62 protein-coding genes and 3 pseudogenes (2 of these 65 cut by a window edge) are annotated in these 54,407 nt (G+C 59.2%); 21 read left to right on the forward strand and 44 right to left on the reverse strand.

All coding sequences use genetic code 11. From position 1 onward, the window contains the following. Together NKH22_RS25250 and NKH22_RS25255 are read right to left on the reverse strand one after the other, a co-directional pair. On the reverse strand, window positions 1-368 hold the 5' portion of the coding sequence (locus NKH22_RS25250) for a hydrolase (RefSeq protein ID WP_023702861.1). 130 nt of this gene lie to the left of the window's left edge; 368 of the gene's 498 nt are visible here — the first part of the coding sequence; it begins with the start codon at window positions 366-368; its stop codon lies beyond the left edge, outside the window. Window positions 369-407: 39 nt separating this feature from the next. Next, complete coding sequence (locus tag NKH22_RS25255; protein ID WP_023672674.1) at window positions 408-578, reverse strand: hypothetical protein; 171 nt, start codon at window positions 576-578, stop codon at window positions 408-410. A 935-nt stretch (window positions 579-1,513) separates the two neighbouring features. On the opposite strand from NKH22_RS25255, the gene NKH22_RS25260 reads away from it, so the two are divergent. Then, the gene (locus tag NKH22_RS25260; RefSeq protein WP_023682459.1) at window positions 1,514-2,338 is read left to right on the forward strand and encodes an SIR2 family NAD-dependent protein deacylase; all 825 of its coding nucleotides are present in this window, start codon (window positions 1,514-1,516) and stop codon (window positions 2,336-2,338) included. 129 nt (window positions 2,339-2,467) lie between these two features. Here the strand turns inward: NKH22_RS25260 and NKH22_RS25265 are convergent, their stop codons facing one another. The 3 genes from NKH22_RS25265 to NKH22_RS25275 all read right to left on the reverse strand — a co-directional run bounded on the left by NKH22_RS25265 (window position 2,468) and on the right by NKH22_RS25275 (window position 4,691). Then, on the reverse strand, window positions 2,468-3,535 hold the full coding sequence (locus tag NKH22_RS25265; protein ID WP_023682460.1) for a M42 family metallopeptidase: 1,068 nt from the start codon (window positions 3,533-3,535) through the stop codon (window positions 2,468-2,470). A gap of 46 nt (window positions 3,536-3,581) precedes the next feature. Then, on the reverse strand, window positions 3,582-4,010 hold the full coding sequence (locus NKH22_RS25270; protein ID WP_352911454.1) for a GFA family protein: 429 nt from the start codon (window positions 4,008-4,010) through the stop codon (window positions 3,582-3,584). Window positions 4,011-4,079: 69 nt separating this feature from the next. Then, window positions 4,080-4,691, reverse strand: coding sequence for an ATP-dependent Clp protease proteolytic subunit (locus NKH22_RS25275; RefSeq protein ID WP_023682462.1), 612 nt, complete (start codon window positions 4,689-4,691; stop codon window positions 4,080-4,082). 445 nt (window positions 4,692-5,136) lie between these two features. Between NKH22_RS25275 and NKH22_RS25280 the strand changes: the two genes are divergently transcribed. Beyond that, window positions 5,137-6,537, forward strand: a complete 1,401-nt coding sequence (locus NKH22_RS25280) for a Do family serine endopeptidase (RefSeq protein ID WP_023707500.1) — start codon at window positions 5,137-5,139, stop codon at window positions 6,535-6,537. 183 nt (window positions 6,538-6,720) lie between these two features. Here the strand turns inward: NKH22_RS25280 and NKH22_RS25285 are convergent, their stop codons facing one another. From NKH22_RS25285 to NKH22_RS25310, 6 genes are all read right to left on the reverse strand, one after another. Then, window positions 6,721-7,686: an ABC transporter permease gene (locus NKH22_RS25285; RefSeq protein ID WP_023682464.1), complete on the reverse strand. Its 966-nt coding sequence runs from the start codon at window positions 7,684-7,686 to the stop codon at window positions 6,721-6,723. 3 nt (window positions 7,687-7,689) lie between these two features. Then, window positions 7,690-8,694 (reverse strand): ABC transporter permease, encoded by a 1,005-nt coding sequence (locus NKH22_RS25290; protein ID WP_023822669.1) that lies wholly within the window; start codon window positions 8,692-8,694, stop codon window positions 7,690-7,692. After that, a complete protein-coding gene (locus NKH22_RS25295; RefSeq protein WP_352911458.1) occupies window positions 8,691-10,235 on the reverse strand; it encodes a sugar ABC transporter ATP-binding protein in 1,545 nt (514 codons plus the stop codon). The genes NKH22_RS25290 and NKH22_RS25295 overlap by 4 nt, the downstream gene beginning before the upstream one ends. Window positions 10,236-10,295: 60 nt before the next feature. Further along, window positions 10,296-11,276, reverse strand: a complete 981-nt coding sequence (locus tag NKH22_RS25300; RefSeq protein ID WP_023672664.1) for an ABC transporter substrate-binding protein — start codon at window positions 11,274-11,276, stop codon at window positions 10,296-10,298. A 103-nt stretch (window positions 11,277-11,379) separates the two neighbouring features. After that, window positions 11,380-12,999, reverse strand: a complete 1,620-nt coding sequence (locus NKH22_RS25305; protein ID WP_023743374.1) for a GMC family oxidoreductase — start codon at window positions 12,997-12,999, stop codon at window positions 11,380-11,382. Next, window positions 12,996-13,745 (reverse strand): FCD domain-containing protein, encoded by a 750-nt coding sequence (locus NKH22_RS25310; protein WP_023822666.1) that lies wholly within the window; start codon window positions 13,743-13,745, stop codon window positions 12,996-12,998. The genes NKH22_RS25305 and NKH22_RS25310 overlap by 4 nt, the downstream gene beginning before the upstream one ends. A gap of 187 nt (window positions 13,746-13,932) precedes the next feature. Here NKH22_RS25310 and NKH22_RS25315 point away from each other — a divergent pair, with 187 nt between their 5' ends. Next, a complete protein-coding gene (locus tag NKH22_RS25315; RefSeq protein WP_031198830.1) occupies window positions 13,933-15,027 on the forward strand; it encodes a mandelate racemase/muconate lactonizing enzyme family protein in 1,095 nt (364 codons plus the stop codon). A gap of 325 nt (window positions 15,028-15,352) precedes the next feature. Beyond that, a complete protein-coding gene (locus NKH22_RS25320; RefSeq protein WP_196815269.1) occupies window positions 15,353-15,907 on the forward strand; it encodes a hypothetical protein in 555 nt (184 codons plus the stop codon). Window positions 15,908-16,420: 513 nt separating this feature from the next. Here NKH22_RS25320 and NKH22_RS25325 read toward each other — a convergent pair. The 7 genes and pseudogenes from NKH22_RS25325 to NKH22_RS25350 all read right to left on the reverse strand — a co-directional run bounded on the left by NKH22_RS25325 (window position 16,421) and on the right by NKH22_RS25350 (window position 21,715). Further along, entirely contained in the window at window positions 16,421-17,158 is a 738-nt protein-coding gene (locus NKH22_RS25325) for an SDR family NAD(P)-dependent oxidoreductase (protein ID WP_245260672.1), read from the reverse strand. 70 nt (window positions 17,159-17,228) lie between these two features. Further along, window positions 17,229-17,726 (reverse strand): 2,4'-dihydroxyacetophenone dioxygenase family protein, encoded by a 498-nt coding sequence (locus NKH22_RS25330; protein WP_023752250.1) that lies wholly within the window; start codon window positions 17,724-17,726, stop codon window positions 17,229-17,231. A gap of 203 nt (window positions 17,727-17,929) precedes the next feature. Further along, window positions 17,930-18,256: a hypothetical protein gene (locus tag NKH22_RS31570; protein ID WP_023822664.1), complete on the reverse strand. Its 327-nt coding sequence runs from the start codon at window positions 18,254-18,256 to the stop codon at window positions 17,930-17,932. Window positions 18,257-18,399: 143 nt separating this feature from the next. Continuing rightward, a pseudogene (locus tag NKH22_RS31575) lies at window positions 18,400-18,699 on the reverse strand (NADH dehydrogenase ubiquinone Fe-S protein 4); the annotation flags it as partial. A gap of 70 nt (window positions 18,700-18,769) precedes the next feature. Continuing rightward, complete coding sequence (locus tag NKH22_RS25340; protein ID WP_023693481.1) at window positions 18,770-19,279, reverse strand: Hsp20/alpha crystallin family protein; 510 nt, start codon at window positions 19,277-19,279, stop codon at window positions 18,770-18,772. Window positions 19,280-19,353: 74 nt separating this feature from the next. Next, a complete protein-coding gene (locus NKH22_RS25345; protein ID WP_023693482.1) occupies window positions 19,354-19,830 on the reverse strand; it encodes an Hsp20 family protein in 477 nt (158 codons plus the stop codon). Between the two features lie 1,573 nt (window positions 19,831-21,403). Beyond that, on the reverse strand, window positions 21,404-21,715 hold the full coding sequence (locus tag NKH22_RS25350; protein ID WP_352911463.1) for a hypothetical protein: 312 nt from the start codon (window positions 21,713-21,715) through the stop codon (window positions 21,404-21,406). A gap of 199 nt (window positions 21,716-21,914) precedes the next feature. Here NKH22_RS25350 and NKH22_RS25355 point away from each other — a divergent pair, with 199 nt between their 5' ends. Continuing rightward, window positions 21,915-22,088 (forward strand): hypothetical protein, encoded by a 174-nt coding sequence (locus NKH22_RS25355; protein WP_023672650.1) that lies wholly within the window; start codon window positions 21,915-21,917, stop codon window positions 22,086-22,088. A 100-nt stretch (window positions 22,089-22,188) separates the two neighbouring features. Here the strand turns inward: NKH22_RS25355 and NKH22_RS25360 are convergent, their stop codons facing one another. Continuing rightward, complete coding sequence (locus tag NKH22_RS25360; RefSeq protein ID WP_352885974.1) at window positions 22,189-22,365, reverse strand: hypothetical protein; 177 nt, start codon at window positions 22,363-22,365, stop codon at window positions 22,189-22,191. Window positions 22,366-22,427: 62 nt separating this feature from the next. Then, window positions 22,428-22,847, reverse strand: coding sequence for a hypothetical protein (locus tag NKH22_RS25365; protein WP_352911466.1), 420 nt, complete (start codon window positions 22,845-22,847; stop codon window positions 22,428-22,430). Between the two features lie 85 nt (window positions 22,848-22,932). On the opposite strand from NKH22_RS25365, the gene NKH22_RS25370 reads away from it, so the two are divergent. Further along, window positions 22,933-23,751, forward strand: a complete 819-nt coding sequence (locus tag NKH22_RS25370) for a hypothetical protein (RefSeq protein ID WP_352911468.1) — start codon at window positions 22,933-22,935, stop codon at window positions 23,749-23,751. Between the two features lie 292 nt (window positions 23,752-24,043). After that, the gene (locus NKH22_RS25375; protein WP_352911470.1) at window positions 24,044-24,592 is read left to right on the forward strand and encodes a hypothetical protein; all 549 of its coding nucleotides are present in this window, start codon (window positions 24,044-24,046) and stop codon (window positions 24,590-24,592) included. Between the two features lie 282 nt (window positions 24,593-24,874). On the opposite strand, the gene NKH22_RS25380 is transcribed toward NKH22_RS25375, so the two are convergent. From NKH22_RS25380 to NKH22_RS25390, 3 genes are all read right to left on the reverse strand, one after another. Then, complete coding sequence (locus NKH22_RS25380) at window positions 24,875-25,834, reverse strand: IS1595 family transposase (protein WP_352911473.1); 960 nt, start codon at window positions 25,832-25,834, stop codon at window positions 24,875-24,877. Window positions 25,835-26,097: 263 nt separating this feature from the next. After that, window positions 26,098-26,631 carry a J domain-containing protein gene (locus tag NKH22_RS25385; protein ID WP_352911476.1) on the reverse strand — a complete coding sequence of 178 codons (534 nt, stop codon included), beginning with the start codon at window positions 26,629-26,631 and terminating at the stop codon, window positions 26,098-26,100. 284 nt (window positions 26,632-26,915) lie between these two features. Beyond that, a complete protein-coding gene (locus NKH22_RS25390) occupies window positions 26,916-27,149 on the reverse strand; it encodes a hypothetical protein (RefSeq protein WP_032894393.1) in 234 nt (77 codons plus the stop codon). An 80-nt stretch (window positions 27,150-27,229) separates the two neighbouring features. On the opposite strand from NKH22_RS25390, the gene NKH22_RS25395 reads away from it, so the two are divergent. Beyond that, a complete protein-coding gene (locus NKH22_RS25395) occupies window positions 27,230-27,442 on the forward strand; it encodes a hypothetical protein (protein ID WP_023672644.1) in 213 nt (70 codons plus the stop codon). Between the two features lie 11 nt (window positions 27,443-27,453). Here NKH22_RS25395 and NKH22_RS25400 read toward each other — a convergent pair whose 3' ends face one another. Then, window positions 27,454-27,717, reverse strand: coding sequence for a hypothetical protein (locus NKH22_RS25400; protein WP_031262500.1), 264 nt, complete (start codon window positions 27,715-27,717; stop codon window positions 27,454-27,456). 254 nt (window positions 27,718-27,971) lie between these two features. Here NKH22_RS25400 and NKH22_RS25405 point away from each other — a divergent pair, with 254 nt between their 5' ends. Then, window positions 27,972-28,310 (forward strand): hypothetical protein, encoded by a 339-nt coding sequence (locus tag NKH22_RS25405; RefSeq protein WP_352911479.1) that lies wholly within the window; start codon window positions 27,972-27,974, stop codon window positions 28,308-28,310. 198 nt (window positions 28,311-28,508) lie between these two features. Here the strand turns inward: NKH22_RS25405 and NKH22_RS25410 are convergent, their stop codons facing one another. The 3 genes from NKH22_RS25410 to NKH22_RS25420 all read right to left on the reverse strand — a co-directional run bounded on the left by NKH22_RS25410 (window position 28,509) and on the right by NKH22_RS25420 (window position 29,881). Further along, complete coding sequence (locus tag NKH22_RS25410; protein ID WP_352911482.1) at window positions 28,509-28,691, reverse strand: DUF3606 domain-containing protein; 183 nt, start codon at window positions 28,689-28,691, stop codon at window positions 28,509-28,511. A 585-nt stretch (window positions 28,692-29,276) separates the two neighbouring features. Next, window positions 29,277-29,480, reverse strand: coding sequence for a hypothetical protein (locus tag NKH22_RS25415; RefSeq protein WP_352911485.1), 204 nt, complete (start codon window positions 29,478-29,480; stop codon window positions 29,277-29,279). A 59-nt stretch (window positions 29,481-29,539) separates the two neighbouring features. Then, a complete protein-coding gene (locus NKH22_RS25420; protein WP_023673396.1) occupies window positions 29,540-29,881 on the reverse strand; it encodes a hypothetical protein in 342 nt (113 codons plus the stop codon). Between the two features lie 89 nt (window positions 29,882-29,970). On the opposite strand from NKH22_RS25420, the gene NKH22_RS25425 reads away from it, so the two are divergent. The 3 genes from NKH22_RS25425 (at window position 29,971) to NKH22_RS25435 (ending at window position 32,610) form a co-directional block, all read left to right on the forward strand. Then, window positions 29,971-30,390 carry a hypothetical protein gene (locus NKH22_RS25425; RefSeq protein WP_352911488.1) on the forward strand — a complete coding sequence of 140 codons (420 nt, stop codon included), beginning with the start codon at window positions 29,971-29,973 and terminating at the stop codon, window positions 30,388-30,390. Between the two features lie 177 nt (window positions 30,391-30,567). Next, entirely contained in the window at window positions 30,568-30,741 is a 174-nt protein-coding gene (locus NKH22_RS25430) for a hypothetical protein (protein WP_352911491.1), read from the forward strand. Window positions 30,742-32,475: 1,734 nt separating this feature from the next. Next, the gene (locus NKH22_RS25435) at window positions 32,476-32,610 is read left to right on the forward strand and encodes a hypothetical protein (protein ID WP_352911494.1); all 135 of its coding nucleotides are present in this window, start codon (window positions 32,476-32,478) and stop codon (window positions 32,608-32,610) included. A gap of 188 nt (window positions 32,611-32,798) precedes the next feature. Here the strand turns inward: NKH22_RS25435 and NKH22_RS25440 are convergent, their stop codons facing one another. Continuing rightward, window positions 32,799-32,984, reverse strand: coding sequence for a hypothetical protein (locus NKH22_RS25440; protein ID WP_352911496.1), 186 nt, complete (start codon window positions 32,982-32,984; stop codon window positions 32,799-32,801). Between the two features lie 293 nt (window positions 32,985-33,277). Here NKH22_RS25440 and NKH22_RS25445 point away from each other — a divergent pair, with 293 nt between their 5' ends. Beyond that, complete coding sequence (locus tag NKH22_RS25445) at window positions 33,278-33,517, forward strand: exopolysaccharide production repressor protein (protein WP_023706903.1); 240 nt, start codon at window positions 33,278-33,280, stop codon at window positions 33,515-33,517. A gap of 298 nt (window positions 33,518-33,815) precedes the next feature. Here the strand turns inward: NKH22_RS25445 and NKH22_RS25450 are convergent, their stop codons facing one another. The 4 genes and pseudogenes from NKH22_RS25450 to NKH22_RS25465 all read right to left on the reverse strand — a co-directional run. Beyond that, entirely contained in the window at window positions 33,816-34,037 is a 222-nt protein-coding gene (locus tag NKH22_RS25450) for a DUF1127 domain-containing protein (RefSeq protein WP_352911498.1), read from the reverse strand. A gap of 841 nt (window positions 34,038-34,878) precedes the next feature. Then, entirely contained in the window at window positions 34,879-35,775 is an 897-nt protein-coding gene (locus NKH22_RS25455) for an ABC transporter substrate-binding protein (RefSeq protein WP_352911500.1), read from the reverse strand. Between the two features lie 78 nt (window positions 35,776-35,853). Next, window positions 35,854-36,228: a Rieske (2Fe-2S) protein gene (locus tag NKH22_RS25460; RefSeq protein WP_352911502.1), complete on the reverse strand. Its 375-nt coding sequence runs from the start codon at window positions 36,226-36,228 to the stop codon at window positions 35,854-35,856. Further along, window positions 36,218-37,057 (reverse strand): annotated as a pseudogene (locus tag NKH22_RS25465) (amidohydrolase family protein); the annotation flags it as partial. The pseudogene NKH22_RS25465 and the gene NKH22_RS25460, both read right to left, overlap by 11 nt. 546 nt (window positions 37,058-37,603) lie before the next feature. Between NKH22_RS25465 and NKH22_RS25470 the strand changes: the two are divergent. Then, on the forward strand, window positions 37,604-38,143 hold the full coding sequence (locus NKH22_RS25470) for a hypothetical protein (protein WP_352911505.1): 540 nt from the start codon (window positions 37,604-37,606) through the stop codon (window positions 38,141-38,143). 22 nt (window positions 38,144-38,165) lie between these two features. Here the strand turns inward: NKH22_RS25470 and NKH22_RS25475 are convergent, their stop codons facing one another. From NKH22_RS25475 to NKH22_RS25520, 10 genes are all read right to left on the reverse strand, one after another. After that, window positions 38,166-38,759, reverse strand: a complete 594-nt coding sequence (locus tag NKH22_RS25475) for a hypothetical protein (protein WP_352911508.1) — start codon at window positions 38,757-38,759, stop codon at window positions 38,166-38,168. After that, the gene (locus tag NKH22_RS25480) at window positions 38,756-39,355 is read right to left on the reverse strand and encodes a L,D-transpeptidase (protein WP_352911511.1); all 600 of its coding nucleotides are present in this window, start codon (window positions 39,353-39,355) and stop codon (window positions 38,756-38,758) included. Before NKH22_RS25480 ends, NKH22_RS25475 begins: the two co-directional genes overlap by 4 nt. Then, a complete protein-coding gene (locus NKH22_RS25485; RefSeq protein WP_352911551.1) occupies window positions 39,339-40,502 on the reverse strand; it encodes a CpaE/TadZ family protein in 1,164 nt (387 codons plus the stop codon). The genes NKH22_RS25480 and NKH22_RS25485 overlap by 17 nt, the downstream gene beginning before the upstream one ends. Further along, window positions 40,499-41,134 carry a TadE/TadG family type IV pilus assembly protein gene (locus tag NKH22_RS25490; protein ID WP_352911514.1) on the reverse strand — a complete coding sequence of 212 codons (636 nt, stop codon included), beginning with the start codon at window positions 41,132-41,134 and terminating at the stop codon, window positions 40,499-40,501. The genes NKH22_RS25485 and NKH22_RS25490 overlap by 4 nt, the downstream gene beginning before the upstream one ends. Next, window positions 41,128-41,619, reverse strand: a complete 492-nt coding sequence (locus NKH22_RS25495) for a TadE/TadG family type IV pilus assembly protein (protein WP_023707051.1) — start codon at window positions 41,617-41,619, stop codon at window positions 41,128-41,130. The genes NKH22_RS25490 and NKH22_RS25495 overlap by 7 nt, the downstream gene beginning before the upstream one ends. Window positions 41,620-41,626: 7 nt before the next feature. Next, window positions 41,627-43,147 carry a TadE/TadG family type IV pilus assembly protein gene (locus NKH22_RS25500; RefSeq protein WP_352911516.1) on the reverse strand — a complete coding sequence of 507 codons (1,521 nt, stop codon included), beginning with the start codon at window positions 43,145-43,147 and terminating at the stop codon, window positions 41,627-41,629. Between the two features lie 70 nt (window positions 43,148-43,217). Beyond that, entirely contained in the window at window positions 43,218-43,514 is a 297-nt protein-coding gene (locus NKH22_RS25505; RefSeq protein ID WP_352911519.1) for a hypothetical protein, read from the reverse strand. Beyond that, complete coding sequence (locus NKH22_RS25510) at window positions 43,501-44,946, reverse strand: secretin GspD/PilQ domain-containing protein (RefSeq protein WP_031215532.1); 1,446 nt, start codon at window positions 44,944-44,946, stop codon at window positions 43,501-43,503. Before NKH22_RS25510 ends, NKH22_RS25505 begins: the two co-directional genes overlap by 14 nt. Window positions 44,947-44,996: 50 nt before the next feature. Then, entirely contained in the window at window positions 44,997-46,034 is a 1,038-nt protein-coding gene (gene cpaB / locus NKH22_RS25515; protein WP_023673364.1) for a Flp pilus assembly protein CpaB, read from the reverse strand. 96 nt (window positions 46,035-46,130) lie between these two features. Beyond that, window positions 46,131-46,343, reverse strand: coding sequence for a Flp family type IVb pilin (locus NKH22_RS25520; protein WP_352911522.1), 213 nt, complete (start codon window positions 46,341-46,343; stop codon window positions 46,131-46,133). A 530-nt stretch (window positions 46,344-46,873) separates the two neighbouring features. On the opposite strand from NKH22_RS25520, the gene NKH22_RS25525 reads away from it, so the two are divergent. The 6 genes from NKH22_RS25525 to NKH22_RS25550 are packed head-to-tail and all read left to right on the forward strand — an operon-like array spanning window position 46,874 to window position 52,415. Next, window positions 46,874-48,247 (forward strand): TadA family conjugal transfer-associated ATPase, encoded by a 1,374-nt coding sequence (locus NKH22_RS25525; RefSeq protein ID WP_352911524.1) that lies wholly within the window; start codon window positions 46,874-46,876, stop codon window positions 48,245-48,247. Next, window positions 48,247-49,218 carry a type II secretion system F family protein gene (locus NKH22_RS25530; RefSeq protein WP_352911526.1) on the forward strand — a complete coding sequence of 324 codons (972 nt, stop codon included), beginning with the start codon at window positions 48,247-48,249 and terminating at the stop codon, window positions 49,216-49,218. The genes NKH22_RS25525 and NKH22_RS25530 overlap by 1 nt, the downstream gene beginning before the upstream one ends. Window positions 49,219-49,236: 18 nt before the next feature. Further along, window positions 49,237-50,187 carry a type II secretion system F family protein gene (locus NKH22_RS25535; protein WP_352911553.1) on the forward strand — a complete coding sequence of 317 codons (951 nt, stop codon included), beginning with the start codon at window positions 49,237-49,239 and terminating at the stop codon, window positions 50,185-50,187. A 51-nt stretch (window positions 50,188-50,238) separates the two neighbouring features. Further along, a complete protein-coding gene (locus tag NKH22_RS25540; RefSeq protein ID WP_352769259.1) occupies window positions 50,239-50,778 on the forward strand; it encodes a tetratricopeptide repeat protein in 540 nt (179 codons plus the stop codon). A 1-nt stretch (window position 50,779) separates the two neighbouring features. Beyond that, window positions 50,780-51,319 (forward strand): prepilin peptidase, encoded by a 540-nt coding sequence (locus tag NKH22_RS25545; RefSeq protein WP_352911528.1) that lies wholly within the window; start codon window positions 50,780-50,782, stop codon window positions 51,317-51,319. A gap of 25 nt (window positions 51,320-51,344) precedes the next feature. Beyond that, window positions 51,345-52,415: a phosphatase PAP2 family protein gene (locus NKH22_RS25550; protein WP_352911530.1), complete on the forward strand. Its 1,071-nt coding sequence runs from the start codon at window positions 51,345-51,347 to the stop codon at window positions 52,413-52,415. 175 nt (window positions 52,416-52,590) lie between these two features. On the opposite strand, the pseudogene NKH22_RS25555 reads toward NKH22_RS25550, so the two are convergent. Next, window positions 52,591-52,833, reverse strand: a pseudogene (locus NKH22_RS25555) (phosphatase PAP2 family protein); the annotation flags it as partial. 355 nt (window positions 52,834-53,188) lie between these two features. Between NKH22_RS25555 and NKH22_RS25560 the strand changes: the two are divergent. Beyond that, the gene (locus NKH22_RS25560) at window positions 53,189-53,536 is read left to right on the forward strand and encodes a hypothetical protein (RefSeq protein WP_352911532.1); all 348 of its coding nucleotides are present in this window, start codon (window positions 53,189-53,191) and stop codon (window positions 53,534-53,536) included. A 523-nt stretch (window positions 53,537-54,059) separates the two neighbouring features. Here NKH22_RS25560 and NKH22_RS25565 read toward each other — a convergent pair. Further along, window positions 54,060-54,407: the 3' end of a TadE/TadG family type IV pilus assembly protein gene (locus NKH22_RS25565; RefSeq protein ID WP_352911534.1), read on the reverse strand. 858 nt of this gene lie beyond the right edge of the window; 348 of the gene's 1,206 nt are visible here — the last part of the coding sequence; its start codon lies beyond the right edge, outside the window; the stop codon is at window positions 54,060-54,062.

The following is a 54,407-nucleotide window of genomic DNA, read 5'->3' on the forward strand; positions in this document are numbered from 1 at the left end:
GACCTCTTGCCGATCTGGTTCCAGGTGCGAAAAGGATAGTGGCACAGAACCAGCAAGCTGCCCTCGACAAGAAGCTCCATGTAGTGGTGCACGCTCGCCCAGGCCGGGTCGCCAATGGTGGCGGCGCCATCATTGTTGCCAATTATCAGGTGCTTGGACCCGTTAAGAGACGACAGCAGTGAAGAGACGGTCTCGGCTGGACCCTTGGCGAAATCGCCGAGGTGCCAGACCTCGTCGTTCGGGCCAACCGTTTCGTTCCAAAACGCAACCAGCGCCTGGTCATGCTCGACCAACGAGGCGAAGGGACGCCGGTCGAGGCGCAGAATGCGCGGATCGTTGAAATGCGTATCGGAAGTGAAGAAGATCATGCGCCGCGGCCGGCTGCGACGCGCGACCGGCGATCGCGTCTAACTGCCGGAGCGCTCTTCGGCTTCATCATCGATCCCGATCGGGGCTTCCCTAAGCATCTTGAGTGCCTCTTCCTTCGTAAGGCCGCACTTGCGCGCGAAGTAGAGCGCCTCGATCGCCTTTTCGCGATCCGCCGTGGATTTTGCGTGCTGTTTGGGCTTTTTGCCCATCGTTCTCTGCCACCTTCCGAGGCCACCAAACCATCACAGTGCCGCGTTGTTCCCGTGCATCGGCTGACCTGCCGGACTGCGCGAATGCCGATGTCGCCGACACCGCGCGAGCCCCGGACAGCGCGTATATCAGCCGGCTCGCGACAACGGCGGAGCGACTCCAACCCCGACAGCGTGAATTCAAACGAAAGCCCGCGCCGTGGGAGGGGCCGGCGCGGGCGATCGGGCTACCGATCTTGCAGCGCGGGGGTCGACCGCTGCATGGCTCGAACTGTGCAAGCGAGCATTTGTTCCGGGCCGCATGCAAAGCATCGGCGTTTCATTGCAATTCTGGGGGACACAACCAGCATTTCGCTTCAGTCCGCCGCCGATGTGGGAGGATGAATACCGCCTTGCGCTAATTCGTCCGCCCTGGACACGAAACCAACCGCGCATTGAGCGCGTAGCTTCGGCGATTTAAAAACACCTGCACTGGAATATTTCCGGGCGCATGGAACATCTCCGGCCGCTGATGTTTAGGCCGGAATGACGATGATCTCTGTTCTTACAATGATTTACTCTCTCGCCATCTTTATCGGCGCGAAGCGGCGCAACCTCTTGGTGAATGCGAAACTCGATAGAGTTTTGCGCAATATGGCTGGCGCAGAACTGAATCAACGTGGCCAGTAAACCGCAACACCGCCGGTTCCAGTTCACAGCCAGTGTCCTCGCGGCCGCTACCTCGGTTCGGGTGGCAAGCGGCTCGGCAGGACTGCAAGGGCCGCCCCCTCTGGGCTGGCTGGTGCGTGGTCGATCCGATTTCGTCGATGAGGGCGGAGCACGATGCTCCCGCAGTGCGCCGTGCTGGCTCGAATTGCGGGGCCGCGTCCACGATCCGCTCACGGGGCACGCACCTTTAGGTCCGGCCCACGCGAGTGGCTTCGGAGGACCTATCCATGAACGATGATGATCCTATAAATTCGCTCGCCAATGCAATTCGTCATCGCAGCGCAATTTTGTTTGTGGGGGCGGGGGTATCGATCAGCGTCGGACTTCCGTCTTGGGAGAAGCTCATCGAGCGAATGGCAAAGGAGCTCGGCGTCGACGATGAATTTTCCACGCGACGCGATCGTTTTCAGACCTTGGCCGAATACTATCGGATCAAGCATGGCAGCATCGGACCACTTCGCAGTTGGATGGACAGAAACTGGTCTGTCGCCAAGGAACGGATCGAGAAATCGGAATTGCACCGTCTCATCGTGACGCTCGATTTTCCCGTCATCTATACGACGAACTATGACCGGAACCTGGAACTCGCTTTTGAAATCCACGGTCGAGAGTACGTGAAAGTGGCCAACGCACGGCACGTTGCGCAGGCCCGTCGAGGCATAACGCACATCGTGAAATTTCACGGCGACTTTGACGAGGACTCTTCCCTTGTCCTCACCGAAACCGACTATCTTGACCGCCTGTCCTTCAATTCTCCCCTTGATGTCCGCTTTCGCTCCGACGCTCTCGGCAGCACGATCCTGTTCATTGGCTATAGCCTCTCCGATCCAAACATCCGGCTGCTGTTGCACCGGCTTTGGCAAACCTGGCACCGGTCTGGATATGAGAAAGATCGTCCCCCTTCGTTCATCTTCATGCCCAGCCGCAACCCTGTGGAGGAGGCCGTGCTTGGGCGCTGGGGTATTTCGGTGCTCGTTGGCGCAGGTGATGATCCTGAAGCCGGTCTGACGGATTTCCTCAGGCGTTTGGTGGAAGCGGTCGCGGTGACCTGAGGCGCGCTCCCCAGTGGACCGTGGTTGGGTTTTCGCAGGTGCGCGGTGACCGACGAACCGGGCGGTGGCCGACAGGCGCCAGATCGGCGACTGTTGGAGCCACGACTTCCACAATCAATCCCGCAGCGATCATCTTGGCGTGAAGTCGATCTCCGGCGTCAATTGCCGGCAATATGCACAAACCAAGTCAATCGTCGTTTGCACATCATCCAAGCAAACAACTTCGGACGGGGTATGCATGTAACGCAAAGGCACGGAGAGCACCCCACTTGCGACGCCGCCGCGGTTCTGCTGCATGACACGCGCGTCGGTAGGGCTTGAGCTGCCCACCGCCTGAAACTGATAAGGCAGGCCCTCTTTCTCGGCCACCGACTTCAGCAGATTGAACACCACCGGGTTGGTGTTCGCGCCTTGAGTGATTGCCGGCCCTTTCCCAAGGTCCAGTTTGCCCTGATCCTCGGCGCGAGCGCGCGGATAGTCCATCGCCACGCCCATATCGATTGCGAGGCCGGTTCGAGGCGCGATATTGAACGCCGAGGTCATCGCGCCTCGGGAACCGATTTCCTCTTGAACCGTACCCAGGATATAGAGCCCCACGCCGGGGTGAACGCCTCCCTCCTCAGAGAGGCAGCGCAGCACCTCGGCGCCGATGAGGAGGCCGACCTTGTTGTCGAACGCTCGTCCGACAGCAAGGTTGCCCTGGAGCGCTGCAAACTCGCCATGGATAGTCACCGCGCTGCCGACCTCTACGACCTTCAACGCTTCCTCTCGCGAACTCGCGCCGATATCGATCCACAGTTCCATCAGCGAGGGTGTTTGAGACGTGTCAGAGGCTTTGAAGGTCTGGATTGCTTTGCGACCCACGACCCCCAGGATCGGCTCTTTGCCGTGCACCCAGACACGCTGGCCGATTTCAGTGGCAACGTCCGTTCCACCTATGGTGCTGAAGAACAGAAAACCGTCATCGTCGATGTAGTGGACGATGAAGCCGACCTCATCCATGTGCCCGGCATACATGAAGCGCATAGACGCCTCAGGATTGATGATCGCTGTGACATTGCCCATGACGTCCGTCGTCAACCTGTGGGCATACGGACGAACATACTCGCGGAAAAGCTCCGCTACAGGTTGCTCAAAGCCGCTCGGCGACGGGGTCGCCACAATTTTCTTCAAGAACTTGAGTGATTCATCGCGCATGAAGCTGACTTTCACAGTTCATGGGTGGAGGGCCATTCGAGCATGGTCATACTCGTCGGGCTTCGCGCCAATTTTGGCCTTCTTCGGTGCGATCGCCCGCGAATTGGTCAGCCCAAGGCAGGTTGTGGAGCCAGGCTTCGCGCCGGGGGGTCCAAAGCTCGTATGCCGGGAGAAGGTCGTTTGGCGCATCATCGAGAGTGCCGATCATGATCTCGGCTTCGTCGTCGCGGAGGTTCACCAGGCGCGACCCGCATGCCGGACAAAAACCTCTGCCGTTGAATGCAACAAGCTCGCCCTTGCACTGGTAAGCCGACCGCGGCCACACGGCAAAGGCACTGTAGGTGCTGCCGCTGGTTCTCTTGCAATCCTGGCAATGACACAAGCCAACGCGCAACGGCGCGCCGGTGACAACATACCTCACAGACCCGCAAAGACAGCCGCCGGTCCGCTCTATCTTTTCAACCTTGCCGTTCATGGTCGCCGGAGCCATGAGTGAGGGAAGCGTGTTGGACTCGGCTCTGCCGTTTGCATCCGAGGCGTCAAGTTAATCGGCAATGTCTTCAACAAGGCCCAACTCCAAAGCTCTGGCTGCCATCAGGTAGCAGTTGGTCAAGGCATGGTCGCGCAGCTCTTCCAGCGATGTTCGAGAACCTTGGACGAGATCGGCGAACCCTTCATTCTCGAGTCGCTCTGCCGTTTCCAACAGCGCAAGTTGTTCGCGAACGATCTGAAGACAGCTTCGAATTGGTCCATTCAGAACCAAGTCTTTCTCAAGCCTTCTTTCATGAATCAGCAGGACTGCTTGCGGGCAAAGGAACCTGCAGGCTTTCGGGAAAGCGGCAAGGACCGTTACCCCGGCAGAGTAAACCGTATTCTTGCCAATGATGTAGCCGTTGCGGCCCGAGTGTTTCAGAAAAAGTTTGAACTCTAGAGCTAGACGTCGCGCGCCGTCGGCGTCGCCTCCGGGCGTGTCGATTTCAACGTAGAGATCGTCTTCCCCGGAACGCACGGCTTTCAAATCGTCCAAGGCTTTGGTGACGACAGTGTCATCAATCAAGCCGTGTATACGCAAGTTTGGATCGAACAAAAGCCGGTGAAGGTCTGGAGCGGGCGGCGGGGAGACGGTGTGTTCGGCTGACTGGGGCAACAGGTCCATATAGGCATCCTCATTATGGGGGCCGAACTTAGTTGGTACCCTTTTGTTCCCTTGAGGGAGTTCGAGCGGTGGTGATCACAGCCGCGTCTCTCGGCGGCTGTGGAGCTCCCTCTTTCATTGCAGATCCTTTTCGCACCAGGCCCGGTAGAGGCACCTCAGCCGCTAGGTTGGCTCCATCGGCATATCGGGCATTTGCCGGAGCTGACGCAGTCGCTTTGCTGATTTCTGCCACGTCCGCGACCAGTCCTGTGGACGGTTGAACTCAACGGCCTCAATGGTTCCCGGCTGCTGCCTTCCGGACCCCCGCGGTCGGGCTATTTTTCCTGGCCGTGCCATTTTTCCGGGGGGCTGAAACAAACAGCTTTGTTGGCAGTTCTAGCGTCCGGAGCACCGGCTCCGCGCGGCGCGGCCGAGCGGCCGGGGCTGTCCGGCAGGAGGTCCAGCAATGTCTCACGATATGCAAAGACGATTTGCAACGCGCTTGATCGCGGTTGCGCTGATGCTCTCGGCCAGTGGCGTGGCGCCTGTCCTGGCCCAGGATACCCCGACCGACTTCACAGCGATCATCCAGCAGAAATTGCCGGCCGTGGTCGCGATCACGACCCGGGAGGTTGTCCAGGACCAGACGACGGCGGGCGACTTTACAAGTCCGTTCGACGGCCAGGGCCTCGGACCCGTTCAGCCGCAGGTGAGGGAGGCGCTTGGCTCCGGATTTGTGATCAGTGCCGACGGCTACATCGTCACCAACAACCATGTCGTTGCCGATGCGACAGAGATCCATGTCGTATTTTCCGACAAGGAAACGGCGCCGGCGCAATTGGTCGGCCGTGACCCCGCCACCGATATAGCGGTGCTGAAGGTCGACCCGCGGCCCAACATGACCACGACCAAATGGGGTGACTCGGATGCAATGCAGCCGGGCGCATGGACAATCGCGATCGGCAGTCCCTTCGGGCTCGGAGGGACTGTCACTGTCGGCGTTCTTTCGGCCCGCTCGCGAGACATTCAAGCCGGGCCGTATGACGATTTTCTCCAGACGGACGCGTCGATCAATCGAGGCAACTCGGGCGGTCCGCTGTTCAACGCACGTGGCGAGGTGATCGGCGTCAACACCGCCATCGTCTCGCCGTCCGGCGGCAGCATCGGGATCGGGTTTGCGGTGCCATCGCGCACCGCCCAAAGCATCGCCGACCAGTTGATCAGAACCGGCCGGATCGAGCGTGGCTTCATCGGGGTCCGCCTGCAGGACATCACGCCGTCGCTGGCTGAGGCCCTCGGGATGAAAGATGACAAGGGCGCGCTGGTTGCTTCGGTCGAGCCCGGCAGCCCGGCGGAGAAAGCCGGCTTGAAGCCGGGTGACGTGATCACCCGGTTCAACGGCAAGGGCATTGAGGGTGTCCATGACCTCACGCTTGCGACGGCTAGCCAGAAGCCTGGCAGCAAGGCCACTCTGACACGGAGTAACGGCGGAAAGGACCAGGAGATCGCGCTTGTCATCGGTGAGCGCAAGGATGCGGAGGTGAAGACCGGCGCTGTTCCCGACAAGAAGTCGGCGGCCGAAGGCCTCGGCCTATCCCTCAGCCCGATTCCGGATCAGGCGCGTCAGCAGCTAGGCATCAAATCAGGAACAACCGGCGTCTTCGTCGTGGAAGTGGTTCCCGATGGCCTTGCCGCCCGGAGCGGATTGCAGCCCGGCGATGTCATCATATCGGCCAACAATCGCCGCGTGACGGAGCCTTCGGATATCGTCGAGGAGTGGGCGAACTCTCGCCGGCAGAGCAAGCCCATCCTGTTTCGGCTGGAAAGGCAGGGGCAGTCCGTGTTCGTGGCGGTCGCCGGGAAATGACCGTCTCCAGGACGGCCATGTGACTGCACCAGGATCCGCTTGCGGATCCTGCTCCAAGGGTGTCGGACCCCAGGTGCACCGGGGAAGCATCGCCGCAGAAAGTCTGCGGGATGCGCTCATCGGCCGGGTGCGCAACGCGCACTGATTCTGCAGCGCCATCGTGCTCGAAGGCGCTCGCCATCCTCAGGCAGTTTCGCGCCTTGCCGTAAGCCGTGCCTGGAGAAGGACGACGACGAGCAAAAACAGCCCGCGGATCACCGACTGCCAGTAGGCTGACAGCGAAATCCAGCCCATGCCGTTTTCGAAGTTCAGGACGTTGAAAAGGATGCCGAGCAACAGCACGCCGGCCAGCGTGGTCAACACCGAGCCAGAGCCGCCGGTCAGCAGCGTCCCGCCCACGACGACCGCTGCGATGGCAAACAGTTCCCAGCCGACGCCCTCGATCGGCTGGCCTGCGCCGAACTGAGAAGCGAGGACGACGCCGGCGAGCCCGGCCAGGCACCCGCTTGCGACATAGACGAGAAATTTGACGCCGTCCGTGCGCAGCCCCATCAGCCGCGAGGCATCCTCGCCGCCGCCGATGGCCAGCACCGTCCGTCCCGTGCTGGTGTAGTTCAGGACCACTGAGCCGACGGCATAGGCAACCAGGGCGATGACTGCCGGAATCGGGAAAATCCAGAAATTCCCTTGGCCGATGGCGGTGAAACCCGAATCGTAAGACACCGAAACGGTCTGGTTGCCGGCCAGAAGCAGCGCCGAGCCGCTTGCGGCCAGCATGGTGGCAAGCGTGGCGATGAAAGGCATCAGGTTGCCGCGCGTAACCAGGAGCGCGTTGATCAGCCCGGCTGCCAGGCCGGCGCCAACGCCCGCTGCAAGGCCTGCCACGATGCCGTGCGGGCTCGCCAGGGCTGACGCGACGCTGCCCAAGGCGGCGACGGAGCCGACGGACAGGTCTATGCCGCCGGTCATGATCACGAAGCACATGCCGAGCGCGACGAGCGCGAACATCGAGTTGTAGCGCAGAACGCTCATCACGTTGAAGAGGCCGAGGAAGCGGTCGTAGCGCAGGAATCCGAACAGGACGAGGGCTGCAAGCGCGATGACGACACCGTAAGTGCCGATGATGCGAACCAGTCTGGCGCTGTTCATGGATTACACCCGGTGTTGCTGCTGCAGCCAGACGGCGAATGCGATGATGCCGGCCTTGACGACGAGCGCAGCGGCGTCGGGTACGCCATTGGCGAGCAGCGTGTAGCGCACCAACTGGATGGTCAGTGCGCCCAGCAGGGTGCCGATGATTGTGGCCTTTCCGCCACTCAACAGCGTGCCGCCCACCGCGACCGCCGCGATGGCGTCGAGTTCCATGCCCAGCCCCACGAGATTGGCGTCGCTGGAGGAGTTGATCGCAATGACGACGAGACCGGCTAGCCCCGCGCACAGGCCGCTGATCGCATAGACAGCGAGCTTGATCCTCGATACGGCGATGCCGGCGAGTTCAGAGGCCTTTTCATTGCCGCCGACCGCCAGGATGCTTCGCCCGAACACCGTGCGGTGAAGGGCCCAAGCGGCCGCCGCAACCAGCACGGCCATGATGATGACCTGCGCGGGAATGCCGAGCGGGCGGGCAAGTCCGATCCACTGGAATTGCGGCACGCGGAAGGTCTGCAGATTGCCGTTGGTCATGACCTGCGCGATCCCGCGCCCGGTGATGAACAGCACGAGCGTTGCGACGATCGGTTGGATGCGGAAACGCGAGACCAACCAGCCGTTGAACAGCCCGAACAGGCCGGCGACGAGGATCGAGGCAATCATCGCGACGGCTACCGCCAGATAGATGTTTCCGACCGGGAAGATCGTGCCCATGAAGATCATCGGCGCCAATGCGCCGGAGATCGCCATCAGCGAACCAACCGACAGGTCGATGCCGCCGGTGGCGATCACCAGGGTCATCCCCACCGCGACGATCACAATTGTGCAGACCTGGGTTAGGTTGACGTTGAGTGTCTGCAGCGTCGCGAAATTGCGCGTATAGGCAAGGTTGAAGACCACCAGCAGCACAAGCGCGATCACCGTGCCGTAGCGCGCCAGGAAACCGAACACATCAAAGCGGCGGTTTCCAGCGTCGTTGGCTGCGGATGGTGTGGCCAGATCGCTCACGCTGCCTCCTTCGCCGCGCCGCCATGCGCCATCGCCGCGAGCACGTCCTCCTCGTTGGCTGCCTGGCCTTCCAGTTCGGCCACCCTCACTCCTTCGCGCAGCACGAATATGCGGTCGGCTCCTTCCATCACTTCCTCGAGTTCCGAGGAGATCATCAGCACGCCGAGCCCGTCATCGGCAAGCTTGCGGATGAGGCGCTGGATCTCGGCCTTGGCCCCGACATCGATGCCGCGCGTCGGCTCATCGAGAATGAGCAGCTTCGGGTTCATCGCCATCCAGCGGGCAAGCAGCACCTTTTGCTGGTTTCCGCCCGACAGCTCGCGGACCTTCTGGTTGGGCCCCGAGCATTTGATGTCGAGTTCACGAATGAAGCGCTCGACGATCTCCTTCTGCCGGGCCTCGTTCAGGATGCCATTGCGGCTGATTTTCGGCAGCAGTGCCAGTGTTATGTTCTCCGCGACGGTCATTTCCGGCACGATGCCCTCGGCCTTGCGGTCCTCGGTGCAGAAGCCCATCCCCGCGGCGACGGCATCCGCGGCACGTGCGGGATGGTAGGACGCGCCCTCCATCGTCATCTCGCCTGCGCTCCGGCGGTCGGCGCCGAATACGAGGCGGGCTGTTTCGGTGCGGCCGGCGCCGAGCAAGCCGGCAAAGCCGGCGATCTCGCCGCGGCGCAGGTCGAAGCTCACGTCACGCACCAACTGGCCGGCTGCCAGCCTTTGCGCGGTAAACAGCACATCACCGATCCTCGACCGATCGCGTTCGCCGAACGCGGTCGCGTGGCCTTCGACGGCTGCGACGTCGCGGCCGAGCATGGCCGCGACCAGCTCCAGCTTGCCGATGTCGCTCATCGCCGCGCTTCGCACCGTGCGGCCGTCACGCATGATCGTGACCCGGTCGCAGACCTCGTACAACTCGTCGAGCTTGTGGCTGACGAACAGAACGGAGACGCCGTCGGCCTTGAGCTGACGGATAACGCTGAACAAGACCGAGACTTCACGCTCGTCCAGCGAGGAGGTCGGCTCATCCATGATCACGAGGCGGGCGGAAAAGCCGATGGCGCGGGCGATCGCCACCATCTGCTGCGTGGCGGTGTTGAAATCGCTGAGCGGGCGGCGCACGTCGATGCCGATCGAGAAGCGGCTGAGCAGGCGCTCGGCTTCCGCATGCATCGCGCTCCAGTCGAGCAGGCCGCGGCGGCGCTTCTCGCGTCCAAGGCAGATGTTCTCGGTCACCGAGCGCAGCGGTACGAGATTGATCTCCTGGTAGATGGTGCTGATGCCGCTGACCTGCGCCTGATGCGGAGACCCAACTTCGAACGGCTTCCGTTCGAACAGCACCTGCCCCGCATCCCGGCGGTAATAGCCGGTGAGCACCTTGATAAGTGTCGATTTGCCCGCACCGTTCTGGCCGATGAGTGCGTGGATCTCGCCCGGAAGAACCTGGAGCGAGGCATCGGCCAGGGCAGGGATGCCGGCAAAACGCTTCTGGATGTCACGCATGTCCAGGAGCAGCGCGGCTTGGTCCGGCTGAGCGGTCATCGTCAAACTCCCAAACCCTACCCGCCGAAGCGGGTAGGGCAACTGGAAAGAAAGTGGATATCAGAACGCAATATCGAAGTCTTTCTTCGCGTTCGTGGCGTCGAAGAAGGCATCCTCGTTCTTGATGAACGGCGGGATCTTCTTGCCGGCCGCATAGTCGGCCATCGTAGCGAAGGCCTTCGGCCCGAACAGCGGACTACAAGCGCAGATAGCGCCGATCTTGCCGTCAATGATCGCCTGGACGCCTTCCTTCTCGCCGTCGATCGACAAGATCAGCACATCCTTGCCCGGGGTCTTGCCGGCTGCTTCCAAAGCGGCGATGGCGCCCAGCGCCATCTCATCATTGTGCGCGTAGATGATATCCGCATCAGGGTGCGCCTGAAGCAGCGTCTCGGCGACCTGCCGGCCCTTGTCACGAGCGAAGTCGCCGGACTGCGACGCCAGGATGGTGAACTGCGAGTGCTTGGCGATGAAATCGTCGAAGCCTTTCTTGCGGTCGGTAGCGGCCGAGGCTCCGGTCGTGCCTTCCAGCTCGATGATTTTCGACTTGCCATTGGCGTTCTTGACCAGCCATTCGCCGACGCGGGTCGCCTCCTCGATGAAATCCGAACCGATGAAGCAGACATAATCCTCGCCCGGCTTGGCCATGGTGTGATCAACGTCGCGGTCGACCAGAAACACCGGTATGCCGGCATCGCGCGCGGCAAGAATGACCGGCACCAGGGGCTTGTCTTCGCGGGGCGGCAGGAAGATTGCGTCGACGCCCTGCGCGATCATCGAGTTCACGTCGGAGGCCTGCTTGGCCGACGAACCGGCGGCATCCGTGTAGACCAGCTGATGGCCGAGCTTGGCGGCTTCGTCCTGCATGCTCTTGGTCTCGGCAAGGCGCCACGGATTGTTGCTTTCCGTCTGGGCGAAACCGACCTTGTACTTGTCCTTCTTGGCGAGTGGCGGGAGCGCCGCGAAGGCGCGTGAGCCGAGTGTCAGCGCAACCGCGCCGGCAGCGGAGCCAACCAGTAGTTTTCGACGGGTAATGATCATGCTCTTTCCTCCTTTATTGTCGCTTTCAGCGACTGTGTAATTTCCTCACGATATCGGCCCAAACGGCTTCGGCGATGAGGCCGTCGGCAAGCTGGATCCGGCGCTATGCCGCCTCCAAAATAAAGTCGGCGCAGCGGTCGCCCAGCATCATGGCGGGCGCCGCCGTATTGCCGGCATTGATGTTGGGGCAGGCCGACATGTCGGCAACCCGCAGATTGTCTATTCCGCGCACGCGCAGCGCCGCGTCCAGCACCGCCATCCGGTCGCTGTCCGAGCCCATCCGGCATGTCCCGGCCGGATGGTAGTTGGTCTTCACAAAGCGCTTGCAATGCTTTGTCATGGCTTCGTCGCTGAGATCATCCTGGCTTGGCACGGCAATGGCCTTGACCCGATCGGCGAGCGGCTTGGTCTGAAAAGCCTGCAGGAAATAACGCTGGCCGGAGATCATTTCCCTCATGTCGTCGGGATGTTTAAGGAGGTTCGGCGAAACGATCGGCATGTCCTTCGGATCCGCCGAACGCAGCCTTACGAAACCGCGCGACTTTGGCTTCACCACCACTGTCGTCACGGTAAGCCCATAGGTGTTCTCGACCAAGGTCAGGATATCGCGGTCCAGATAGACGTGCGGCACGCAGAAGGCCTGGATCGTCGGTTCGCCCTCGGGATCGGCCGGATTGACGAAGGCTCCGGCCTCCACCCCCGCTGACAGGATCGTGCCGGTGCCGAAGAGCTTGAAATGCAGGCCGTTCCTGATCATCCTCCAACCTTGGCCCTGCCTGAAATAGCCGTATGGGCCGTTTGCGGTGGCGATGATCGGCACCTCTGGATGGTCGATCAGGTTTTCGCCGACCCCGGGCAGGTCGGCGACGCAGGAAATGCCGTGCCCGGCAAGCGCCTCGGCGGGGCCGATGCCGGACAGCATGAGCAGTTTCGGCGAGACGAGGGCACCGGACGAGACGATCACGTCGGCATCCGCATGGACGGTATGCTCGGCGCCCGACGCATCCGAATAGACGACGCCGGTGACCCGACCGTTTTCGATCAGCAGCCGGCTGACTGTGCAATTGAGTTTCAGCGTCAGCTTGGGATCATTCGTCAGCGGCTCGATGAAGGCATAGGCGGCGCTGCTGCGCTTTCCCCGCCGGTTCATGAACTGGTAGAAGCCGACCCCGCGCTGCGACGGTCCGTTGAAGTCATGGTTGTACGGCAATCCAAGGCCTTGGACGGCCTGGACGAACCAACGGGAAACATCATCGATGTGGCCTGGATCCGAGACCAGCAGCGGACCTTCGCTGCCATGCAGTTCGCCGCCGAGGCGGTTGTTTCCCTCCATGCCGGTGAAATGCGGCAGCACCGCCTGCCAGTTCCAGCGCACGCCGGCATTGTTGCCGCGCAGCAGTTCGTCCCACTCCTCATAGTCGGCCGAGCGGCCTCGCATGTAGACCTGGGCGTTGACCGAGGTGCCGCCGCCCAGCACGTTGCCTTGCGAGATTTCATGGACGCGGCCGTCGAGATGGGCCTGCGGCTCGGTGCGGTGATAGCGCATGAATTTCGAGCCGTTGATCATCTTGAAGATGCCGGGCGGCATGTCGAGCAAGGGGTGATGATGGGAATGGCCGGCCTCCAGCAGCAGGGTTCGCCGTCCCGCTTTGACAAGCCTTGCCGTCGCGACGCAGCCGGCTGCTCCGCCGCCCACCACGATATGGTCGTAGGACTGCGTCATGCCTCCGGCGCCTCACGGCTTTCGAATGTTCCGCGGACATACTCCCAGGCCGCCGAGAGGTGGTTGAGCAGCGCCCGCTCGGCGCCGTCAGGATCTCGCTCAAGGATGGCCGTGCAGATTTCACGATGGCTGAGGAAATTCACGCGGTTGCGCTCGGGCGACCGTGGCATGCGCATCCAATGCGGCGACAGCCATGCGGTAAATGCCTTGTGCACGACAGGCAGCACCGGGTTGCGCGCGATGTCATAGAGCGCTGCGTGGAACGCCACGTCCGTCGCATAGAATTTCTCGGAATCCGGGATGGCCGCCTCGTTCATCGCCAGCGCCGCCCTCAGGGCTGTGACGTCATCCTTGCGGGCATGGATGGCGGCGTTGCGCGCCAGCGACGCCTCGAGGAAGACGCGCATGTCGTAGAGGTTCTTCACGCCCGCCTGGTCGCTCAGCAGATGTCCTACAATGCCGTCGAGGGCGCCGAGCGCGGCATCCAGGCCAGGCCGGCGCGCCACGGGCCGGAACCGCGGACGCGCTTCCACCAGGCCGCGGCTGGCCAGGCGCGCAATCGCCTCACGCACAACGCCCCGGCCCACACCATATTCGATCATCAGTTCGCGCTCGGCCGGCAGGTAGCTGCCGTCGCCAAGCCTTCCGGACGTGATGTCGGCCTCTATGCCGGCCACCATCGCGTCGGCCGCGCGGGCGGCGAGAATAGCCGCGGGCATCTCAGGACGCTCTTCCGTATTCAGCAAGCCTTTTCCTCCCAGATGGTCCTGTTATTAGAAGGTAAATCGGACCAAAGCACAAGCGGATTGATGCTTTTGTAGGACCAAAAATGACAGACTGGCTTCAGAACCGCTGAAAGATCAGCCACATTGTTGCTAGTCAGCGCTGCCGGTGCAATTATGGTCCGATGAAAAAACCTGAATGGAGCGCAGCATGAGCCGCACCGAAATCAAGGAAGTCGAGACCCGGCTGTTCCGGGTCCCACTGCGTGAGGTGATGACCGATGCCAAGCACGGCGCGCACACGCATTTCGAGCTGGTCACCGTCACGCTGAGGCTTGCCGACGGCACCGAGGGCACAGGCTACACCTACACCGGCGGCAAGGGCGGCTATGCCATCAAGGCAATGATCGATCACGACCTCGCGCCGTTCCTCAAGGCACGCGACACGACGCAGATCGACACGATTTACGACGGCATGCTCTGGCACATCCACTATGTCGGGCGCGGCGGCATCGCTTCTTTCGCGATCTCGGCGATCGACATCGCGTTGTGGGACCTCAAGGGCCGGCGTAGCGGCCTGCCGCTTTGGCAGATGGCGGGCGGGGCCGGGAAGAGTGCCAAGGCCTATCGCGGCGGCATCGACCTAAACTTTACCCTCGATCAGCTTTTGGCCAGCATCGATTCCTATCTCAATGCCGGCTTCACCGGGGTGAAGATCAAGGTCGGCAAGGACGACCTGGCCGAGGATGTGGCCCGGGTGAAAGCAGTTCGCGAGCGCATAGGACATCACATCACCTTTATGGTTGACGCCAACTACGCGCTCGACGTCCCGCGAGCGATCGAGGCAGCGAGAGCATTCGCCGCCTACGATCTGCTGTGGTTCGAGGAGCCCATCATACCCGACGACTATGAGGGTTACGCCAGCATTGCCAAGGCGACCGGAATGCCCCTGGCAATGGGAGAAAACCTGCATGTCATCGAGGAGTTCGAGCATGCCTTCGCTTGGTCGGATCTCGCCTACATCCAACCCGACGCCTCCAACTGCGGCGGGGTCACGGGCTGGCTGCGCGTGGCAGCGCTCTCACGCAAGGCTGGCATTCCGGTCTGCAGTCACGGGATGCAGGAACTTCATGTCAGTCTCGTTGCAGGTCAGACAAATGCCGGCTGGGTGGAGGCGCATAGTTTCGATATTGACCTTTACACCACCGAGCCGCTTAGGCTTCAGGATGGTTTGGCGATAGCACCCGACGAGCCTGGAGTGGGCGTTGTCTTCGACTGGCGCAAATTGGCGGATTTTCGCCAATAGCGCCTTGCATGGAACATCGTGCCTGTCGCTGCCGTTTAGAAATCTTGGAGGCGGCCGCATGCATTTTGTCCAGATCCTGCTTCCTCGTTCCGGCAACGCGGAGAGCGCTTCGCCGAGGAAGACTTCGACCGTCTGAAGAACGAACTCGCCGCCGCCGCAGCCAGCGGGCATACCCCTTATCGGATGCCCCACTTACATTTGTAATTGCAGCGACGCTTCACCGGCTTTAACTCACGCGATCATAGCAGCGACACGACAAATGCAGGCGGCCGCCCGAACACCGGCAGAAGCTGCAAGCATTGGGTGCGCCTGCAGGGAGGCGGCGATGGTTGCAACGCGTACGGACACTGCGCATGCGGTTATGGAATTCATTCTATCACGGCACCGCTCACCGGTCCGCGAAGTTGGATTTTACGAGGCTATGAGTCAAACCCGACAAGCGATCGCCACATCGCGCGAGGTGCTGAGGCGCTTTCGCGAACGTCAGGGCGACGACACTCCTCGAGCAAAGAATACAGACCGTGGTCCTGTCGCCGTGTCAGCCTTCGATGCCGACATCATACGCGCTGCATGCCGAGATCTGATCGCGGAGATGAACGTGCCCGAGTGTCAATGGCGCGAGCTGGCGCGAAGTCTGGTGCGCGAATTCGTGGCCTGCGAGCAGACCGAAGCCGGTTTGGTGGATTGGATCGTCCGCCGGCCAGCGATGACGGAGACGGACGAGGCCGGCCGACCGGAGCCAGCCGGCGAGGCGGCGAATGAGCCAGGAGTCAGTCGACCGCAATCAACGCGAGCAAACAGGTCTCCCGGCGACTTGTTGCGCGGGAACTGCGGTGATCCGAGGATCGGAAACTTTGGCGAGCGGCTTGGACACATCTGATCCTCCTCGTCTCTAGCGTCGGGCTCGTGTTCGCATTTGAAGCATGTAGTGAGACTGGCCGATGGCGTGACCTTTCGTTGAGTGGAGACGAATGCGTCCAGCCCACTGTCCAAGGCACGGCGACGGCCATGTCGCGTTGCTCCCGGCCTTCGCACACAAGGAGCCCAAGCCGGATGCCAACCAGGCTGCATTAGGCCAATGGGAACAATTTGCGCGGGCCGAGCTTGGGCTAGCGTCGTACAGAGGTGCAAGTATGCAAGATAATTTTGACCGAGCTTCATCCGTCGCGGAGGTTGCGGAATCATTCGTGAGATCCCGGAGGCCGTTCTCTGTCGTATCGACCCGGGATGCGGTCACGATTGTCAGGAAACAGGCAGCTTTTTGCGAGCATACGGATGGCGAGCTTGCGGAGTTGGTGGCGGCAATTGCGGTCAGGCATGGTCGATTGGTCGCGTTCGATCTTGATCTCGACGACACAGGCTTGGAGATCGGTCGCGCAGCATAGCCAACGCCTCACGCAATGAGATAGCCACCGTCAACCGGCAAAATTGCCCCAGTGATGAATCCCGCGAGCGGCGAACACAAGAACATGGCGGGGCCGGTCAGGTCGCCCGGCGTACCCCAGCGACCCATCGGAGTGCGTTTCATCAATTCCGCGTTGCGAGCTGGATCGGCCCGTGGCGCGGCGGTCATGGCGGTCTCGATCCAGCCAGGCGCCAATGCGTTTACGCGAATGCCATCCCCGGCATAGGCGATCGCAAGTGACTTGGTAAGTTGCACGACCGCGCCCTTGGATGCGGCGTAAGCCGGCGAATGAGCCGCGCCGAAAAACGCGAACATCGATGCGATGTTGACGATGGCGCCCCCGTTCGAGAGTGCCCCTCGGAACGCGCTCGCACTCCGCATGGAGCCGGTGAGATTGATATCGACCACCGTTTCGAAACCCTGGACAGTGAATTCGGCGGCGCGCAGGTTTACCCCTGCGCAATTTACGAGCGCTGCAACGGATGTGAACTGACTTGAATATCCTTCGACCGCAGTCATGTCCCGGACGTCGAGTACTGAATACGAGACGGCGGTGCCGTATGCACGAGCGGCCGCCACCTCGGCGGCCGTGGCCCCCGTCGCGTGGACGATTGCCCCGGCCCCGGCGAACGCCATGGCCATGCCGTTTCCGATGCCTGTCGTGCCTCCGGTAATGACGACGGTCTTGCCCGCGAAGAAGGGCATCGCCCATATGGAATCGGTCACCAAGATCTCCTCGTTTCGCCTCTGTGGCGGAGCGCGAACTTACCGCAGCGGAAGACAAACGGGCGGATGTCTACCGCACGAATTGATCGACGAAATCGTCCCCGAGACCCACGCTCGCATAGTGGCTTCTGCACATGTCGATCTTGGTGAAAACGTCCTCGAAACCAATCTGCTTGTTATCCTTGTCCAGGTAAACCATGCAGCCGGAGATGTTGAAGAAGGTGATCATCTCGGGCACGTCGCTTGGGACCGTGAGCGTGTGGATTTCACCGGGCGGCTCGAAAACGTAAGATCCGGTCTCTGCCACCCAGTCGTGTTCAAGGTAGTGCCAACGCCCCTTGATCACATAGCCATGCACGGGGGCCGGATGCAGATGACGGCTTAATATCCCGGCCCGGCGTACGCGGAGCAGATTGCACCACTGGCCTTGCATTGTGTTGAGCATAAGTGGTCGGAACCACACGCCCTTAGCCTGTGGGACCCAGACACGCTCGTCTTCGGGGACGGCAGCGATCGCGATCTCTTTCGGTGCCAGGGGATGGGCGGAGCCGTTGAAGGATTGATACATAGGAACCTCTGTCGCCAATTCATTGGAGTCCATATCAGCGCGATCCTAACAACTGGGCCGAGTTCTGCCGAGGCGCAATCGGGCGCCCACGCATTGGGAAAGTTGTCGGCGCGCGCCCGCCCGCTGCCGCGACCGCAAGCGGGAAGGGTTTCGGGATGGTCCGTTGGGCGTCGAAGACGATCAGTGGGTTCCTTCTTGCCTTATCATGCGGCTATCCGGGAGTGCACCGGGCTGGTCCTGGTCTGGAAGCCCCGGTTTCGGACTTCCAAGGCCAGCAAGGCGAGTTCGACCTCGTCCAATCGCGACGGGCGTGCATTTTCCGGCATGCCTTCGGCGGTGGCCAGGTCGATCAGGTACTCGTTCCAGGCCCAGTTCTTGAGCACAGCGCGTTTCTCGTCGGGTGCGAGCACCGGGTCATCCACAACCTCCATCGGAGAGGCGTAGAATGTCTCCGGCTCGGAAAGCGCCGTCTGTATGTGCGCTGCCTGTGCGCCGGCGCCATAGCCGTGGCTTGCCTGGAGCCAAGCCAACTGCAGCCGCTGCCAAACCAGGTCGGAAAGGCCTGTTTCTCCTCCGATGCATGCTGGCGCGTGACCTTGGCCTGGGAAGCAGGAGGTGCCGCCTGCACCACGTAATTGAGGCCTTGACGCTCGGCATAACGGATGGCCGCTTCCAGCGTCGGAAAGTTAAGTTCAACCTGGGTCAAGGTGTCCCGGCCACCGGTATAGCCCATCAGCGGCTCGATGAACGGGGCTGTGCGGCGTTCGAAGACCAATCGCCAGTCCTTGCGGGGCTTTGCCGAGGTCATGGCCGAGCGGCAGGGCTGGTAGATCCGCGCCGTTGCGCCGTCCGGAAACACTGACCGTCCCCATGACAAAGCCGGCCCGTCTAGACGAGGCCGATTGTCATTGTCCGGCCGGACGGACGTCTTGGTTGGGTTCCTGATGTTGTCGCTGCTTTGAACTGTCTCCATTGCCTGTCCCTCCCGTTATGAAGGGTCGCACGGGCAGCGGCCGTAAGGGCCGCCACCCATACTGCATCCGTCAGTTCTTCCCGTTGATTGCGATCCGCTTGGCCTTCGCCTGCGCCCGCTCGGTCTTGGGCAACGTCACGGTCAGCACCCCGTTCTTGAAGGCGGCGTTGACCTTGTCTTCTTCAACCTCGTAGCCGAGCGGAATGAGGCGCTCGAAGCGACCGTAGAAGCGCTCGGAGAACTGCCGGTCCTTGTCCTCGGTCTCGGAACGCTTCTCGCCTTTAAACTTGAGCGCCCCATTTTCCAGCAGGACTTCTATGTCGCTCTCGTCCAGGCCAGGTATTTCCGCCGTGACGCGGACTTCCTTGTCCGTGTCGGAGATTTCGACACTCGGCCAACTGGCGGCGAAAGAGGGACCGAAGGCCGGCAGTCTGGCGCCAAAGCTGCGGAAGGCGTCATCGAACAGCCGGTTTACCTCCCGGTGGAGGGAGACGAAGGGGTCTCGATCTCCGTCGGGGAAGAGACTGGGCGCCGAGTTTCCGTTGCCCCGGCCCCATGGGATCAAGTCACGTACGCTCATTGTCTTTCTCCTTTTGTAGGTCTCTGAGTCGGGCGGGACGCCCGGCTCAAGCGAAAGCCTTCATGGTGGATTGCTCAGGCGGCCAGCTTGTCGGTCTCGACCTTGGGCGCCTCGATCTTCGGCATGGGGGCCCCGCTGGAGATTTCGATCTTGCGCGGTTTCATCTCCTGGGGAACCTCGCGCTTGAGATCGATGCTCAGCAGCCCGTTCTCAAGGCTGGCGCCCTCGACTTTGACATGATCGGCCAGTTCGAACCGACGCTCGAAAGCGCGCCCGTTGATGCCGCGGTACAGATACCGGCCGTTCTCATCGCCGGATTGCGACCCGCTCACAACCAGCATGTTGGGCTGGTGGGTGACGGTCAGCTGGTCCTGCGAGAAACCGGCGACCGCCATCGTGATGCGATACTGATCATCATCAACCTTGGCGATATCGCAGGGCGGCCAGTTGTCGAACGAGGCCACACGGCTCGCACTTTCAAGCATGTCGACCATGCGGTCGAAGCCGATGCTGGACCGGTATAGAGGGGTAAAATCGAGGTTTGTCTTCATAGCCACATCCTCCTTGAGCAACATGGACAACAGAAGGCGCCAAGAGCCTTGCCGCCTCCTGGTGTTGCCGGCCCCATTGGGCGGCCGGCGACCATCATTTAGAATCGCGACGTGCACCTTCAAGAGGAAGAATAGGAAAATTTTCATCGGCAATCTGGGCGAACGCACCGATGCCACACCCCTCCCGCCGGCGGGGTCACTCGCCGACGGGTCCATGGTGCAAGAACAACTACGTCGCCCTTAAATCCGATCGACGAATGGTACGAACGCGGCCACTGCCGCGCTGTCGCTGCAGTCAGGACCGGCGCGCTCATCCGATTGATCCAACTGTTGCAACGCATCCATGATCGTGTCGAAGCTGACCGGTTCACCCGCTCCCGGCAGCATGCGAAGCGCTGGCACGGATTCTACGGCGCAGGCATCCGACGCCCATGACGAAAGAATGGCGCGCTACTCCTGAACAGCCAGGGCAACGTCGGTCAAAACGTCGTGGGGATGTTTGAAATGCCGCGCCGGATGCAGCAAGCGGTCCAGAAAACGTCGGGGGCCACGGGTTCAATCGATGCAAAATAGGTCGAAATGGGTCCTTCCATGGATGGTCCTCCGCTTCAGACAATCTCATGCGAGTTTGGCGGCTCTCGCCAGCGGCTGTCGCGATCACGACCAGGCAGATCATCCAGGAACGACGCTCAACGACTTTCCCTAGGTGATGTCGATACCGAGACTCATCGTCCGGCACCCTGGGCGGCTCGATCACGACCGAAGCGAACGAGCCGTTCGCGATCGAGGGTGGCGATGCTGCACTTCCCCAGATGTTCGGAGCATAGCGAGGGCTGCGGCCTTGGAGCGGCGAGGGGACTTGCCTACATCGCACAGGTCGTCGATATGGAGGTCGATGAGTTCGCCGAAGGCTTCAGGCAGGCTATACAGTCTCACTGCGATCGACTTGGTGTCGGTGCCCCAGCGCCGCGCATCGTCGCGTTGCAGGAAGGTCTCGCTGACGCAGCGTGTGCGGTAGGTTCTAAGGTTCTGATGTTAAACAGAAGCTGAAAAATCAAGAGCATAGACTGGCCATTGCACCGATGATGGATGGCATAGATAGATCAACAAAATCAAATATTTATGAGGGTTCGTGTGCAAATACTGCACACGCAAGTTCCGCTTCTCTTCTTTTTTCGTTCCTACGAGGGAGCTGCCGAAAGGCCTTTTCGGACCCTCTTTTGCCGACGATACTATCCGCTCCAATGCGAATAAGCATCAGTGGAGGCACACCACAAACCCTGGCCGACGTTGAAGTCAAAACGTCCGGGGCGGCCTTCTTCTTGTCAGGGTCGATCGCCGGCAGTGGCGCAGTCGGCTCATGGAGCGGGGGCGACAGCCCAATTCATGACGAGATTGCTTTGACCAACGATCGGCCTGTTGCGACCGACGCATGGTCGACACCCACAACAGAGAACGATGCGACCAGAGATTTCACAGTCACCCTGTCCGGCTCTATCATCAAGGCCGTGGGCATCTCGTTCCAGTAAGGATCAGCCGGCGATTCGCCATTCCAAGGCCAAGCTAAGGGCACCTAGTGGGCCATATCGCGCAGAGGCTTCTTGCGCTTCGGCGGCACATAGGCCTGCACCAGCCTGACCTTGTCGATGTCGACCGTGACCGGCGGTCCTAGGATAATTGTCACCTTGCCGCCTTCCTCGTCGACATAGGTGACGTTGCCGACGAGTTCGATCTGCTGCCCTCGCTTCACCTTCGTCGTGCGATCGAGGATCGAATGGGGGAAGTTGTAACTGGGTATGCTGACGCTGACGTGGTCCTCGTCGACCCGCCTGCGCACTGCGGCCGTTATCGCCACCTCGTCGCCGATGCCTATTCCCCGAGCCATGACAGGATTCTGAGCGGACAGCTTTTTAGTCAAGATGTAGCTAATATACGGCGCAGCCCTTGGCGGACTGACGGGCGCCACGGCCGAATTTGCCTATTTCCCAGCCGGCCAGGCCTGGCGCGTAGGCTGACTACCAAGTTATATACGCTCATGCTAATATGAGGGCACCACACCTTTATGAATTAGGCAAAGGTGGAGCATGGTCAACGAGTCGGTGACAACCTACGTTGTGAGCGTGTTTGAAGCGCCGAACTGGCGCACGGTGCTTACGACCAACGACAAGGCTAAAGCCTTGGCCTGGGCGAGAGAGATCGGCGAAAACGTGCAGGTCGAGGAGATCACGCCGGAGCCAAAGGGTGCTAGCGCTGAGTAAAACGGCTGGTTGCCGCTGGGCGGCTGGCCGGAGGGACCGTTATCCTACCGGAATTGATCAAGCGCGACCGTGACGAGTGCTGCCTTGCCTTGCAGGCGGCTCACGTCGCGTTTGCCAAGACAGGGGAGCCGGATTTGCAAATTGCCACGCCCAGGCCGATACCGAGGCCGAGGAACAGCTTACCTGCCGCATCGATGGCGAAGGCGCGAGCAGGGCGCCACACGTTCTGGCTAGGCTCTCTGAGGGCACTGGCGATATCATCGAAGATCGCTTCCATGACCAGATTCTAGATCCAAATCGCGAATATGTGCGGCGGGTTTCTCGCAACAAAAACGGGCGCTACTTCTTCGTGATCCAATCCAGCAAGCCGGCTTCGATCTGCTCACACCCGACATATTCGCGTACCAAGCATTCAGCGACAACGCGCCACTGACACTCGGGCACGTCTGCATCCCTGACTAGGTTTTGAAATGCGGAGCGGAGAACCTCGGCATCGAACCCCGATATGCGCATCGGCGCGAGATCGTCCTCGTGCTGTGCCGGTCCTGTCATGTTCGGCTGGATGAATGGCGCCCTCTTGCCGGTAATGGTCTCAATCGACTTCAACAGCGGTCGATGGACCTCACGTAGAGCTTGGTAGTGCACGCTGTGATACGCCAGGAGCGGCCCGACGATGCTCTTGTGCAGCGCTTCGGCTGCCGCGATGAAGCGCTCGATTTCAGCCCGGGAAAGCTGTTCGGAAGGTTTGGTTCTGGCCATTGGCGATCTCCGCTTGAGGGGTCGCCGCAATGAGGACTACAATCAGCATATTGTACTTCGCGTACCCAACTCGGGAAAGTGTGCTATGAAGCACATTGACCGGGGGGAATTCGTACCCGGCAAGCCGGGGAGCTTGTGGGATATGCTGGAGGTCAAAGCTAAGCCATTTGTTGAGGCGATATCGAAACTAGCATCGATGTCGGCCATGATCCGCACGTTGAATGAACACAAACCAGAAATGCCTACGGTTAAAATCGACAAGAAAACCGGCAAGGGACTGGAGGCTTTGCTTGTTCCGTTTATCGAGTCCTGCGGTCCTCTAGGAGCAAAAATATCTGGCAAAGGGGCTGAACGCATTGTCCAGATGCTCAAGGAAAGAAGCCTCAACTACGTAGAGTTGGGAGTGAAGTTCGAGACCCTTAACCAAACATTCCGGGATGAGTTGGAAAGTTCCAGGTTGTTCGCTCTCAACGCGCGGGCAGCAGATTGCTTTGCGCTCGCCACTGAGACGTTCGGCGCTGATGTGATCGATAAGTTTCCCGACGCGGAACACGACCTTGAGGAAGCAGGAAAGTGCTTAGCCACCGCACGAAACACCGCGACGGTGTTCCACCTCATGCGGGCTTTGGAAGTCACGCTGCAGTTCCTGTGCGGCAAACTCAGCATAACGAACACCCAACGGGTTTGGGGACACTTGCTATCGGATCTCAACCAGAAGATCGATGCTATGGCCAAAGGAGAGCAAAAGAGCCGATGGGCCGCCGCCTCTAGCTACCTATGGCAGGTGAAAGAGGTTTGGCGGAATGAAACTATGCACCCGAAACAAACCTACACCGACGAGGAGGCGAGAGAGGTCTTTGAGGCAAGCCGGGTGTTCATCCGTCATGCGGCGAAGCTGGTGTGATTATCGCCTTCATAGTACTGTTGCCGCGCCCTACAAAAGAATCGGCAGTACGCCTTGGAACTCCCCGGCTTTTTCCCGCTGTCGACGGCAGACCCGCTTCTGTATTTCTGCGATGAATCGCATATCAGGACTTTTGACTGGATTGGCATAGGCGGGATTGCGGTCCCACCTTCTCGGGCGACAAAAATAGCCGCCGATCTGGCGGCTATAAACGTGCGATGCAACTTAGGCGAAGATTCTGAAATCAAGTTTTCCAAGTGCAGGGAAAGGCGCAGTAGCGCCCACTTGGCCTATGTTGATTATCTTTTCGACGCAATCGAACAAGGGTACGTGCATTTCCACGTACGGTTTTCACCATTCAAAAAAATATGACCACTCTGCAAGCGGAAGACGCAAAGAGACGGACACCATCAGCAAGGCGTTCTATCAGCTATTGCTGCATCGGCCCGGACGATATTACGGCGACGTGAGGCGGCTATTGATCCGGCCGGACATGGGTGAGTGCACCGCATACCTTCCGGCTATGATGATGGGTTTGAATACAGACATCTGCCAACGCTTTGAGCTCAAAGCGCGGCCTGTTGCCAGCATCGTGGCGCGGGACTCTAAACTAGAACGAATGTTGCAGCTTCTAGATGTCAGCCTAGGAGCTTTGACGGCAGCGAGAAATGGGAACCATGAAAATGGGAAACTGCGCGACCACAAGGTGGGCGTTGTAAAGCGGGCGCTAGAACGCGGGGGGATTAAGGACATCGAGAAGTCTCACCCGATGGAGACCAAGGGCTTTAACATCTGGAATGTAGTGCCGAAGTGGGAAAAGGGAGCCATTCCAACGCGCTAGCCGACAGTGCCGGCAGTCATAGATTTCTCCTAGGTATTCGCGCGCCGGAATGCTGATGTAAACATACATCCGAATGCACTGATTTTCAAGAGTCTTTAGTCCTTTTAGAGGGCAAAACAACGTCTAAAGCCCTCTCGAAAGATGCCCCCGTTTCATCTGCCTCAAGCTCCCGAGCGGCTTTCTTGAACCGCTCGGATTGCTCTTTCTGACTAAGCTTTCCGGTCTTTTTTCCGGGCGGCTTTCGGGCGGTATTTGGACTGTCGCCAGATGCCATAGGGTGCCTCACCTTGCACTAGTCGTTTCATAGGTCAGGCGCTTGCCGACGACACCATCAAGGATGCGACCGGCGCGCGCTACATCATTCACGCCAAGGGCTACGCGCGAATTATGGCGGAAGTCAAATTCTGCCAGATAGCGGTGAAGGTGCTTCTCTGCGCAATGCTGGTAGGTGCCGCGCATGCCGCGCTTAAACACCGAGAAATAGCTTTCGATGGTGTTCGAGTGGATGACGGCATCGCCAACGTAGCGAACGTATTCGCCGCCAGTGTGCTTAGTGGTCTCATGGCCCGCGAAGTGGTCGTCCATGCCGTGATAGAGCTTGCTCTCGTCGGTGTAGAGAGTGCTTTCGTGGTGGACGTTCTCAGTCACCAGCGCCGCGACATTGAGCTTGGTCGCCTGTACAACGTGGAAGGTGCGAACGTTGCCGCCGCGCTCCACGAGGCCAAGGATAGCGCGCTTGTTCGAGGGGCCAGTCTTGCCGCTCTTGGTGAAGGGGCGACCGCTGGTGGTCATGGTGCGCTTCTCTTTGGTCGGGCCGTAATAGGTCTCGTCGGCCTCCACGATCATGCCGTTGCCGCCGAGCGGGCCAAGCTTGCCGTCGCGCATGGCTTCACGAATGCGATGCGAGATGAACCAAGCGGTTTTCAGGGTCACGCCAAGGGTGCGGTGAAGCTGGTTGCTCGAAATGCCCTTCTTGGAAGAAGCGATAAGGAAGATCGCCTGTAGCCAATGGTTGAGCTTGACGTGGCTGGCTTCAAAGATGGTGCCGATCTTCACGGTAAAGGGCTTGCGGCACTGGTAGCACTTGTAGGTGCCAATGCGGGTGCTCTTGCCTTCCATCTTGGAGATACGTTCGACGCCACCGCAATGCGGGCAAGTCGGGCCGTTCGGCCAAATCCTGGCCTCTACAAACTTGTAGGCGGCGGTTTCGTCGTGAAAGTGGCGGTCTGAAAGCACGGACATCGGTCTAACTCCTTATGGAATCAACCTATTCCGATTGTTTGGGTACGTCAAGTATAATATGCGGACTACAATCCTACATGCCGGACTGCCTCACAATAGGGCTCGCTGGCCTACTTCGAGGGAAGCGATAGGACCAGCGTCAGCATGATCCTCATTGCCCCCGTCCGCAAGCGGCCACCGAATTTCCTCAGCCTATCTGGTCTCGGCAAAATGACGCGCGAAGCTCCCCTGGAGCCTTGCGGAATCTTGGGCAGATACCCTCTTTAGTCTCTACTCAGGAGCCGAATGCTGGTATCGCGACGCAGTTCGGAATCGGCGCGATCGACGCCTTCCACCGTGATCGCGATTGTCCCGTTCTCAATTCTTGCAATCCATCCCTTTGCCTTCATGTACCAGAGATGAAACTCCAGATGCTCTGGTGGACAGCCTAACAACCGTTCGATTTCGACGTCGCCAATGCCCGGATTGCCGACATCCTGGCGGCGCTTCACATAGAGCAGCGAAAGCAGTTTGGCCTGGACCATAGCATCCTTCTCGACCCCTTTGGGGTCGCTTGCCTCCTCGACCAATTTAAGCCGCTCACCGGCATGCTCTCGATAGGAGATATCGTACTGGGCGCGCTTAACGGGATCCCTCAAGACGTTGTGTGCTTCTACTATTTCGCTGAAGCGGGCTTCGTTACCAGTTTGCTGATTGTCGGGATGATAGCGCATCGCAAAGTAGCGGAATATTCGCTCAAGTGTCTCCGAGTTGGCGTTTGGGCTGATCTCCAAGAGTTCGTAGTAATCGACGAACAATGCGCTGCTCCCTCAAACATCGCTCGACAGCCGCGGGGGCCGACCGCCTACATGGCGATGCAGTGCCCTCACTCGTCGAGTTCATATACGGACAATACATTGCGCCCGGGGTCAAGATGAGCGGGAGCTAGTGGACGTCAGCCAAGGCGGCTCCCGCGCGGGGTGCAACGAAAATGGCCGGGGCCGCAGTGGGAGATTGCCTGATCAGCGCCGGCCGGAGTTCGGGGTAGAACTCAATGCCGAAGCCGCCTGCGCAGCCAAGGTTGGGGTTTGACCGCGCCGTCCTATAATGGGACAGCGCGGTCAGGCGGTTTCGTCATCACGCGCAATTGCATCTGGTCGATCGTTGCGACGATGGCAGCCGCCAGCGCTTCCGCCTCATCCATGAGCCCCGGCCCATAGAGACCGTTCACCGCTTCCTCGCTAGGCAGCACGCCGGGCGGGCAGTGGTCCTCGATTGTGCGCCGGATGAGCGTCAACGCTGCCCGGCATTCGTCGGCTTCGATCTTCATAACCATTGAAACATGCGTTTGAGCTAAAATGTTCCGGAACCGATTTCGGGCTCGCGGCTTGAGACGGTGAGGGAAGAACACTAGTCATGCCCATCAGACGAAAAGCCGTGGATGCCGGGATCCTTAAGCCTGCCGAATTGGCCTTGCTAGGGCGCGTTTTCGAGCAGCTTAAACTCGTCGACGACCAATCACCCGATGCGCAGGGCCGGTTGGCCTCTCGGATCATTGCCAACTACATGGCCGGGATAAAAGATGAGGCCGAACTTCTCTCGCTTTCGAAGCAGCCGTTAGGGCGGTAAGGTCGGGAAAGCTAGAGCTTCACCAGCCGCACAACATCAAGCGCGACCGTCACCACCGGGCCACCCAGGCTGACCGTTACGGCGTCCTTCTCGACCCGTGTGACGCTGCCGATCAGTTCGATGGTCTGACCTTTGACCACCTTCGTGGTGCTATCCCGAACGGAATGCGGAAATCCGTAGGTCGGTATCGACACGCTGATCCTGTCGTCAGTGACGCGTCGAATAGTGGTGGCGTCGATCGCCACCTCATCGCCGATCTTGAGACCATTAGCCATGCACTGGAGTCTGGTGCGGCCGTCTCAGGGGTCAAGTAGCGGAACCTAATATGCGCTTTGAACTTATCGGCTGATGAGCACACGCGGCATCAACTTTCTCGATCGGTGGATGGCAGAGCACCTGCCCAACGCAATGACTGATGATCCAGTGGCGGTAACCGCGTTCCAAACATTGCTTGACACCAACGAAACGAGCCGGTGGCACCGTGATGAAATGAGACGGCGCTGACCTTCCTCGAACTGCAGCGCGTGTCATGACCGCCCTTCGCGTTCTAAAGCCCATGGGATGCCCGCAGGGAACCGACGCGCGCATATGGCGCCAGTCCGTAGAAAAGCGCCTGAACGACCTCCTAGACCGTGCCGTGAGCCTGATAACGGCACTGTATCTCATGCAGGCTGATTGCGATCTGGAGGAAACGGCAGACGATGAGCCATCGCTTGGCTGCCTTGATGATCTAGAGCTGGACAACGTCGACGAGGAAGGCGCGGACGCAGAGCCATGCCCGGACACCCACGGTGAAACCGTGATTTGGGGCGAGGATCTGAAATCTCAGGAAGTGCTGGTGGAGAGCGGCCCTAAGATGAAATACTAGGACACCATGTAGCCCTCGACAGGCTGGTCCTTAAAATTGTCTGGAACAGGAGCCGCCTCTGCGGGTTTATGTCGTGCGCGGTCTTCTCCGGAAAGTGGCCGCTCTATTCAAGGTGAAGAAACCCGCCGCCTTGGGCCCCCTCTCAGCGGCGGGTTTCTCTATTCCGGCGGGTTTTTTCTGTTGTCATGTCGCGTTTCTTTACCTGAGCTTTTCAGCGGCGGCGTTTGCCTCGTCCCTGTTGCCGTTGGTTTCCTTGATTATTTTCAAGGCCATATCCTTTGTGATTGCGTGCTTCCGGGCGAAGTAGTTCACCTCGTAAGGCTCGCTGGTGGACACCCTGGCCCGATCTTGCTTTCCCCGATTTGATTTGTTGTCAGCCATAGCTCTCTCCATGTCGCGTCCAAGTCCACGGACCTGCCGATAGTTGCAGGAAAGAATTGGCGCCGCAATCGGCTATGGGTGGCGCGCGCCTTCATTGGCGAACATGACGGGAACAATCCGCCTTTCCGTGTTGCAGTCATGTTGCAATGACAACAAGGTACAGGACGGGACATGCCCGGTATACAAGGGTTTGCGCGTTACAGAGCGGGAAAACCGATGTAACACGGTTCGGTCGCGGCCTTGTTCGCTAACTTCATGATTTGCCTGATCAATTGTTTGGCTGGGGTTTCCTGGAAGCTTGTCGAACTTTCTGCGTCGCGGGTCAGCCCGAATTGCGCTTGCTTATGGACTCGTTAAGCCTGTGGTCGGGGGGCTCGGACCGCACCGGCCCACGATATCGCGTCGGCGGCGCCGCACCTATTAGATCGCTTATGGCTGGCTGCTGCTCAACAGGGCGAACGTCTACGACGCCCGCCTTCCGCATGAGCCAGGCAGGACACAGTTCCTTCAGTACCAATTTGAGATAGTCGACCATGCAAAGGCAACGCTCGTTGCCGCCTGCCGGTTCCGCCGCCGACTTGGCGCTCACATACCGAGCGTTTGAGTGCTTCCGACAGGTCGAGTCGCCTCAGCGAACAACTCAGCCGCTGCTTGCACCTTATCGGCAGCCTCTTCGACCCGATCGAAGCGCGTCAACACACGACATTGGAGGAACGACAACCGCGCCGCATGGTAAAGCTCGCTGCGCTTATGACCGTCCAAGTCCAAGGGTTCAAACAGCATCGTCATGGCGAAACCCCTCCCTTCGGTGCCCGGCTCTCGTTGAAGGCCGGGCCGTTAGACTGCGATCAATAGTCGGTGTCATAATCGCTGTTGTCGTCCTGCTGAATGACGACGTGACGGCGGTGATGCATCGGACGGTTGATCGATCCGGTGACCACAAAGTCGCTGGACCGGTGATGATGCCGGCGCCAGGCGCGCTCGCCATTGTCGTAAAACGCCTGCTCGCCATGATGGCGGCGATGGAGACGGTGTCCGTTCCGATAGATGACCACACGGTCGTTATTGTTGTCGTCCCAATAATGGCGGTGGTGATGTCGCTGGGTCTGGAAGACGATGCCTTCTTCTGCGGACGCGACCGCAGGCGCAGCCAAGCAAAGCGCCAATGCGCCAAGGATGATGGTCTTCATTTCGAGTTCTCCAAAAAAAGCCTAAAACGCCCTTCGGTAAGGAAACTTTGCTCAACGACTTTGGTTCCGGCATCGATCGAGACGTGCCCATGAGCACCGTGCGCAAACTCGCAGCGATCAGACGCCAACTCGCGCAAATGGCGGCGCTCGTCGCTGGGATCGAACGGAGTTCGAGGATCGGGGTTCTGGAGATTGGGTCGAGACGGCGGTTGCCGCCGAGGCTCTCGGCCAGAAGATCGGAAAGGTTTCGGCCGGCGCGTCGGCGGCAGATGGAAAGCCGACGTAGCGGCTATGCGGGAATATTTTCGGCAAAAGTGACAAACGCGACGGGACGCATCGCGTTTGCGATGGACATAATGGCAATGAACATCGCTGCCAAGATATCTCGCCCTTCGAAAACGGCCAGCGCCGCTTACTTCAGATCAGCACTGAAGCTCCCGAGACCGACCTCGGAATTCGTCGCGGCGGAAAATGCCTACCGCAAAGAGCCGACGCTCGGCGGAGTCTGAGCGGCAGGCTCGAAGCACTGAAGATCGAAGCCAACATCGACAACCCTTCCAGGGCGAAGATTCCGACGCCCGGCATCGATTCCTTCAAGGACCAGACCGGCGGCGGCCGGTACTTCGAGAAGATTGGGTCACCAGTGCGCAGCCGGCCGTTACAACTGCAGGTCCAAACAGCCGGACATGCGCCGATTTCAACGGCATCACCAGCCAAAAGGCGCGAGCATCTCCAATTTCGTGGGGCTGTCGTCCGGCTTTGTGATCTGCTCGGGCTACATCGATGCCATCGACACCCACAACACTGGCGCAGGCAACGCCGCTAACAATGATTTCCTGTGGGGTGACGACGCTGGTTAGTTGCAAATGGCACTTCTATCCGGGGGGCCGATTGTCCAAGGATCGAATTTCGTGTCGTACCCTTGGCAGGTTGCCAGTACTGCCATTTCGACCGGCGTGCCTGTGGTGACGACATGGCGCCACGAAGGCGGGAGCCTCTATTCTCCGTCAATGCGGCTTTTATCTGGCTCATCGCTTCCGGCACCACCTCCGGCTCCCTGAGCAATGTCACCGAAGATTTTAGTGCCCTTTGTGGAAAGGATTTCCTTGGCATCCATGCATCAACAAGTTCGACCTCCGCTGAATCAGAGACTGCTACGTTTTCGGGAAACTCAACGGCAGATTTTGCTGCTGTCGCACTTCAGCCGGCCGCAGCGAGATAGCTAACCAGCCAGCGCCATTCTAAAGCCAACGCCTAGGCCGACAGCGAGGCCAAGGAACAGCTTGGCGGCAAGATCGAGGGCGAAGACTGGGCGCCACACGTGTGAGCGGGGCTCTCTGAGGGCGTTGGCGATATCATCGAACACCGTTTCCATGGAATGATTCTAGATCGGAACTCCGGGAATGTGAATCCCCTGTTTGTTCCACTGTCGCCCCCATTGGGCAACCTGCACGGTTCGCCCGAAACCGTGCAGGCAGCAAAGGTGGCTTAACGCACCACTCTGAAGCCACTCGACTCCAGCGACGCTAGTGCCGTCTCTGCAAAGGTCGCGCAATTGTCCAAAGGACCATTGTTTTCATAGAGCGTGGCTTGATAGGCTGCTGCTAGCCTTCAAAAATGGCGGTTAGAAGCTGGTCGCGGCCTCTGGCGGCGTCAGCGGCCGGTTCAACAGTCATCTTTCGTGTTTGAGGGTGTTTGCCTTCCATGAGGAACTCGAGGAGCGCCGACACCAGCCACTCGGCGCTGTCCCTGTCCAGGGTCCCGCAAGACTCGGCCGGGCTCGCATCACCTCGCCGGTCGGTGCGAGCTCACAATCGCGGCCATCTGGTCCGCTGCTTGAGCTTGGGCTTCATCAGAATGAAGGGCGACATGGTTCATCCGAATGTTAGAAATTTGCGTTGGGGGAGGTGAGAATGAGGCTACCAGGAAATGTGTTGGCTGGGAGAACGCCGAGGTGCAGTGCGGTCCGCGAAAGCGATCAATGAGGTTGAATGCACAGAACGTGCCGCCAAGACAGCCAGGTTGAAATCGCTACGCTTGGCTCAGATCTTGCCCGAGGCCGACCCGCACTTTTCGTTCAACGAGGAACTCGACTGCTCGGTACTTGTCGCCGTGCTGGCTCGGGAACCGCATAATAATCCAAAGCGGCCCGAATCCCATTCTTTCCGGCGGCTGCCCCTGCGACGAGGCCTTTGATCTCCTCAAGCAGCGCCGTTAGGCTTTGCCAACAATCGGCTTTTTTCGCCGTGGCGACCCCACATGGCTCTCAACAACGCGCACGTGCTCGGCGTCGACAGTCACCAGTGGCCGCAGGCTGACGGTTACCTTGTCGCCGTCGATGCGCGTGACCGGGCCGACTAATTCCATATCTGGCCGATCACGGCCTTCGAAGTCGAATCGACAACCGCATGCGGGAAGTCATAGGAGGGAATCGTCACGCTTATGCGATCGGGTGTCACCCGGCCGCGGGCGGGTGCAGTGTCAAGGATGAGAGGTTGCTAACAAATGAGCGTCCGTGGCCTGAGGTTTCTCGATAAGTGGGTAGCCAACAACTGCCCATTGTGGCGCGGGGAGACCCCATCTCGGTTGGCGACTTGAAAGACCAGTTGATGACAGCTGCCGAGAAGGCCGGGATTCTTGCCGACGAGATCAACGGCGAGCTTGAAAGCGTCTTCGAATTGATTATCGAAGTGAATCGTCGTGTCGCCGAAAGGGTGGACTTAGCCTGAGGCTTCCCCGACGTGCCGGTCATGTCCTACATGCCGGACTGCCTGACAAGGGGCTCGCTTACCTAACCGGCCAGCGCCACGCCAATGCCATCTCAGAGCAAATGTAGATCGACACCGCGAATCCGTGAATCCCCGGTTTGTTCTGGTCATGGCTTCTGCGCCGGTCCGGTCACACAGCGCTGGTGCGTTCACCCCTCCGGCTGGGCAGGGTCCGGTTCTTGGTGCCGCTCTCGTTGATTTTCGAGGAACAGCTTGGCGAGTTCGCACCACTCAGGATGATCCGTGGTTTTATGCTCTTCTACGAACTCGAGGAAAGCCTTGCGCAAAGCGTCAAGGTCGAAAACCCCAAGATGCTCGCCCATACCGTCGTCCATGCCCGCGACTCTCAACGGTATTAGCTTGTCCTCTCGTTTGAGCCTTCAAGAGGGATTCCCTGAGTTTTGGCTTGGGAGCGCCTACATGGTTAATGGCGTGATTGCTGATATGACTATATCTAGGCAGCGCGGGGGCTCTATCTTCGCGCGCGGTGGCCGGTGCGGCCCCACACCCAAAGACTGCAGCGACCATTTCTGTGGATGGGTAGTGCTAGCCGATGCGACATCATGCTGCAGCGATATTTTAGAATCGGCTAATTGTGCAATCGCTAAATTAATGAAATGCGTGAGGAATGTATTTTCCACAGTTCCTGGTCGGCATGTCTGCCACTGCGATCATTGTGGCGATCTGGACCTACATCGAAGCCGGTTCAATTTGGACCGCGCTCGGCTGTGCGGTCCTTGCGCTGATCGTTCTGCAAGTCGGGTACGCCGGGCTGGTCGTTTGCTTGATATACTGGCGATCATCGGAAGCGGCTGACTCGACTAGTCGAATTTCGGTCGCGGCTCAAGAGAACGTCGACGGCATCTGATAGCCCGCGATCGTCTCGGCACGGTCACGTGACCCTGGGGCAGCAGTTTTGCCTCGCAGTGCCGCCAGCAAGTGGGCCTACAACGTGTTTGCGGTGACAGACACCTACCCCGAGCTTCGGGCTGAAAGCCTTATCATTGATCCAGACGCGGAACTGGAGGACGGGTGCGTTGTGCTCGCTATGTTTGGAGGCGGTCATCCGCAAACCATTAGCTGGCGCTTCCCGCGCTACAGAACCTGGAACGATCCAGTTTAATTCTCGAAGAATTTGGCTCGCAGCCTCAGGGTGGCGGGCTTTTTTATTGCTCAGCCCCTACGTCTCGACGCCGGCTGCGGAACGCAAACGTCGTGATGTCGTCACGGGAAATCCCGATGTCGCTGAGCATGTCGTCTGGTGACGCGCTCAACTCGTCCGTTGCCTTCAACAGCGCCTTCTTCTCGGCTCGATGACGAACCCAATCGGCAAGGGGACCAACTGCGACAAGAGGAAGATTCACTAGCATAGGAAGGTTCACAAGCATCGGACCACTCCCTTTACCGCTGCAGGTTACCGCTGCAGGAAACTGCACGTAGCCTACGCCGATACGTCGATGCGTCTGTGACAAACCTCACAGATCGATCCGAACGGGCAAAAACTGCCCGGATGCCTGACGGTGGCGGGCTTTTTATATATTAGCAATGCGTAAAATTCGAGAAGGTTCATGGCATGGTTGTTAGCAAACTCGCTGCTATCGTGCGACGCAGGGCTCGGTGGATGGTGTGCTGGAATGCGCGGGGCTGGATGGATCAGGGGTCTGATGGAAGCTGACGCTCGCGATCTGCGGAGCGAGATCAGTCGGCTCCAAATAGACTTGATCGCTGCCGCCAACTCTCAGGGCAAATCCAGGCTGCATGACGTCGCGCACACACTGCGATGCCAGAAGGCGCGGCTGGAACGTCTGGAGGAGTGCCTCGCTTCACTGACGTCGAATGTCCGGCCAGAGGCATCCGCAACCCCGCCCCATGAAGGCCGGCCGTAAAAGGCAGCTCATCATTTCCGAAAGAGAACTCGCTGCCTCTGAGCACGTCGTCTGGTCGACTCGCTCAACTCGTCCGTTGCCTTCAACAGCGCTTCTGCTCGGCTCGATGACGGCCCCAATCGGCAAGGGAGCAACGGCGACAAGAGGAAAATTCACAAGCATAGGAAGGTTACAAGCATCGGGACCACTCCCTTACCCCTGCAGGAAACTGCACGTAGCCTACGTCGATGCGTCTGTGACAAACCTCACAGATCGATCTGAACGGGCAAAAACTGCCCGGACGCCTGGCGGGCGGGGGCTTTTCTATTTTGCCATCGGATCACCGAGCGCAAGCCAAGTGACTTCACCGGTGGCTGTACGCACCAAGTACCACGTCTGAGCGGTCTGTCGGTCGAAAAAGATGGTCCACCTCGCCCGTCGACAAGGCCGCCATGCGAGCGGCAAGATCTGTGATAAAGATGAATTCCACCTCGTCGAGATAGGGCTTGCCGTTTTTGAAGTAGTTTGGATTGCGCTTGAGTTTCGCCGAAACGCCGGGCTGGAAATTCTCAAGGACGAAAGCGCCGGTGCGAACCCCTGAAGCCCAGTCCGAATTGCCGTCCTTGGCTGGCATGATGACCAGATGGTAGTCACTCATGATGTAAGGGAAATCGGCGTTGCCGCTCTTGAGCGTGAAGACCACCGTTTCCGGGCCGTCCGCCTTGATCCTGGCGACGGACTCCAACAGCGACTTCGCCGCCGATTTTGTGTCCTTGCCCATGTGATATTGCAATGACGTCACGACGTCATCCGCCGTCACAGTCTTGCCGTTGTGGAAGGTTGCGCCTTTGCGCAGCTTAAAGGCCCAGGTCTTGGCCCCGTCCGAAGATTCGAAGCTCTCGGCGAGGTCCGGTTGGACATTGCCTTTGGCGTCGACCTCAGTGAGGCTGTTGGATAGCGAGCCCGAAAACGCGGTTTGTGTGAACGTATCGGGGTAGCCGGCCGGATCGATTGAATCCGTCGTCGCGCCGTGAGCCATGCCGAGCTTGGCGAAGCCGCCCTGCATCGGTTCGGCACGCGCCTTGGCGACGAAGAGCGTGTCGGCGGCGGCGACCGTCAGGCCTGCGGCTATTCCAAGATGAATGAAGTCGCGGCGGGAAACTTTGCCGCCACCGACCAGGCTTTGCGCGATACCAAGCTTGCATTCAGATTCTGAGATTTGACTCTCCCATTGCGGAGTTCTCCGCGTTATTTTTTTCAAGCACCGCGAACAAATCTGCTAGTTGGCTGCGGCCATCTTTCTTCGAATTTTTCAAATCCCAATCGGCTTTTGGGCCAATCAGGCCGTCACATAGATGCTGCCGGCTTCGACGGTGACTGGAAATGTGCGAGCGCGAATGGACGGATCGACCAAGGCTTCACCTGACTTAATGTCGAATTCCCAGCCATGCCAGGCGCATCGGACGATCTCGTTTTCGCGATGATAGATGAATTGCGCTTGTTCAACGGGCGCGGTTGTCCCGCATTGCGGTCCTTCGCAAAGTGGAGCTCCGCGGTGCGGACAGACATTCAGCAGCGCGTGGAATGAATCTCCGATGCGGAAATCCCGACCGAAAGGCTGCGGATCTTGGCGATAAACGGAGATCCTGTTTCGATCTCGTCGACGCCGCAGATATATGTTTTCTCGGGCATCGTATGCTTCCTCAGGCGGCATTCGCGGCTTGCGCACGGGGGATGCGTTTGTAGACTTCCAGCGCGTTCAGTCCCATGATCTTGCTTTTCCACGCAGGAGGGATTTGCAGCGTGTTGGCATCGTCGTAATCCCAGTGCGGATAGTCCGACGCAAACATCAGCGTGTTTTCCCCGTCCATCGCTTCGAGCGTGGACCAGAGATGTTGGACATTTGCAGGCTGCTCCAGCGGCTGCGTGGAAAAGCGAATGTTGCGCCGGCAATATTCCGAGGGCAGCATCTTCAGCCATGGCGTCTCTTTGCGCAGCGCTTTGTGGTCGGCATCCAGGCGCCACAGGACCGACGGAACCCAGGCGACACCGCACTCGATGATCACGAAGTAGAGGTCCGGCCACTTCTCGAAGACGCCATGGGCGATCATGCTTGCCACGTGCGACATCGCCGACATGTGCAAAATGGCATGCATTTCCCAGAAGAATGTCGTGGGCGCAGGCGCAATGGCAATTGAATTCACGCCGCCATGCCCGCCCAGATGTATGGCGAATCGCAACCCTACTTCAGCCCAAGCTTCGTAGATCGAATGGTAGAACGGGTCTCCATACGGCTTGACGGACCCTTGGGAAGCGAGAACCTGGACCATGCGCGGATGACTGCCCAGACGGCGTATCTCGGCGGCAGCGAGCTTCGGATCCTGTGGTGCGATGATGATCGAACCCATGAAACGATCGTCTTTCGGCAACCATTGATCGATCTGATAATCATTGTAGGCGCTGACCAAGGCGCTGGCATAGTAAGGATTGGCGAGGGTCGACGCCTCGATCGGCTGATCGCCGGTGAGGATCGCCACGTCCATTCCGCAACGTCGAGTTGACGTGTTTGTTGCACCAAAAGGCTGATTTCCGGTTTCGAAGGGTTGTCCTTAGGAAAGCTGAGGACGGGCAGGGCGCAGGCTCGAGCATCGTGATCGGGTTTTACATCGGCGGGTCGCGACGTTGGAACCACTTCGCGGATTGAACGTTGCGAGCGGATGATCAGACGATTTGCCTACGCCCTTATCCTCGTCCAAGTATCTATGGCGACTGCGCTCGCCACGCAAGTATTCCTGTCGACCGCAGACGAAGCCGGTAACGCAGAACTCTCGCTTGCGACGGCGCCAGGCGAAGATCAGGGATGCGCCAAGGCGATGTGGCCCGATATTCCGGAACGATGTCTGCAGCGAGCCGAGCCTAAGGTGGTTACGCTCGTGCTCAGCCAAAACAACTAATGGCTGCGCCATACGCGAATGGCTGTTGCAGGCTGCCATGCCCCATTGGCCGCGCCACCACAGAATCACCACCGCTCCGTTAAGCCTCGCGTAATCTCTGCAATCTATCTTGAAAGCAAGATTGTTGAGGGTGACATGAAGCGCAAGTCGATAATGCTCTTTGCCTTCCCATCGCTGATCCTGCTGATCCTTGCAGGGGAGCGCATAGCGACTTTCTTGCTGGGAGCATATCCGGCCAGCCCCACAATGTGGCGGGTTTGGCTTGAACTAAGGCCGCTGTCGACGATGTTCTGGCAACAGGTCGATCTTTATCTCGGGTCGTCGATGGTCGTAGATGCCTCCATGCTGGCAGCCGCGTCGATCGTTTGCTGGACGGCGTGCCGCACAAGAAGGTCGGCTGCCTTTTTCTTTCTTGCCAATCACGTCGCCCTGCTTTTCGCCGGGTTGATGATCGCCGTCACCAGCCATTCCGAAACAGCGAGCACGATCGCTTCATTCGCCGTGCCCGGGGGGCTTCCCTTCTCGCTAATAGTCGATTTCACCTTGAAGAACAGCCTTGTGCTGGTTCTGGGTCTGACAGCATGCGCCTACTGTCATGTTGCCTTTCTCAGCGAAGCTCGAGAGCAATCCGGAGCGCTGGCCGCGAGGCTTGTTGCACTGCAGCGAGATCTTTAAGGCAGCCCCAATTTTTCCGGCGTTAGTTGATCTTCCGGTAGTAAACCTTGCCGTCGGCCTGCTCTATGCGCTGGTAGTCGGGGCTTGGGGCAGGCGAAGCAGCTGCAATCGTCCTTTTGGGCGGACGCGGTGTATCGACGACGCTGGGCTCGGTCGCGTCTTCACCATCGAGAACAGCAGGCGCCTCCGCCATGCTGCTGGTCGTGTCGACGGAAGGTTCCGCTGCGCTCGACGTGATTTCGTCACGGACAATAGGCTGGTTCTGTTCCAGCCGGGCTATGCTCCGGTTGATTTCACCAAAGCTGCTCTGCAGCTGACTGTCCAGTTTTTCAAATCGGCTCTGAAAACCGTTGTTGACCGTGTCCAACCGGCCGCCGATTCGTTGTTCGAACGTCCCGAGTTCCTCCAGCCGCCCTTCCAAAAACCGCATATCGCTGATACCGCGGTAGAGATAAACTGCGGCTACCATATTCACCAAAGTGAGCAGGGACGTGCCGATGATGACCGCGCCGATAATGGTTTTGTCGCTCGGTTTCACAACGGCAGCTTGCTCTCCAATGCGGGTTGCTGTCCCAATCTCGATTGCCGGCATGTCCGGTTCGCTGATCATCGTCATTGAACCACCACCTTTGCGCCGATCGCGACGCGCTTGAAGAGATCGATCACATCGGTGTTGGTAAGGCGAAAACACCCCGATGTTCCGTCGAAGCCAACACCCTTGGGATCGTTGGTTCCGTGTATCCGATAGAGCGTGTCACGCCCGTCCCGAGAGAGATAGAGCGCCCTGGCGCCGAGTGGGTTGTAGGGACCGGCAGGCACCATTTGCGGCAGGTCCGGCTGGCGGGCGCGCATTTCGCGGGGTGGGCGCCATTCCGGCCATTCGGTCTTCGCCCCCACCTTGACGACCCCGGTCCAGCCAAATCCGTCGCGTCCGACGCTGATCTGATAGCGAAGCGCCTGGCCTTGTCGGGTCACCAAATAAAGCGCTTTCTCGCCCTTGCGGATAACGATCGTTCCGGGCTGTTCTGTCGTCTCGAAGGCAACGGTTTTGCGCAGGCTGGGTCCCATTGCCGGCAGCGGCGGCCGATCCGAAAGTGCCGATCGTGCGCTGGCGAAATCCTGGACCAGCATCATCAGCGCAATGCTCATGACGCAGGCCAATCCCGGGCCAATCCGATACCTACTTGGCCGCCCCCTATTTGGCAGCGTCATCGAGCCGCTCTTTGAACATCCGCTTGAGGTCCTTGTTGAAGCGCGCACGTCCATCCACCTCGGCAGGCAGGATAGCACGGTTCAACGCATCGGTGAGAAGCGCATTGTCCAGCGCGACCGACTTGATGTGCGGCGCCTTGAAGATCTTTTCGAGTTCGCTGCGCGAAAAGTGGTTGCCGAACCATTTGCGCTTGTGCTTGTTGGCGACCAGCGTGATGCTGACAGCATTGCCACGCAACTCGCGGATCTTCTTGTAGAGCCGCTTGCCTTGTCGCAGCGAGGCGACGTTCAGTTCGAAGACGATGAAGATCTCGTCGCTCGTCGACAGCACCGAATTGTGCCAAGGCGTCTCGATGTTCGGCAGATCGATGACGATGTCGTCGAACCGGTAGGCGACTAGGTCCAGCAGCCGGAAGACAAAGTCACTGCCCTGCGGTTCGAAAGGCAATCGTGGCCTCTCGAAGGAATAGAGCGTCAGCCCGGACGGGCGCGAGAGCTTGATGACGTCCATCAGTTCGACATCGAGCCTCTCCGGCTGGCCGATAATGCCGCCAAGGTCGAACTGGTTGAACTGGTTGAGATAGGCGCCGCAATTGGCGCTCTGGAAATCGAGGTCGACCAGGCAGGTGGAAGCCCCGCGTTCCTTCGATTTCGACGCCAGGAATTCGGCCGCCGACAAAGCGAGCGTCGTCGCGCCGGCGCCGCCGCTGGCGCTGATGAAGGTGATGATGCGGCTTTTCGTTCCCTGATTGCCGGTGTCGTGGAAGGTCACGGCGTTCAGCAGTTCCTTGCCGTCGAGCGGCTTGTGCAGCCAGTCCGAGGCATTCATGCGCACCAGCACCCGCGTCTGCTCCGACGACAGCTCGTCGGAGACCGCGATCAGCGGCACGGCCGCCCACAGGGCGCGCGCGTCGACGATGCCCGGCCTTCCGAGCAACTCGCCATTGCCGAGGTCGAGGATGACGATGCCTGGGCGGGTGTCCGCAGGCGGCCCCCCGAGGAAGTCGCCGGTCTCGGAAACCCTGACGTCGTAGATCGCCAGCGCATCGAGGCGCGTCGCCACATCGCGCTTGAAATTCGCATCCGACGAGAACAGCGCCACCTGCTTTCGCTTGGTCGGTGTAACCTTGGTGTTGATGGCGTTCATGGTGTCCACGTGCTCTTCATGTCTTCGCCCGTAACCGTGCTCAGCATGGAGGGCATGGTGATGTTTCCGAATCCGAGCAGCCCGGCGAGGAAGAAAAACTGAAAGGGATGATTGGTGATGCTGACCGTAATGGTCGGGACCGGGCCACTGGGGCGCGTCCAGTAGCCGAGGCCGGAGGCGGCGTATTCGATCCGCACCTGCGATTTCTCAAGCATCGGCAGGTAGTCTTCCATTCCGGCACGGTTGGCCGTGCCGTCATAAATCGCGTCGAACGAGGCCTGGCTCGCATTCGCGGGTAGACACAAGCCTCCTCCGATACTGCAGCAGGCGACACCTGCCGTGCTTGCAGTGCAGACATAATCGTACGTGCCGGCCGGCACTGCGGTGCCGACTTTGGTCACATCGGCCTGCGTTATCGTTTCAGATGGAACGCCGAGTGCTACAGGACCAGAAATTTGCGCCAGTCTTGCGCCAGCTTGCACAGCTTTGTTTCCCGCGTTCCATTGGTAAAAGGCGTAGCCGAAATCGACGAAGCCGAGCAGAAGCGTCAATAGCAATGGCAGAGCGATGGCCATTTCGACCATCGCGGTGCCCGACTGCTCCGCGCAAAACCTTTGGTTTCCCATCACCATCCGATGACTCGTTCTTGATGGGAGACACTGAGGGTAAGGGCACCAAAGCCAAGATACGACAAGAATCCAACGTCCGGGTAAGCATAGGATGTACTGACGTTTACGACGACGACCATGCTCGTGTTGCTGAGATAAAGCTGGGCGCCTGTGGATACATCGGTCGCAGGCGTAGACGTAGGGGTAATGTTAACTGTCGCAGGAAGCCATCCAGACACTCTGTCACTGCCGCCAACGACTGCCCCTTTGGCAGCAAGGTTTTGCGCCCACCCCTTGCAAGTGTCCCAGTCGCTACTGCATCGCGCCATGTAGCGAGCTGCATCCTCGACGCCTGCTGCAAGGAGCAGGCGCGTGTTCAGAATGTTGGAGAATTCAAACACACCGGCCGATAGCAGCAATACGAACGGGACGGTGATCGCGACTTCCACCAAGGCGGCGCCCCTTTCGTCGCCCTGGAACCGCCTGATGATGTGGCCAAGCTTGGTCATGTCGGCTCTACCGGTACAGCTGGGCTTCGTTGCGGAATGCTTTGTCGACCAGAGTGTTGTTGGCAAAGCCGCCATCGACGTCGACGATCTCAAGGCTGATAGGCTTTTCGCTGGCCGATGCGTCCTCGTCGTCCTTGCTGTTGTCGTCTTTTTGCACTGGAGTGTTTACGAACACGCTCGCATAGCCATCCGGCTTGATCTGACTATGCCCCTTGATCTTGGTCGTGTTGGCCATACAGTCGATGATCGCCATGTTGAGGAGGCGACGGTCAGGATTATCGGTCGGAGCTTGGGTTCCCTTATAGCACTGCGGCGTGCCTACCTCCTGGGTCGGGTTTTTCGACTTATCTCCTACGAGAGTATGATCGATTTCGTACCGGTACACATCATAGCGAGATGCCGGCATGTTGGTAACCCCGGTGGGGTTGGTCTTCGATGGCACGTTGATGTAGGCGGTCTTGTGGTTGGCAAGCCAGTATGCGCTCCACGAGATCTGGCTGGCGATCTTGTCAGATTTCCCGTTGGCATAGTTTGTGCCGGCGGGGAGAGGTAGTGCTGACCCGTCGGTCACCGGAGAGTATTTGTTGCAGGAGTTGCTCTTTTGCCCCTTCCGAACGTTCGTTGATGGGCGGTAGGCGAAATCCTTGTCATACTTATTCAGCGAGTTGCTGTAGATGGCAAAACGGGTGTTTAGCCCGGCATTGACCTGACCAAGCGTGACGCCGGTTTTGGTAGTGATGGCATTTCGGTTGTAGCAAGTGCCGGCCGTACCCATAGCAATTGCATCGCGCAGGGAGACCAGGCTGTTGTCGAGCAAGCCGAAGTTTCCGGGGTTCCAAGCGTTGCCGTCCGATTTCAGGATTCGGAACTCGCGGCTATAGGTCTCCCCAGATGCAAACGCCTGCTGAATAGTCTTGCTGGTCAATGGGTCTGCCGTCTCGAATGGGTTACACATAAAGATCGGCACGGTTTCGCAGATCGACTGAACGAACCCGGCCACGGCCTGCGGCCGGATGTCCATAGTATCGTTGCTGCCGATAAAGCTTGCAGGAAAGATCGTTGCAAAGGCACCCGCACCATCAGTCAGGCCGGAAGCATTCACCGTCACCAACGAGAATGACACCACTTTAGGATCGGTGCTTGCCCAGTTGACGCCGTTAGAGTCGACGCCGGCAGCGCTCAACCTCGTGTCGTCGCTGGCGGGAATGCCGGTCAAGTATGTTACCGTTACATCAGACAGGGCGAGCGTATGATCGCCTGCGGTCGAAAACTTAGTCTTCTGCTCGGTCAGAAGGGTCGTCTTCGCTAGGTTGGCTCGGGTGATCGAATCCGATCTGCCATCCAGTTCCGCGGCTGTCGCAAGCGCAAGCGCATCGACACCCTTCTGAAGATCATTGTGCAGTCCGTAGGCCCGACTCATATCGATGGCCAACAATGCGAAGCCAACCAGCACAGGCAGCATGATTGCGACAAGGATCATCGCTATGCCGCGTTGATCATTCCAGAACGCCCTAATGGTCCCCAACATGACCTTACTCTCTGCTTCCTTTTCACCAGGCCCCTCGCTCGCCCGGCGCAATGCAACCGCATCCTTCTGTTCAATTCGCTCCGTTGGTCACACCCGACCCGCCGACATTGACCGTTATCGCTGGCGGTGGCGGTGGTGGCGGTGGAAATTTGTAGCCCTGTGCAACAGCGGCTGCCCGGGCGCCGTCGCCTTCGATATGTGTGTTCTTCGCGTTCGGATTGAACGGATCCACCGTCTGCGCCAGCGAATTGAATTTTTGCGTGTCGCCGGCGGCGAGCGTCACCGTGTCGTAGTGGTTCAGATAGTCCGCAGCGCAGCCCGATAGGGCGCCGGCGCACAGAAAGATCAAGGCGCTATTTCTTGACATAGAGCATCTTGTCCTTCGATTTGAAGTCCAGCATGTGGCCATAGGGGCCGGTGACGCCGTCGCCCGTTTCATATTTTCGGATCATGTCCTTGTTCACCTCGAGCTGACCAAGGATGAAGAACTCCGGGTCATTGGCCGGCCGTGTCTTGTCGAACGGGGTCGCCAGCTGCTCGCCAGGCTTCACCGGCCGGACGATGTGCGGCGTGACGATAACCACCAGTTCGGTCTCTTCCTTCTGGTTGCTCGAATTGCGGAACAGCGCACCGATGACCGGCACCTGGCCCAGCCACGGCACCTGGTTCTGCAGCTTGGTGGTCTTGCTGGACAGGAGCCCGCCGACCGCGAAGCTCTGGCCGTCGCGGAGTTCGACGACGGTTTCCAGCTTGCGGTTGGTGAAGATCGGGTCGCCGGCGGTGGTGAAACCGGTGAGGTCGCTCACTTCCGGCGCCAGCTTCATATGGATTTTGCCGTCGTCGAGTACGACCGGCGTGAACAGCAGATTTACGCCAAATTGCTTATACGTGATGGTTATCTGGCCATCATTGCCCACGACACGGATAGGCACTTCGCCGCCGGCGTTGAAGCTGGCTGGCTCACCGGACAGAGTGGTGAGATTGGGTTCTGCCAGCGTGCGCACGACGCCCTTGGCCTCAAGCGCTTCAATGATCAGGTCGACCTTGATGTTGCTGTCGATGACGCGGGTGATCAGCGCCGCGAAGGGATTGGTGTTCGACAGCAGGCCGGTGATCAGGTTGCCGGGCCCCAGCACCACATCATCTTCGTCGACGGCAGCAACGCCCGTGCCTGTACGGGTCGTGCCGCTGCGATTTGTGCTCTTGATCGACACACCGAGGTCGCGGCCGGCATTACGCTTGGCTTCCAGCACGCGCACCTCGAGATTGACCTGCTGGCTGTCGTCGACAATGACGGAATTTATGATGGCGTCGGGGCCATATTGCTGCGCCACCTCCAGGATCGATGCCAGCGTCGCGCCATCCTTGACGTGGCCGCCGAGCCTGACCTTGCCGTTGATCGAACCGATTTCGATGCGCGCCCTGGGCGCCACCTGGCGGATCGCCTGCGCCATGTCGCTGACGTCGACACCGACTTCGATCTGGATGACGCCCAGCGAACGCTTTTCCGGGGAGAAGAGATTGACCGTGGTGGTGCCGGCGCTCTTGCCGATGACATAAAGCGTTCGGTCGGTCATGGGCTGGGCATCGGCGATCTTCTCGTCGCCGACAACGATGTCGCCGAGATTGGCGCTCACCTGGAGCGTCACCGACTGCGACATCGGCAGGAAGATGCGATGGACGCTCGGGTTCGATACGTCGATGAACCGGTCGGCTGCTTCAGCCGCCGCAATCGACGTCAGCAGCGCAGCCAAACAGGACAGTGCGGCCGCCGCTACCCTCATCCAAAACCCCTGCATCCCCATCTCCCAAACTGCTGCCGCCGGCTGCCCCGCTTCGCCGCATCCCTTTATGGTTGTCGCGGCACGTCATAGGATTCAAGCTTCACGCCGCGAAAGACGCCCACTGTAACATTCTTCGGCGGTTCCGGCTCCAAATACTTGATAACTTCCTTGACGACTTCTTTTGATGCGGGTGCCGTCACCACGGCCGGCACCGGCTTGACCTTGCTCAACTCGTCGAGCTGGCTTCCCACCCTGTCCACGGCCTTTTCCAATCCGGCGATCTTGTCAGCTGCGCGCTGGCGTTCGGCTGCGGCTGCGGCGTCGGCTGCGGCCTGCTTGTCCAGTTCGGCCTGCCTCTTTGCGACATCGTCCGGCGTCTCGCCATTCAGGTCGGAAAGCGTGACTCGTTCGGTTGTCTCGCCCTTGTTGGCGGCAGCCTGGCGCAGTGCAAGAGACAACTGCCCCGCACCGGCGGCCAGCGTCAGTTTCTGCGCGTCCTTTGTGGTGGCTTCAAGCGTCACCGACTTCACAACCGTCGGGTTGTCCTTGCTTACGTCAGCGACCTGGTCGACGGCGAGCACTTTCATGCTCTGCAGCAGAACGTCGACAAAACTCTTGTCCGCACCGTCATCGCCGCGCACCGAGCGCGTCAGCAGCACATCAACCCGGTCGCCCGGGAAGACGAAGCCGGCAACGCCAAGCACGTCGTTGACGCGGATGGATACGGCCTTCATGCCTTCACCCAGCACCGCCGAAAGTGTGGCGCGCTGGCCTGGACCGGTAATCTTGCTGCCGAGGATCGGCTCATTGGTGCTGATCGCTTGCAGCGCCTGCCTTGCGCCACTGCCGGCCAAGGCTTCCTTGGTGGTCTTGAACGCTCCAGCCGGGACTGCGCCCGCGGGCCAAGCGATCTCATGCAACTTGTCGGCGCTCAATGTGTCGCCGAACTTCAGCGGCAGTGCCGCGACAACGATCGTATTGCCTTTGCCGTTTGATTGAGCCAAAGCACTACGCTGGCCAGCGAGCCAGATGTTGATCAGCACGACCGCCAGCACTCCGAAGACGCCGGCGAGGACTATCATAATAAGTGTGTTGGCGCGCATAACCCCAAGCCCCCAGCCAATAGAGCGGGAATTCGCCCGCCACGACTGATGTCAGGCCCGGGTTTGGACAACCCGGGCCTGATGCCGATCAAACGATCAAGAACCGGCACCGCTGGCGCAAGTGCCGCCGCCATGGCCGTTCAAAGCGGTGCAAAGATCAGTAAACCGGCCCGTGACCCACATGCCGATACCGATAATGAATCCGATCGCGGTCACCGCGATGATGCCGATCAGGATAGAATATTCGACCATAGCAGCGCCGTTTTCGTCGTCGCGGAACTGCCGGGTCATCGTCATGAGCTTCTTCATGTCAATTTCTCCCCTTTGGAGTTGAACCCGACGAGACAGAGCCAAGGATGAACTCCATACCCAAGCATCCCCCGTCACCTCAATCCTAAGGCTCGCGAAAAAGCAGAGTCAAACGGGATTAACAATTCCTTAACCTTCCAATACCTATGCTCGCGAGCTCAAGGGCGACTTGAATTCTTACAAGAGCTTGATTCTGCTGATTTTTCAATCCTCCTTAACCATTCGTTCACAATTTGGCCGCAGCCAAGGCAAAACGATAGCAGTATTAGCGTACCTGCATATTCCTTTATATCTAAGGGTTTACGGAGATTTTTCACCCGCATCTCATTTGTTTCGGCATGAAAGGTCCCGTGAGGTGGAAGTTGGGGCAGAGGGTTAAGCGCGCGAGTCGAAATAAAACGATATTTTTCTGGCGTCCTCTTTAACTATGTTGAAAGCATTGGCCTCACGTGAGACCCTCCAGCGCTTGTGCCTCGCTTGGTTAACGTTTAGTTTCCGCTAATAAGGGGCTAGCGGGGGTATAAGGGATTATGCTGGGGCGGTTTATCAAGGGACCGAGTGAACCGCAGGCGCAAGTGCCGGTGCCAGCAAGCGTATCGGCACCAGCCCCGCCGCTTGAAGTTGAACCGCATGGCGATGATTTTCTGACGCTCAAGGTCGAGCTGCATCGACATCTGATTGACAGGTTCAATCTGTCCGCTCTTGAAACAGCCTCCAAGGATCAGATCCTGAACGAGATCCGTCCGATCGTGCGCGAGTTCGTTCGCACTCGTGCCGTGCCGCTAAACGCCCGCGAGCTGGATCAGCTGACCAGCGACACCGCTGACGAGATGCTGGGTCTCGGGCCGATCGAACCGCTGCTCAAGGACGACTCCATCACCGACATCCTCATCAACACGCATGAGCGCGTGTTCATCGAGCGGCGCGGCGTGATCGAGGAGACGGCTATCCGTTTCCGCGACGAGGCGCATCTGTTGCGTGTCATCAACAAGATCGTCTCGGCTATCGGTCGGCGCGTCGATGAATCCGCGCCTATGGTCGACGCCCGCTTGGCGGACGGCTCGCGCGTCAATATTGCGGTGCGACCGATTTCCGTGGACGGCCCGCTGGTGTCGATCCGCAAATTCTCCAAGAATCCATATTCGCTCGAGCGCCTGATGACGTTCAATTCGATTCGCCCGCCAATGATCGAGCTGCTGCGGATCGCCGTCCAGGCCCGCAAGTCAGTCCTGGTCTCCGGCGGCACCGGCAGCGGCAAGACAACCTTGCTCAACGCGCTCTCGAGCTACATCCCGGCCAGAGAGCGCCTGATCACCATCGAGGACGCGGCGGAACTGCAACTGCAGCAGCCGCATGTCGGTCGTCTGGAGACGCGGCCACCGAATGTCGAGGGCAGAGGCGAGGTTCGTCAACGCGAACTGTTGAAGAACGCGCTTCGCATGCGGCCGGACCGCATCATCGTCGGCGAGGTTCGCGGCGAGGAGGCCTTTGACATGCTGCAGGCCATGAACACCGGCCATGAGGGGTCGATGACCACCATCCATGCCAACACGCCGCGCGACGCGATCTCGCGGCTGGAGCAGATGGTCGGCATGGCCGGCATGCCAATGACGCACGAATCCATCCGGGCGCAGATTGCCTCAGCCATCGACATCATCGTGCAGACGCAGCGGCTCGCCGATGGCGGCAGGCGTGTAACGTCGATTTCCGAGATTACCGGCATGGAAGGCAACGTCGTCCAACTGCAGGAAATCTATAACTTCGTGAGGCGCGATGTAGCCGCGGATGGAACGATCATCGGCGAGTTTCGCGCCACCGGTATCCGTCCACGCTTCGCGCCAGAGGCCGCAACGCTGGGGCTCCATTTCGCCAAGGATGCCTTCAACCCGCAGGTCGCCCTCTGATGCTTACCGGACAGGCGCTGCTTTATTTCATCTACATGCTCGCGGCAGCCTCGGTGATCCTTGCCGGCGAAGCCCTTTACCTTTCGCTGGCCGGTCGCCGCTCTCGACTCGTGGCAGTGAACCACCGGCTCCGTCGTCTCGCTGATGAGGCGCCCGCGGAAAAAACCTTGCAAGGTTTGCTGCGAGAACGCGGCCTGACGGATTCAGGAGATTTTATCTTCGGCTTTGTCTCGCTGAACAGGCTTTATACCCAGTCCGGCATCACCGGAAACCCGATGACCTTCGCAGCGTCGTTTTTCCTGGCCGGCCTGGCGTCGGCTTTGCTGCTCTGGCTTTTCCTGCACGTTGCAGCGCCGCTAGCCTTCATCATCTTTCTCGTGGTGGGCTTTGCCTTGCCTATTCTTGTTTTGCGCCGGGCACGTAACAAACGGATTCAGAAATTCGCCAAGCAATTGCCCGATGCTCTGGACATGATCGTTCGTTCTTTGCGCGCGGGCCATCCTGCGTCAGTTGCGATAGGTCTAGTCGCCCGCGAGATACCTGACCCGCTTGGCACGGAATTCGGCATCGTCTCTGACGAGATTACTTTTGGACTCAGCATGGAGCAGGCAGTGCGGAAATTAACGGAACGGGTCGGCTTCGAGGGACTCAATTTGCTATCGGTGTCGCTTTCGATCCAGGCGAGGACCGGCGGCAATCTTACCGAAATCCTCGCGAATCTCTCAGCCGTGTTGCGGGAACGTCAGAAACTGCGGCTGAAGATCAGGGCATTGTCGGCCGAGGGCCGGGCGTCGGCCTGGATCATTTCCTTGTTTCCGCTCGTCATGTTTGGGCTGCTCTGGGTCACCGCGCCCGGCTACTACGGCAAGGTCTGGAACAGTCCTCTCATTACGCCTGCATTCGTCATCTTCGGCAGCTGGGCCCTGTTGGGAGACTACATCATGTATCGAATGGTTCATTTCGATTTCTGACAGGAGCCAGTCATAAACCTGTTTTCGAACACCGACGACCTGACCTTTTTTGTATCCATCGCGGTCTTCGCGTCGGCGGTGGCGCTGTTCCTGTTTGCGGCCTTGGTATTCCTGCCGGCACTGCAAACGCGAAAGCTGGTCGCGGACAGCCTTTTGGGCGAAGGCTCTGTCGATCCGCGATCGATCCTGGGACGGGAGCGCCTCGCCAAGATCGCGGCGCAGAAGCCGGTCGACGCTTACTTCAGGTCGATCGAGAAAGAACGCACCGAGCCCAATGCTCTGGAGGCGAAACTCTTCCGCGCTGGATTTTATCGAGCGGGTGCACCTCTCGTCTACACGGTTTGCCGCCTCGGCGCCGTTTGTATAGGGTTTCTGGCCATGTATGCCCTGCTGTCGTGGGTGCTGCCGCCAGGGCTGCCGGGATTCGTAACGTTCGGCGGCTCGGCCTTGTTTGGGTTAGCCTGCATTGTCATTCCCAGCATCATGCTGGACCGGTTCGAGAATGCACAGAAGCAGATCTATCGTCGCGCCTTCCCTGATTTCATGGATATGATGATCACATGCGCCGACGCCGGTATGAGCCTCGAGGCCGCGGTCGAACGGGTGAGCCAAGAACTTGCGGCCACGCACAAATGGCTGGGAATTCAGCTCACGATCATGACTCTGCAACTGCGCGCCGGCAAGCCACTTCGGGAAGGGCTTCGCGAACTGTCTGACCGCATTGGCCTTGACGAGGCGCGGGCGCTGGCCGTGCTGTTCCGGCAGTCGGAAGAACTGGGCACCAGCCTGACTGACGCCTTGCGTGTCTACAGCGCGGAGATGCGCAGCCAGAGGATTCTGCAGGCGGAAGAGCGCGCCAACGCCTTGCCTGTCAAAATGATGATCCCACTCGGACTCTGCATCTTTCCGGTGGTGATGATGGTAATCATGCTGCCGGTGGTCATTCGCATGAAGGGCATTTTCTTCTAGTTGCCTATATGCTCTGTTCCTAATATCGGTCGGGGGACTCGGGGAGATTGTATGAAAAGGCCAATTGCAGTGGTGGCCTGCCTGTTCATGGCGGCACTCGCCGGCTGCCAGACGAACGGAGCGGACGGAGTCGTTCGAACCAACGAGCCGTCGAAAGGCGACGTAACGTCCTTTGGCGATGCGTTCGACGGGTTGAAGACGGTCGGCGATGTTGAATACTACGCCTCGGACCAGGCCGTCGCGGAGGCCAAGAACCAGTTTCGTGCAGAAAATTACGGCAATGCCGGCGCACTGTTCTTCAAGGCGACGCAGCTTGCCCCCAATGATGGCGGCGCCTGGATGGGACTGGCCGCCTCCTGCGACCGGATCCATCGCTTCGACCTTGCCGATCGGGCCTATGGCCGGGCCTTCAAGCTGTTGGGTGCGACGCCCGAATATTACAACAATGTCGGCTATTCCTTTCTGCTGCGCGGCAAGCTGCAGGACGCGCGCAGCAATTTCCTCAAGGCCTACGAGCTGGCGCCCAATGACCCGACTGTGGTCAACAATCTGAAGCTGCTGTCGTCCAGCGTGCAGAACATCGAGCGGTAGGATGTTGTTTGCCGCGTCGCTGTCGATAAAGGCGCTTGTGATCCCTCTGCTGGCATGGGTCGCCTGGATAGACTTCTCGGCCCAGAAGATATCCAACCGTAATGTGCTGCTGCTCTTGTGTCTCGGGCTGGGATCGCTCCAGCTTGTTTCCATAGCAAGCGGATCGTGGTGGGACATGGGCTTGAGCGTGATCGCCGGATTTGTGCTGTTCACCGCGCTCTTCCCGTTCTGGATTTTGCGCAAGGTCGGAGCCGGCGACGTCAAGCTGATGGCGGTCGTTCCGTTTCTGACCGGTGGAAACGGTCTCGCCCTGTTCTCGGTGCTGCTATTGGTTTTCGCCGTCGCCACGGTGGCGATCATGAAAAACCCTTTCATGCTGCCGGCAGGCGCGTTTCGGGTCTATATACAGCACTTGGACCGCAAGGGCGTCGTGCCCTTCGGCGTGCCGATTTCAGCGGCTGCGATCTGCACTATAGCGTTCCAGATTTATGCAAGTCTGGCGCTGGTGGGCAGTTCGGGGATACTGCAGCAGCTTAACTAGCGCTTAGGTCCGGGGATTTTCTTCAATGTCGATAGCGCGGCTGGCGGTCCGTAGCACTTCGGAGGCTTGGCGCGCCAATCAACCATTTTTCCTGACGGTAATCGGCTATGTTCTACTCGCGTTTATTGCTGCGGCGCATTGGAACATCGTCATAAACTTGAAAATATATAATAAGAATTTCTTATTTTTCGGGGCAACCGTGACCCTGATCCTTCTCACTGTAGTCTTGATTCGGTTGACTATTCAACGGCCGGAGCAACCGCTACGTGCCATGAAGGATCTCATGCTGGCCAACAACCTGCCGGATCGAATTGCAGCCGGACTGCCGGTTGCGCTCGTCGTCCCGCTCTTTTTCTCGATGTTCACCAGCATCAAGGGGGGAGTCAGCAGGATCCAACCATTCTACGCCGACACGTCCCTGGTGGCGATCGACAGGGCAATTCATGGCGGGGTCGATGCATGGAGGTTTTTTCATCCTATGCTTGGCTTTGGCCCTGTCACCTTTTCGCTGAACGTTCTTTACAATCTCTGGTTTGCCGAGGTTTTCATAGTTTTGTTTTGCGTCGCTTTTTCAGCGAGGAATGGACGGCTGCGTTCCCAGTTTCTGGTCGCGTTTGTCCTTACCTGGGTGTTGATAGGTAACGTTTTGGCGGCAGCCTTCGCTTCAGTTGGGCCGGCATTCTTTATGCCCTTTTACGGCGATGGTACGTTTTCTCCCCTGATGGACTACCTTCAGTCGATCAATTTGACCTATCCCGTCTCGGCGCTGGCTACGCAAAATTATCTGCTGGTCGATGCCGGGTTTGATGGTCCACGCTTGGGCAGCGGCATTTCAGCCTTTCCGTCGTTGCACGTGGCTGTCGCGACCCTGAACGCGATTTATCTCTGGCGTTTCGGGCGTTTGCTCCGCTGGGCCAGCATTGCGTTTCTGGCCGCAATCCAGCTGGGCTCGGTGCACCTGGCCTGGCACTATGCGGTCGATGGATACGCTTCCATGCTGGTGACGCCAATCATCTGGGCTATTGCAGGATGGCTGTCGAACGCCCAGCCTGGCCTTCGGATCGATATGAAAGATCGTCGGGTCGAAATAAACTGAGCCTGCTTGTACCGCGATTGTACATGGCTACCTCCTATTCCAACGAGATCACCTTTCCACCAACAAATCGCCTACAACGCGCGTTGAGGGGCGGCGTCATGGCTACATGCAGACTTGGCATCGCGGCTAAACAGCGCTTGCCACTCGACGGGTGGCTCCGTCGAAATATAATCTGTTATTGCTTTGCGCCTGCAAACTCTCCCGTGCCACGCCAGATCAGCCATATCAGGATGATCGAGACGTAGCCGTCAATGGCGTAGTGCCAGCTGAAATAGACCGAGCCCAACATGATCGCTGCGACGTAGAGCCAGGCGAAGATGCCGGCCGGCCGGTTGATGCTGCTAAGCAGCAGCGCGTTAAGCGTGACCATGGCGACATGGAAGCTTGGCATGGCGGATATGCCGGTCCGATCGAGGCCTGGCGGCTTGTATAGGACGAATAGAGATAGTCGCTTATGCGCAGGATGGCCGCGCCTGCATTGCTGCTTCGAAGCGAGGCGGTGAGATCGTCAAACAGGTCCGGGTCAAACAGCCGGTCGTAGAAAGTCGGGCCTGCGGATGATCCTGCTACCCGCGCAACAATGCCGGGGATGACCGCGGTCGCAGAGAGCGACACGAAGTATCGCTGGCGCTCGGCGGCGTGATCCATCCATGCGGCTGCGACCACCACGAAGGCGACCACCACGAACCACAATTGGGCATAGAGGACATAGAGGATTTAATCGACAACACCTGGCAAGGAACCGAGCGCGCCCATTTCCAGACATGCCCGAAATGCAAGGTCGCATCGATTTCGGCAAGCTGCTGGTCGGCGAAGAATGGCACCATCTGCGCAAGCTCATACTTGTAGGTGGTGAACGCGGCCAGGCAGAGAATGAAGATGCCAAGGGTGAGGGTCGCGCCGCGCCAGCGGGAGCTGATTTTCGCGAGGAATCAAGTCGCAGGGGCGCGCCTGTCACTGAATGGTGCCGCGATGCCGATCCCGAGCAGGATGATGAAGGGCAGCAGCAAATAGAGGATCAGCAGCCGCTGCGTTCCCAGTGCCGCGAGGTAGGTTTCAGGGAACAGGGCAGCCGCGACACCAGCGTAGCAAAGGCCGAAGATCGCCAGTTTTGCCGATAGGCCTATCCTCGGTGCGGAAGTTAGGTCAGCGCTCGCCGCCATATTCGCTTCTTTGGGGGGGCCTTCTTCAGAAGGACCGGAGCGTCGGCCGCGACCGGAGCCGGTGGGGTAAACATCAAGTATTGGACAACGGTGACGAACCCACCGGCACCGGCGCTCGCAATCGCGCAAATCAGAAGCATTCTCAAAAAGCCCACGCGGAAATCGCTCCTCAAGCCGGGAGAGAGGATGCGCTCGACTTGGTTAAGAAGCAACTACTACGATGACTAGAAAGGAGAGACCGATGGCCGTCTAGAGCAGCGAGGGCTAGAGGTCTTTGCAAATACCATCGTCAGCTTGCTGCAACTCGCTCGGGTTCGCAGTCTCGGCGAATGCTGCAAAGGTGCGTAGATCGGTGAAAACGACGGTCACCCCGCGACGGTGACTTTAGAAGCGGGTCGCATTCCGTTAAGGACTGCGTTTGAGAGTTCGCTAACTCAGCCGGAAGGCGCCTTCGAAGCCACGAAGCGGGTACCGTCTCGACCTATTGCAGCAACGCGATTGCTGCATCTCCGAGACCCTTTGGTGGGGTGCCGCTATAGCCATCCAGGTTGACGCTCGAATCTCCATTGTAAGAGAATTGCCAAGCAACAATCCATCCCAGGCCGGTAGCCAACTTCTTGTCATTGCTCCCTTTCATTTTAAGGTGGTGCATTGGTAAGTATATTGTGCCAGTTATCGAGTAATTCTTATTTATTGCAAGCGATATAGCCGGCAACAATGGCAAGGCGGTACGCGATCCGAAGATGGCAATTCCGGTATAAACGCCGCTTGTAGGAGCGGAAAGTTCCATGGCGCCGTTACCACCTGCCTGTATGATGCTGGACTTGGA

Source organism: Mesorhizobium sp. M1252, from assembly GCF_040318265.1.
GTDB lineage: Bacteria > Pseudomonadota > Alphaproteobacteria > Rhizobiales > Rhizobiaceae > Mesorhizobium.

Bases quoted from the DNA above. Each gene is read 5' to 3' on its own strand.
- NKH22_RS25255 (WP_023672674.1), bottom strand. From the start codon at position 578: ATGGGCAAAAAGCCCAAACAGCACGCAAAATCCACGGCGGATCGCGAA.
- NKH22_RS25445 (WP_023706903.1), top strand. From the start codon at position 33,278: ATGTATTTTCCACAGTTCCTGGTCGGCATGTCTGCCACTGCGATCATT.
- NKH22_RS25495 (WP_023707051.1), bottom strand. From the start codon at position 41,619: ATGACCAAGCTTGGCCACATCATCAGGCGGTTCCAGGGCGACGAAAGG.
- NKH22_RS25530 (WP_352911526.1), top strand. From the start codon at position 48,247: ATGCTTACCGGACAGGCGCTGCTTTATTTCATCTACATGCTCGCGGCA.
- NKH22_RS25420 (WP_023673396.1), bottom strand. From the start codon at position 29,881: ATGAAGACCATCATCCTTGGCGCATTGGCGCTTTGCTTGGCTGCGCCT.
- NKH22_RS25340 (WP_023693481.1), bottom strand. From the start codon at position 19,279: ATGAGCGTACGTGACTTGATCCCATGGGGCCGGGGCAACGGAAACTCG.
- NKH22_RS25540 (WP_352769259.1), top strand. From the start codon at position 50,239: ATGAAAAGGCCAATTGCAGTGGTGGCCTGCCTGTTCATGGCGGCACTC.
- cpaB (WP_023673364.1), bottom strand. From the start codon at position 46,034: ATGCGCGCCAACACACTTATTATGATAGTCCTCGCCGGCGTCTTCGGA.
- NKH22_RS25450 (WP_352911498.1), bottom strand. From the start codon at position 34,037: ATGCTTGTGAACCTTCCTATGCTAGTGAATCTTCCTCTTGTCGCAGTT.
- NKH22_RS25260 (WP_023682459.1), top strand. From the start codon at position 1,514: ATGAACGATGATGATCCTATAAATTCGCTCGCCAATGCAATTCGTCAT.
- NKH22_RS25270 (WP_352911454.1), bottom strand. From the start codon at position 4,010: ATGAACGGCAAGGTTGAAAAGATAGAGCGGACCGGCGGCTGTCTTTGC.
- NKH22_RS25410 (WP_352911482.1), bottom strand. From the start codon at position 28,691: ATGGCTGACAACAAATCAAATCGGGGAAAGCAAGATCGGGCCAGGGTG.
- NKH22_RS25510 (WP_031215532.1), bottom strand. From the start codon at position 44,946: ATGCAGGGGTTTTGGATGAGGGTAGCGGCGGCCGCACTGTCCTGTTTG.
- NKH22_RS25375 (WP_352911470.1), top strand. From the start codon at position 24,044: ATGTTGATTATCTTTTCGACGCAATCGAACAAGGGTACGTGCATTTCC.
- NKH22_RS25300 (WP_023672664.1), bottom strand. From the start codon at position 11,276: ATGATCATTACCCGTCGAAAACTACTGGTTGGCTCCGCTGCCGGCGCG.
- NKH22_RS25405 (WP_352911479.1), top strand. From the start codon at position 27,972: ATGACCGCCCTTCGCGTTCTAAAGCCCATGGGATGCCCGCAGGGAACC.
- NKH22_RS25360 (WP_352885974.1), bottom strand. From the start codon at position 22,365: ATGGAAGCGATCTTCGATGATATCGCCAGTGCCCTCAGAGAGCCTAGC.
- NKH22_RS25525 (WP_352911524.1), top strand. From the start codon at position 46,874: ATGCTGGGGCGGTTTATCAAGGGACCGAGTGAACCGCAGGCGCAAGTG.
- NKH22_RS25475 (WP_352911508.1), bottom strand. From the start codon at position 38,759: ATGACGATGATCAGCGAACCGGACATGCCGGCAATCGAGATTGGGACA.
- NKH22_RS25355 (WP_023672650.1), top strand. From the start codon at position 21,915: ATGGTCAACGAGTCGGTGACAACCTACGTTGTGAGCGTGTTTGAAGCG.
- NKH22_RS25390 (WP_032894393.1), bottom strand. From the start codon at position 27,149: ATGGTTATGAAGATCGAAGCCGACGAATGCCGGGCAGCGTTGACGCTC.
- NKH22_RS25425 (WP_352911488.1), top strand. From the start codon at position 29,971: ATGAGCACCGTGCGCAAACTCGCAGCGATCAGACGCCAACTCGCGCAA.
- NKH22_RS25415 (WP_352911485.1), bottom strand. From the start codon at position 29,480: ATGACGATGCTGTTTGAACCCTTGGACTTGGACGGTCATAAGCGCAGC.
- NKH22_RS25350 (WP_352911463.1), bottom strand. From the start codon at position 21,715: ATGGCTCGGGGAATAGGCATCGGCGACGAGGTGGCGATAACGGCCGCA.
- NKH22_RS25275 (WP_023682462.1), bottom strand. From the start codon at position 4,691: ATGGACCTGTTGCCCCAGTCAGCCGAACACACCGTCTCCCCGCCGCCC.
- NKH22_RS25330 (WP_023752250.1), bottom strand. From the start codon at position 17,726: ATGTATCAATCCTTCAACGGCTCCGCCCATCCCCTGGCACCGAAAGAG.
- NKH22_RS25400 (WP_031262500.1), bottom strand. From the start codon at position 27,717: ATGGCTAATGGTCTCAAGATCGGCGATGAGGTGGCGATCGACGCCACC.
- NKH22_RS25295 (WP_352911458.1), bottom strand. From the start codon at position 10,235: ATGACCGCTCAGCCGGACCAAGCCGCGCTGCTCCTGGACATGCGTGAC.
- NKH22_RS25560 (WP_352911532.1), top strand. From the start codon at position 53,189: ATGCAAGGTCGCATCGATTTCGGCAAGCTGCTGGTCGGCGAAGAATGG.
- NKH22_RS25370 (WP_352911468.1), top strand. From the start codon at position 22,933: ATGAAGCACATTGACCGGGGGGAATTCGTACCCGGCAAGCCGGGGAGC.
- NKH22_RS25395 (WP_023672644.1), top strand. From the start codon at position 27,230: ATGCCCATCAGACGAAAAGCCGTGGATGCCGGGATCCTTAAGCCTGCC.
- NKH22_RS25265 (WP_023682460.1), bottom strand. From the start codon at position 3,535: ATGCGCGATGAATCACTCAAGTTCTTGAAGAAAATTGTGGCGACCCCG.
- NKH22_RS25345 (WP_023693482.1), bottom strand. From the start codon at position 19,830: ATGAAGACAAACCTCGATTTTACCCCTCTATACCGGTCCAGCATCGGC.
- NKH22_RS25485 (WP_352911551.1), bottom strand. From the start codon at position 40,502: ATGAACGCCATCAACACCAAGGTTACACCGACCAAGCGAAAGCAGGTG.
- NKH22_RS25320 (WP_196815269.1), top strand. From the start codon at position 15,353: ATGGTTGCAACGCGTACGGACACTGCGCATGCGGTTATGGAATTCATT.
- NKH22_RS25505 (WP_352911519.1), bottom strand. From the start codon at position 43,514: ATGTCAAGAAATAGCGCCTTGATCTTTCTGTGCGCCGGCGCCCTATCG.
- NKH22_RS25440 (WP_352911496.1), bottom strand. From the start codon at position 32,984: ATGGACGACGGTATGGGCGAGCATCTTGGGGTTTTCGACCTTGACGCT.
- NKH22_RS25280 (WP_023707500.1), top strand. From the start codon at position 5,137: ATGTCTCACGATATGCAAAGACGATTTGCAACGCGCTTGATCGCGGTT.
- NKH22_RS25520 (WP_352911522.1), bottom strand. From the start codon at position 46,343: ATGAAGAAGCTCATGACGATGACCCGGCAGTTCCGCGACGACGAAAAC.
- NKH22_RS25315 (WP_031198830.1), top strand. From the start codon at position 13,933: ATGAGCCGCACCGAAATCAAGGAAGTCGAGACCCGGCTGTTCCGGGTC.
- NKH22_RS25305 (WP_023743374.1), bottom strand. From the start codon at position 12,999: ATGACGCAGTCCTACGACCATATCGTGGTGGGCGGCGGAGCAGCCGGC.
- NKH22_RS25285 (WP_023682464.1), bottom strand. From the start codon at position 7,686: ATGAACAGCGCCAGACTGGTTCGCATCATCGGCACTTACGGTGTCGTC.
- NKH22_RS25470 (WP_352911505.1), top strand. From the start codon at position 37,604: ATGAAGCGCAAGTCGATAATGCTCTTTGCCTTCCCATCGCTGATCCTG.
- NKH22_RS25550 (WP_352911530.1), top strand. From the start codon at position 51,345: ATGTCGATAGCGCGGCTGGCGGTCCGTAGCACTTCGGAGGCTTGGCGC.
- NKH22_RS25500 (WP_352911516.1), bottom strand. From the start codon at position 43,147: ATGTTGGGGACCATTAGGGCGTTCTGGAATGATCAACGCGGCATAGCG.
- NKH22_RS25430 (WP_352911491.1), top strand. From the start codon at position 30,568: ATGCGCCGATTTCAACGGCATCACCAGCCAAAAGGCGCGAGCATCTCC.
- NKH22_RS25365 (WP_352911466.1), bottom strand. From the start codon at position 22,847: ATGGCCAGAACCAAACCTTCCGAACAGCTTTCCCGGGCTGAAATCGAG.
- NKH22_RS25460 (WP_352911502.1), bottom strand. From the start codon at position 36,228: ATGCCGCCTGAGGAAGCATACGATGCCCGAGAAAACATATATCTGCGG.
- NKH22_RS25545 (WP_352911528.1), top strand. From the start codon at position 50,780: ATGTTGTTTGCCGCGTCGCTGTCGATAAAGGCGCTTGTGATCCCTCTG.
- NKH22_RS25490 (WP_352911514.1), bottom strand. From the start codon at position 41,134: ATGGTGATGGGAAACCAAAGGTTTTGCGCGGAGCAGTCGGGCACCGCG.
- NKH22_RS25480 (WP_352911511.1), bottom strand. From the start codon at position 39,355: ATGACGCTGCCAAATAGGGGGCGGCCAAGTAGGTATCGGATTGGCCCG.
- NKH22_RS25380 (WP_352911473.1), bottom strand. From the start codon at position 25,834: ATGTCCGTGCTTTCAGACCGCCACTTTCACGACGAAACCGCCGCCTAC.